The organism is Herbaspirillum sp. 3R11, assembly GCF_004563925.1.
Taxonomy (GTDB): Bacteria; Pseudomonadota; Gammaproteobacteria; order Burkholderiales; family Burkholderiaceae_D; genus Herbaspirillum.
In genome coordinates this window covers 225944-282924 of sequence record NZ_SPNJ01000005.1, presented here as the reverse complement: position 1 = coordinate 282924, position 56981 = coordinate 225944, and the positions used below count along the sequence as shown (strand labels likewise).

Here is a 56981-nt window from a genome sequence, read left to right as displayed (position 1 = left end):
TGCCGGTCGTGGCCGAAAGATAGCCGCGGAAATAGTAAACAACCTGCGCCACGACGCGCGCCCAATTGATCGAATTGACGGTGCCGATTTTTTTCGCGGCCTTGTAATCGAGGTCGTTTGAGATCGCCTTGACGATGTCCTGGCAATCGTCGAACACGCCTTCCACCGCGAGGTTGAAGATGTTCGGATCCTGCAGGCTGAACATCTGTGCGGTCTGGAATGCACTCATCTTCTTGTGCGGCGACAGCATGAAAACGCGGATGCCCTGTTTGCCGCGCATGGCGTATTCCGCTGCGCTGCCGGTGTCACCCGAAGTGGCGCCGACGATGTTGAGTTCAGCGCCCTTCTTGGCCAGTGCATATTCAAACAGGTTGCCCAGCAACTGCATCGCCATGTCCTTGAAGGCCAGCGTCGGACCGTTCGACAGGCCTTGCAGTACCAGCTTCTTGCCATCCTTGTCTTCCAGCGTGCGGAGCGGCGTGATCTGCGCAGCATCTTCACCGGCGCGCGTGTTGCGATACACGTCGGCGGTATAGGTCTTGTGCGTCAGCACCTTGAGGTCGGCGTCGGGAATGTCGCCGGCGAACTTCTTCAGCACTTCGTACGCCAGGTCCGCATAGGACAGCGTGCGCCATTGATCCAGCTCGGCGCCGGTGACTTGCGGATACTGCGCCGGCAAGTACAGGCCGCCGTCCGGCGCCAGGCCGCCCAGCAGGATTTCGGAAAAGGAAGGTGTGGCAGAGTGACCGCGAGTGGAGACGTATTGCATGGCGTAAGTAAGAGTGGAAGTGGTCTTGCAACAGGTTGCACGGAGACCGCCATTATAGCTGGCTCGCGGACGGAATCCGCGTTTTTGCCTTGCTAAAGCATCACGTGCGGCTGCGACGCCAGCAAGGTGCGAATCAGTTCCGCCTGGCGCTTGGCGCCGGTCTTGGCGAACAGGCTGGCCAGATGGGTGCGCACGGTGTTGCGGCTGATGTCGTTCTTGAGCGCATACGATTCAATGGTGTCGTTCTCGAGCAAGGCTTCGGCCAGCCGCGTTTCGGCCGGCGTCAGGCGATAGATGACCTGCAGCTGCGCCGAACGCGAAACACGCTGGCGCGCCATGTCCTGCAGGATCAGCAACGCAAACGGACCGCCGCACAGGGGATCGAGCGCGGCAGGAATCGTCGCCGGGATCACCGACACCAGCAGCGGCGTCGATTGCTTGCGGCGCGCGATGGCGAACCATTGTCCCTGGCGCGGCTCCATCGCGGTCGCCATGCGCAGCGCGTACTGCAGCCGCTCAGCGTCCGCCGGTTCGGACACCGCCAGCTTGTCGTTGCGCACGGACAGGCCGTCGCCGGCAGCGAGGATGGCGGTTGCCTGCGGATTGAGCGAGACGATGCGGCCGGCGGCGTTGATCCATAGCGTGCCGTAAGGCAGGTGCGCCACCACAGATTCACTCGCCGACTGCTGGCGCTCCAACGTCTGCATGCGCGCGCGCAACGTGGCCGAGCGGATCAGGTGTGGCGACAGGCTGCGCAGGAAGGCGTATTCGGTTTCGGCATATTCTTCTGCGCCCAACGGGCGCAGGAAGGCGATCGCCTCGGATTGCGTGGTGCGCTCGCCGATGCGTCCGACTACCATGTGGCGGCCGCCGTATTTGAACAGGAAGTCGTTGTAGATTTCGCTCTTGCGCACGAAGCGCTCGTCGAAACGCTGATGATCGGCGCGCCATTCGCCGACCTGCCCGGTGGCAAGCCAGCCGAGGCGGTCGTCGACCTGGCTGTAGTATTCCTTGTACTCGAGATCGCCGGCCTGGTAGTCGCTGTTGCTCACGCAAGACGCGATCACTTCGCGGCTTTCCACATCCATGTGGACGTAGTGTCCGGCGATGGCGCCCACCTCGCGGCAGATCATTTCCATGGCTGGCGCGATCCGGCTCAGATCCTGGACGGAGTCGTAAATCAACTCCACCAGCTGGCCGAAGCGCTGTTCCGCATTCCCCGTTGACATAAGACACCCCTGAATCGCATTGTTTGACGTTCTTTGTTCGCGACTTCTATCCCTGTAGCCGAGCATAGAACATTTCGCTATCTCATTCAAACGAATGAGGCTTTTTTCGACGGCCGTCTTTACAATAAATGCAACAAAAAAATGCCTGCCGGCATCTTTCGGCAGCAGCTCATAAGCAGCTCATATCCTGGGGAGGATAAAAAATGCAAGATCAAAACAAATCCATGGCGTTCGCCATCAAGCGGCTCGGAAAAAACATCGGCGGCAGTGTCTGCCTGATCTCGCTGGTGGCCGGTTGCGCCACCAACGGCTACGACCGCAAGGCGACCACCACGGTCGACGCCATGAAGTCCGGCAGCGCGGATCTGGCACTGCAGGCGCTGGAACAGCAGAATCCCGACAAGGACAAGGACCTGCTCTACTTCATGGAAAAAGGCGAACTGCTGCGCATGAAGGGTTCCTACGAGGCCAGCAAGGAAACCTGGCTGGCCGCCGACGAAAAGGTGCGCGGCTGGGAAGATCAGGTCAAGACCGATCCGTCCAAACTGCTGGGCGACGTCGGCTCCATCATCCTCAACGACACCACGCGCCGCTACGACGGCCGCGACTACGAAAAGGTCTTCATCAACCTGCGCCTGGCGCTTGACCATCTGGCCATCGGCGACTGGGATTCGGCACGTACCGAAATCAAGAAGATGCACGAGCGCGAAGCGATCATCGCCGACTTCCGCAGCAAGGAACTCGACGCCGCCAAGAGCACCGCCGAATCGAAGGGCCTGAAGACCACTTCCTTCAAGGAGCTCAACGGCTATCCGGTGGAAACGCTGGAAGACCCAGCCGTACGCGGGCTCAAGAATTCCTACGAATCGGCGTTCGCCAACTATCTGGCCGGCTTCGTCTATGAAGGTCTGGGCGAACCGTCGCTTGCGGCCGCCGGCTATCGCAAGGCGATTGAAATGCGTCCCGGCCAGGCCACACTGGAAGAAGGCCTGAAAGGCCTGGACGGTCGCGTGCGCAGCCGTTCGCCGAAGCTGGTCGATACGCTCATCGTGATCGAATCGGGCAGCGCGCCAGCGATCAGTTCGATGACCTTGCCGATCATCCTGCCGATTCCAGGCCGCAGCGGCTTGAGCCTGATTGCCACGCCGATTTCGTGGCCGGTCATCCGCGCCGCCGACAATTCGGTGGTCCCCGCCAGCATCACGGTCGACGACAAGCCGGTGCAAGTCGCTCTGCTGACCAGCGTCGACCAGATGGCGCGCCGCGCGCTGTCGGATGAAATGCCGGGCATCATCGCGCGCTCCTCCATCCGTGCGATCACCAAGGGCATCGCGCAAAAAGCCATCGACGATAATTCCGGCTCGCTGGGCATGTTCGGTTCGCTGCTGAGCATCGCCGCCAAAGCCGGAACCATGCTGGGCGAAGTCGCCGATGAACGCACCTGGCGCACCCTGCCGGGCTTCTTCTCGGTGGCGCGCGTGAAACTGGCGCCGGGCATGCACAAGATCCTGCTGCCGACCGCGACCGGCCCGCAATTGCGCGAAGTCGGCGTCTCCGGCGCCTACGCGATGGTGTCGCTGCGCACCTCGGGTCCCTCGCTTTATCTGGCGCAGACCCCCTATAATGCCGAGCAGGCAGCGTTGGCCCTGGCCACACCGGAAAAACCGATCGCTCCGGTGAAGACCGCCAAAGCCAAAACCACCGGCAAGAAAGTGGCGGCGAACAACAGCAAGAATACTGGCGCCGATGCAGCTGTAGTCACAACCGCTGCACCCTTGGAAAAAGCTGCAACAGTCGCCAGCAACAACAGCAAGAAAAAAGCCATTGTGCCGGTATCGGCCAGTGTCACCGCACCGTGATCACACGGGCGTTGAAAACAGGATTAAACAGGGAATCGACCACATGAACATCAAACACGCATTGCGCGCAGGCGCACTGGCGTCCGCGCTCGCGCTCGGCATGCAAGCCATGCCGGCACAAGCGCAATCCATCGCCTCCAAAATCGAATTGCTGGGCGCGCCGGCCTCGCTGGAATTCACCGGCCTGCGCATGCGCGAGCAAAACGGCCTGCTCAACGTCCAGGCCGAGCTCACCAACCGCGACAATCGCCAGCACACGGCTTACTACCGCGTCAAATGGATGGACGAAACCGGCTTCCAGGTGTGGGACGACGAGCCGTGGAAGCCGCTGCTGGTCAACGGCGAACAAAAACTGACGCTGCAGATGGTCTCGCCGACCACCAAGGCGCGCGACTTCACGATCCAGTTCAGCGCCACCATCAACAAATCGCTGTCGACCAGCGACGCTCCTTTAATGGGTCGCTGAGACCACACCGGTCTCCGTCTCCGCTTTGATTCACATAACTGATTACCACAAGGAATTGCCATGATGCACACCACTGCCCGCTACGCCGGCCTGACCCTGATTTCCGCTTTGCTGTTCGGCTGCGCCCAGACCGGCACACCGACGGTCGGCAGCAATGTCCAGTACGGCGACGCCAAGGCCGTCGAACAAGTCACCAATGAATTCGGCTCGACCGACCTGCAGACCATCGCCGAATCGATGGCGCGTTCGCTGGGCCAATCCGCAGCCGGCTACAAAAGCAAGCCGCTGGTGACCATCGCCGACGTCAAGAACAAGACCAGTGAATACATCGACACCCGCTCGATCACCGATTCGATCCGCGTGCAATTGCTCAAGGGCGGCACCATGCGCTTCGCCACCGACATCGTCGGCATGCAGAACCAGACCGACGAACTGACCCGTCAGAACAACACCGGCCTGTACAAGAAGTCGGCCACCGCCAAGGTCGGCAAGATGGAAGGCGCACAGTTCCGCATCGAAGGCAACATCACGTCCATCGTCAAGCGCAGCAGCAACACCACGGACGTGTATTACAAGTTCAGCCTGATCATGACCAACATCGAGTCCGGCACCATCGAATGGGCCGACGAGAAGGAAATTCGCAAGACCTCCAAGCGTTGATTCCCGTTCACCAATGTTGAGAGAGGATTTCCCCATGCCGACATCGCCATCCCGGATGTTCAACGCACTGCTGGCTTCGCTGGCGTTCGCGTTGACGCTGGCGGCGCCGACGCTTGGGCAGGCGCAGAACCTGCCCAAGATCGCCGTCACCGACCTGTCGTACGAAGAGAAGGTAAAGGAATATTTCCAATACTTCGAAGCGCGCGAAAAACACAACAACAGCTACTCCGCCAATGCGCGCGCCAGCGACTCCAACTTTGCGTCGTCGGCCTCGATGTCGGAACGCGCATCGAGCCGCGGCGAGAGCTCGGTAATCGCCGCCTCCGGCACCATCACCACGATCAGCCGCGGCGAGCTGCGCAAGTTCACGGCGGACATCAAGGGTGAATTGTTGAAGTCGGGCTCGTACCGCCTGGTGCAGGGCAAACCCTGGACCCAGCAAAACACCGAGAAGCTGTTCGACATCATCGACCGCATCAAGAAGGGTTACTACCCTGGCGCAGACTACGTGTTGTTCGGCACGATCAACAACATCGACTTCCGCCAGGAAAGCAATCCGGTACAAGGTTCGAATGCGGTGTCGTTCTCGCTGGCGCTGGAACTGGTGGGCGAATTTTCGCTGATCAATACCCGCACCTATGAGATCAAGGCGGCGTTCTCGGCCATGGGCGAAGGCTCCGACGTACGTCTGGCCAATGCCGCCGGCACCGTGATTTCGCTCAACAAGAGCAAGGTCATGCAGGAAGTGTCGCGTTCGCTGGGCGACGCTGTCGCCGGCGAGATGGAAGCGCAGTTCAATCCGGCCGGCTCCAGCCGCAGCTCACGCCGCATCGAGCGCCAGCAGGAAACCGTACAAGAACAAAAGACCGTCATTTTCAAATGACTCTCCACTCCGGCGCGCGCCCCGCGCGCGCCGGATTTTTATTCTTCCGCCGTCCCCTCCTCGCTCCTCCTTTCTCCGCTCCCGTCCAAGGAAGTGAAATAAAACGTTACCAGGCTTGTAAGCGCTCCGGCGGCACGTTATGCTGGCAGCCCTGACGCGTATGCAGCCACAGCGTCGTCGCATACTCCACGCGCTCTTGCGCCCCACCGGATAGAAATGGACACATGATGAAAAAATGGATTTTGATGTTGAGCGTCCCGACTCTGCTGTGCGCCGGCGCCGCCCACGCGGAAAACTGGCAGTCGATCGGGGGCACCGATCAGGCCGAATTGTCAATGGACGTCGATTCGATCAAGGAAAGCAAGGGCATCCGCGAAGCCTGGTCGATGTGGAATTTCAAAGAGGCGCGTCCCAACAACGACAGCGGCTTCCCGACCCTGAAGTCGTACCAGGACATGCACCAATACAACTGCAAGGAACAGACCTTGAAGCTGACGCGCGAAGTGATCTTCGCGGAAAACGACGGCAAGGGCGCCAAGCGCGATCACTCGGATGCCTTGAAGAGTATGCAGTTCGCCAAGCCGGCGCCAAGCTCCGTCGGCGAAATCATGCTGCAAATGGTATGCGGCTACGAGATTCCGGCTGCGAAGAAGTAATTTAAAGGGACTTCGGTTCCACCATGAAAAAGGGCGCCCTGCGGCGCCCTTTTTTATTGTCCGGATGATTTTGCGGAAAGAAAAAAGGAGGCCGAAGCCTCCTTTTTCATGCAGCGCTGAAAGTGCTTAGAAGTGCTTAGTTCAGCTCTTCCAGACGAATCTTCATGACACTGCCCATGACGGTAGACAGCGCTTCGATCTTGGCGATGGCCGCCTCGATGTTGCGCTCTTGAGTCTGGTGCGTGAGCATGATGATGTCGGTCTGCTGTTCGCCTTCGGCCGGCTCCTTCTGCAACATGGCGTCGATCGAAATCGACGAGTCCGCCAGGATGCGCGTGACGTCGGCCAGCACGCCCGGCTTGTCGGCCACATGCATGCGCAGGTAGTAGCTGGTGGTGACGTCCTGAATCGGCAACACCGGCGTGTCGGCCATGGCGTTCGGCTGGAACGCCAGCGACGGCACGCGGTGTTCCGGATCGGCCGTAGCCAGGCGCGTGATGTCGACCAGATCGGCGATCACGGCTGAGGCGGTCGGTTCGGAACCGGCGCCCTTGCCGTAGTACAGCGTCTCGCCGACGGCGTCGCCGCGCACCATCACGGCGTTCATGGCGCCTTCGACGTTGGCGATCAGGCGACCGGTCGGAATCAGCGTCGGATGCACGCGCAGTTCAATGCCCTTTTCGGTCTGGCGGGTGATGCCCAGCAGCTTGATGCGGTAGCCCAGTTGCTCGGCGTAGCGGATGTCGGTGGCCTGCAGCTTGGTGATGCCTTCCACGTGCGCCTTGTCGAACTGCACCGGGATGCCGAAGGCGATCGAGGCCATGATGGTCAGCTTGTGCGCTGCGTCCACACCTTCGATGTCGAAGGTCGGATCCGCTTCGGCGTAGCCCAGGCGTTGCGCCTCTTTCAGCACGACGTCGAAGTCCAGTCCCTTGTCGCGCATTTCGGACAGGATGAAATTGGTGGTGCCGTTGATGATGCCCGCGATCCACTGGATGCGATTGGCGGTGAGGCCTTCGCGCAAAGCCTTGATGATCGGAATGCCGCCGGCGACCGCCGCTTCGAATGCGACCATCACGCCCTTTTCCTGCGCGGCCTTGAAAATTTCATTACCGTGCGTGGCGATCAGCGCCTTGTTGGCGGTGACGACGTGCTTGCCGTTGGCGATCGCCTTCAGGACCAGGTCCTTGGCGAGGCCATAGCCGCCGATGAGCTCGATGACAATATCGATGTCCGGATCGTTAACCACCAGATTGGCGTCGTTGACAACCTTGACTTGTCCATTGGTCAGCTCGGTGGCGCGCTCCGTGTTCAGATCGGCCACCATGGTAATTTCAATGCCGCGCCCTGCGCGCCGCGCAATTTCTTCCTGATTGCGCTTCAATACATTGAAAGTACCGGAACCCACGGTGCCGATGCCGAGCAAACCTACTTTGATGGATTTCATATTGTCTTCGTGGTTGATAAAAAAAGCCGTCGGCCGAAATAAAAACGATTGCTGACGGGTGCTGCGGTAAAACCGGAATTGCCGGCCTGCCCCGCCACGTGCGGAGCAAGCCGGTGAATCATGTGTGGTTCAGTTGGTGCCGTGGCGCCGGCGATAACCTTCGAGGAAGTGCGCAATGCGGCCCATCGATTCGGTCAGGTCATCGGTGTTCGGCAGGAACACCACGCGGAAGTGGTCCGGCGTCGGGCAGTTGAAGCCGGTGCCCTGGACGATCAGCACTTTCTCTTCGGCCAGCAGCTCGTAGGCGAACTCCTGGTCGTCCTTGATCGGATAAATCTCCGGATCAAGGCGCGGGAACATGTACAGCGCCGACTTCGGCTTGACGCAGGTCACGCCCGGAATGTCGGTGAGCAGCTTGTGCGCGAGGTCGCGCTGCTTGGCCAGACGGCCGGTCGGCGCGACCAGGTCGTTGATGCTCTGGTAGCCGCCCAGCGCGGTCTGGATGGCGTACTGCCCCGGCGCATTGGCGCACAGGCGCATCGACGCCAGCATATTGAGACCTTCGATGTAATCCTTGGCGTGCTTCTTTTCGCCCGAGACCACCATCCAGCCGGCGCGGTAGCCGCAGGAACGATAGTTCTTGGACAGGCCGTTGAAGGTGATGAACAGCACGTCGTCGGCCAGCGAGGCCAGCGAGGTATGCGTGTTGCCGTCGTACAGGACCTTGTCGTAGATCTCGTCGGCGAAAATGATCAGCTGATGCTGGCGCGCGACTTCGACCAGCTCCTTGAGCACTTCGGTGGAGTACAGGGCGCCGGTCGGATTGTTCGGGTTGATGACCACGATCGCCCTGGTGTTGGGCGTGATCTTCTTGCGAATGTCGGCGATATCCGGCTGCCAACCCTGCTGCTCGTCGCAGACGTAGTGGACCGGCGTGCCGCCCGACAGGCTGACTGCGGCGGTCCACAGCGGATAGTCGGGCGACGGCACCAGCACTTCGTCGCCGGTGTTGAGCAAGGCGTTGACGCTCATCACGATCAGCTCGGACGCACCGTTGCCGAGGTAGATGTCGTCGATGGTGACGCCCTGGATATTCTTTTGCTGGGTGTAGTGCATGACCGACTTGCGCGGCGCGAACAGGCCCTTGGAATCAGTGTAGCCGGAGGCGTTGCCCATGTTGCGGATCATGTCCTGCACGATTTCATCGGGCGCATCGAAACCGAAGGCGGCCAGGTTGCCGATGTTCAGCTTGATGATCTTGTGGCCTTCTTCTTCCATTTGCCGCGCTTTTTCCAGCACGGGGCCACGGATGTCGTAACAGACATCCGCCAGTTTTTTCGATTTTTGAATCGGTCGCACGGTACTAATCCTTTGAATGAGCCTGAACTGCAGGTTCGGCTTGCTCAGCTTACTTGGCTGGCCTGGCTTGCCCGGCAGAGCCGCCGGAACCGGCCATTTTGCCGAAAGCCTTCCATTTTATCAATGAATAAAACATAGTCCTGAACCGGAAAACGCTACAATGCAGCACTTTAAGACCTTATTGCCGAAAATAGCCCGGGCCGCACCATCGCCGGCGGCATTTTGGCACTGCGCGCCATGAAGCTCCATTCCACAGAAACCCAGCAATACCAGACCGTTTCCTCCTACGACGACACCGGCGTCGAGCTCAATGCGATCCGCTTCGAGCAGAGCCTGATCGTACTGCCGGAAACTCCGCCTGCGCCCTGGCCGGTGACCTCGTTCGACGCATTGACCGCCGAACATTTCGACCAGATCGACGCCACCCGGCCCGATGTCGTGATTCTCGGCACCGGCGCGCGCCAGCGCTTCGTCCATCCGAAGCTGACCGCCGTCCTCACCGCGCGCCGCATCGGCGTCGAGTGCATGGACAACCAGGCGGCATGTCGCACATACAACATTCTCATGGCAGAGGGCCGCAAAGTGGCACTGGCATTGATTCTCGAACCAAAACCAGCTTAAGGACCTCGCCGCAATGCGCGACTTGTACAAATCCAAAGCGTTCGTCTGGACGCTGCTCATCTTTTTCCTGCTGATCTGGTTCTACATGCTCGGCGCGCGCACCCTGGTGCCGACCGACGAAGGCCGCTACGCCGAAATGGCCCGTGAGATGGTCGCCACCCAGGACTGGATCACCACCCGCCTCAACGGCATCAAGTATTTCGAAAAGCCGCCGCTGCAAACCTGGATGAACGCCGTCACCTTCGAGCTGTTCGGCCTCGGCGAATGGCAGGCGCGGCTGTGGACCGGCCTGTGCGGCCTGTTCGGCATCGGCCTGGTCGCCTACACCGGCCGTCGCGTGTTCAACGCGCGCGTGGCGTTCTATGCACCGCTGGTGCTGGCGTCGAGCTTCTTCTGGGCCGGCATGGGCCACATCAACTCGTTGGACATGGGCCTGGCCGGCATGATGACGCTGAGCATCTGCGCCCTGCTGCTGGCGCAACGCAACGACGCCAATCGCGACGAACAGCGCAACTGGATGCTACTGTGCTGGGCCGGCATGGCGCTGGCGGTCCTGTCCAAGGGACTGATCGGCATCGTGCTGCCGGGCGCGGTGCTGGTGCTGTACACGATCTTCTCGCGCGACTGGGCGATCTGGAAAAGGCTGCACCTGATCAAGGGCCTGATCCTGTTCTTCGTCATCACCACACCGTGGTTCGTGCTGGTATCGCTGAAGAATCCGGAATTCCCGCAATTCTTCTTCATCCACGAACACTTCCAGCGCTTCACGACCAAGATCCATAGCCGCACCGGTCCGTGGTACTACTTCCTCCCGATCCTGCTGCTGGGCATCCTGCCGTGGCTGGGCGTACTCGTACAAAGCCTGCTGCACGGGCTGCGCGAAGACCAGGGCAACAGCAGCTTCAACAGCCTGACCAACGGCAAATTCCAGCCGCGCAAGATGCTGCTGATATGGTCGGTATTCATTTTCGTGTTCTTCAGCATTTCCAGCTCGAAGCTGCCGTCCTACATCCTGCCGATCTTTCCGACGCTGGCGCTGCTGATCGCCAGCTATCTGGAGCGCTCGTCGTCCAAGGCGATCATCTGGTCGGCAACCGTGGTGGCAGTACCTTGCGCCATCGGAATGGCCTTCATATCGCGCGTGCCGAATCTGGCCAAGGACGCTTACTCGCTGCCGCTGGTGACCGCCCACGTGCCGTGGATTTATGCCGCAACCGTCATTGCCTTCGTGGGCGCAGTGCTGGCGATCCGTTTTGCCCGCTCGCACAAAGACCTGGCGGTGGTATTCCTCGCCGCAGCGACTTTCGTCAGTGGACAATTGTTGATGCTGGGTCACGACCCGCAAGGCCGCTATTCGGCCGGTATCGATTACGTTCCGGCACTGCAAGCTGAATTGACGCCGGAAACCCCGATGTATCTGGTCGGCCGCTACGAACAGGCCTTGCCGTTCTATTTGCAACGCACGATGACGCTGGTGCGCCATGCCGACGAAATGGAATTCGGCCTGAAGCAGGAGCCGCAACTGTGGCTGCCGACGATTGACGCCTTCGTCGCGCAATGGGTCGCCGACCACACCGCCGGCAAGAAGGATATCGCCATCATCGATCCGTCCGTCTACGCCGACCTGAAACAACGGGGCATTCCGATGCGCCTGATCGGCCAGGATCCGCGCCGCGTGATTGTGGCGAACAATCCCGACGTTACCGAAAAGAACCCGAAGGCTGCGCCATGAATATCACCACCTTCGGTTTCATCTTCGTCGGCATTTGCCTCAACGCCGTCGCGCAGCTGCTGCTCAAGGCCGGCACCAATGCCGTCGGCGCAATCCACCTGACGGCGGAGAACTGGCTCTCCACCGGGATCAAGCTGGCCACGCAGTTGCCGATCATCGGCGGCCTGACCTGCTATGTGATTTCGGTCGGCGTGTGGATCATCGGACTGTCGCGTGTGGATGTGACGATCGCCTATCCGCTGCTGTCGCTGGGCTACATCATCAACGCTGTCGGTGCCTGGTATTTCCTCGGCGAAGTGGTGTCGGCGCAGCGCATCCTGGCCATCGGCGTGATCATCGTCGGCGTTATTCTGCTGACGAAGAGTTGATCCGCTGATCCAACTGATCCGGCCGACTTGGCTGATTTACAATAGGCGGCTCGCGCCGGAGCGACATCATCGCCGGCGCGGCCGACTGAATTCACCACCCCAGATTATTGCGAGCCCACATGACTCAACCTGTTCAGCCTGCTCTGCCCTTCTTGCCGTTCTCCAAACCGACCATCGACGAACCCACCATCGCCGCCGTCGCCGATGTGCTTCGCTCCGGCTGGATCACCAGCGGCCCCAAGGTGCAGGCATTTGAGAAGGCCCTGTCCGACTATCTGGACGGCCGCATCGTGCGCACGTTCAATTCCGGCACCTGCACCATGGAAATCGCGCTGCGCATTGCCGGTATCGGCGCCGGCGATGAAGTCATCACGACGCCGATTTCCTGGGTCGCCACCGCCAATGTCATCATCGAAACCGGCGCCACGCCTGTCTTCGCCGACATCGACCCAATCACCCGCAACATCGACCTCGACAAACTCGAAGCCGCCATCACGCCGCGCACCAAGGCCGTGATCCCGGTCTACCTGTCGGGCCTGCCGGTCGACATGGATCGCCTGTACGCGATCGCAAAAAAACACAACCTGCGCGTGATCGAAGACGCCGCCCAGGCACTCGGTTCGACCTGGAAAGGCAAGCGTATCGGCGCGTTCGGCGACTTTGTCTCGTTCAGCTTCCAGGCCAACAAGAACGTGACGAGCTCCGAAGGCGGTTGTCTGGTCGTCAATAATCCTGATGAAGCGCGCCTGGCCGAAAAATACCGCCTGCAAGGCGTCACCCGCAGCGGCTTCGACGGCTTGGAAGTCGATGTACTGGGCGGCAAGTTCAACATGACCGATATCGCAGCCGCAATCGGCCTGGGCCAGTTTGCCCACATCGACGCGATCACCGAAAAGCGCCGCGGCCTGGCGCAGCATTATTTCGAGGTGTTCGGCCCTGACTTCGAAGCGCAAAGCGGCGCCCAGCTGCCTGTCGCCGACTTCGAGAACTCCAACTGGCACATGTACCAGCTGGTCTTGCCGGAACGCATCACGCGCGCCGCCTTCATGGAGAAGATGATGGAGCGCCAGATCGGCATCGGCTACCACTATCCACCGATCCACCTGCTCAAGCTGTACCGCGATCGCGGCTTCAAGGAAGGCATGTTCCCGATCGCCGAGCGCGTCGGTCGCCTGATCGTGTCGCTGCCGATGTTTACTGCAATGAGTAAAGAAGATATCGAGCGCGCAGTCGGCGCGGTAAAATCCGTGCTCGCATAAGTTGGCCAGCACAACCATGTCCGCCAGGCAACAACGGCGGCATGATTGCCCGAACCGGCCGCAAACCGGCGCATGGTATGCGGCTTGCATTGCATGGTTTACAGTAACGCTTTCAGTACAGCAATTTTTCATTCCAGGCTTTGATGAAACCAGAAATTTCCGTCGTCATTCCCGTCTATAACGAGGAATCCGGCCTCGCCAAGCTGTTCGACCGCCTCTATCCGGCGCTGGACGCTCTCGGCATGCCCTACGAAATCATTTACGTCAACGACGGCAGCCGCGACAGGTCTGCCGCCATCCTGGCCGATCAGTATCGCCTGCGCCCGGACGTTACCCGCGTGGTGCTCTTCAACGGCAACTACGGCCAGCACATGGCGATCCTGGCCGGGTTCGACGCAACCCGCGGCGACATCGTCATTACGCTCGATGCCGACCTGCAGAACCCGCCGGAAGAAATCGGCAACCTGGTGGCCAAGATTCGCGAGGGCTACGATTACGTCGGCTCGATCCGCCGCCAGCGCCAGGATTCGGCGTGGCGCACCCTGGCCTCCAAGGCCATGAACCGCCTGCGTGAAAAGATCACCCACATCAAGATGACCGATCAGGGCAACATGCTGCGCGCCTACGGTCGCAACGTCATCGACCTGATCAACCAGTGCCGCGAAGTCAATACCTTCGTGCCGGCGCTGGCGTATACCTTTGCGCGCAAGCCGACGGAAATCATCGTCGAGCATGAAGAACGCGCGGCCGGCGAATCGAAGTATTCGCTGTACAGCCTGATCCGCCTGAACTTCGACCTGGTCACCGGCTTCTCGCTGGTGCCGCTGCAATTCTTTTCGCTGCTCGGCATCGGACTGTCGTTTGCCTCCGCCGCGCTGTTCATCCTGATGGTGATCCGCCGCTTCATCCTCGGTGCTGAAGTGCAAGGCGTCTTCACGCTGTTCGCGATCACCTTCTTCCTGATCGGCGTGATCCTGTTCGGCATCGGTTTGCTGGGCGAATACATCGGCCGCATCTACCTGCAGGTACGCGCACGTCCACGTTATGTGGTCCAGGCCGTGCTGGAGCAGTCTTACGATCAGGACAAGCAGAGCTCATGAACGCGGTCGTCTTTGCCTATCACGACGTCGGCGTACGCTGCCTGAAGGTGCTGCTCGCGCGCGGTGTGAAGGTAGCGCTGGTGGTGACCCATGAAGACAGCGCGACCGAGAATATCTGGTTCAATTCGGTCGCCGGCGTGTGCCGCGAATACGGCATCCCGTACATCACGCCGGAAGATCCGAAGTCGCCGCAACTGCTCACCCAAGTGCAGGCTGCGCAGCCGGACTTCATCTTCAGTTTCTATTATCGCCACATGCTGCCGGTCAACCTGCTGGCGCTGGCCAAGCACGGCGCCTACAACATGCACGGCTCGCTGCTGCCGAAGTACCGCGGCCGCGTGCCGATCAACTGGGCGGTGCTGCACGGCGAGACCGAAACCGGCGCCACGCTGCATGAAATGGCTGCCAAGCCGGACGCCGGCGCCATCGTTGCGCAAACTGCGGTGCCTATCCTGCCGGACGACACCGCGTTCGAAGTGTTCGGCAAGGTCGTGGTTGCCGCCGAGCAAACCCTGTGGCGCGTACTGCCGCTGATGCTGGCCGGACGCACGCCAAAGCTGCCCAACGACCTCACCAAGGGCAGCTACTTCGGCGGCCGCAAGCCGGAAGACGGCCGGATCGACTGGAAAAAGCCTGCCCAATACGTGCATAATCTGGTTCGCACGGTCGCGCCACCCTATCCCGGCGCCTTCGAGGAAATCGCAGGTGATAAAATCACGCTGGTGAGAACACGATTGGTGCCGGCATCGGCCCGTCCAACGCTTGAGAGGTCGCATGGCGCTCAAGACAAGTTCTTTGAAGGCGGCCGTCTCTACGCACGTTGCGGCGACGGCAACTATCTGCAAATCCTGGGCATCCAGATCAACGATCAGGACGTCTCTCTTAACAATTATCTGAAATACATGGCTGTCTAAGCCGTCCAATTATTATGAAAAAAGTCCTCATTCTCGGCGTCAACGGCTTCATCGGCCACCACCTGTCCAAGCGCATCCTGGAAACCACGGACTGGCATGTCTACGGCATGGACATGATGACCGACCGCATCACCGACGTCCTCGAAAACGAGGCTTACAAATCGCGCATGCACTTCTTCGAAGGCGACATCACGATCAACAAGGAATGGGTCGAATACCACGTCAAGAAATGCGACGTGATCCTGCCGCTGGTCGCCATCGCGACGCCATCGACTTACGTCAACAAGCCGCTGCGCGTGTTCGAACTGGACTTCGAAGCCAACCTGCCGATCGTGCGTGCAGCCGCCAAGTACGGCAAGCACCTGGTGTTCCCATCGACGTCGGAAGTGTATGGCATGTGCCATGACGACGAATTCGATTCCGAAGAATCCGAACTGATTTGCGGCCCGATCAACAAGCCGCGCTGGATTTATTCCTGCTCCAAGCAACTGATGGATCGCGTGATCTGGGGCTACGGCATGGAAGACAATCTGAACTTCACGCTGTTCCGTCCGTTCAACTGGATCGGCGCCGGCCTGGATTCGATCCATACACCGAAAGAAGGCAGCTCACGCGTCGTGACCCAGTTCTTCGGTCACATCGTGCGCGGCGAGAACATCTCGCTGGTCGACGGCGGCCAGCAAAAGCGCGCCTTCACCTATATCGATGACGGTATCGATGCGCTGATGAAGATCATCGCCAACGAAGGCGGCATCGCCACCGGCAAGATCTACAATATCGGCAACCCCGTCAACAATTATTCGATCCGCGACCTCGCCGACATGATGTTGAAGCTGGCGACCGAATATCCGGAATACGCCGATTCGGCCAAGCAGGTCAAACTGGTTGAAACCACCTCCACCGCCTATTACGGCAAGGGTTACCAGGACGTGCAGAACCGCGTGCCGAAGATCACCAACACCTGTGAAGAACTGAACTGGAAGCCGACCTTCACCATGGCCGACACGCTGCGCAATATTTTTGACGCGTATCGTGGCCAGGTTGCAGAAGCCCGGGCACTGGTCGACTGAACATCGTCGAGCGCATCAAACGAATCCGCCCTTCCGGGCGGATTTTTTTTTCGCGCTTGATTAACCATGCCGGATACCGTCTCGCCACGGGAGTACTCAGGAAAATACGAATGAATCCTCAAAATGGGTTTATTCGCTGCGCCTTTCGTGCCACAATTTGGTCATCAGGCAACCGCATCAGCGCACGTTGTTGTCAGCGCAACAGCATCGCCGCCAGCGTTGCCGCACTACCTCAAGAAAGCAAGCAACCTTGCCCCAGATCACTCTCAAAATCGACGCCGACACCTATCGCGGCACCCGCGAAGGCGTTCCCAATCTGGTCCGGCAACTGCTGCGCCACAACGCCAATGCGACCTTCCTGTTTTCACTTGGTCCTGACCATACCGGCTGGGCGCTCAAGCAAGTGTTCCGCCCCGGCTTCTTCAGCAAGGTGTCGCGCACCTCGGTCGTCGAACATTACGGCATCAAGACGCTGATGTACGGCACGCTGCTGCCGGCGCCGGACATCGGCAAGACCTGTGCAAACTACATGCGCGCGGTGCGCGACGCCGGTTTCGAATGCGGCATCCACACCTGGGACCACCGCGTCTGGCAAGACCACGTCCGCACGCGTGATGCAGCCTGGACGCGCGAGACCATGCAGCGTTCGTATGCGCGCTTCCACGACATCTTCGGTCACACGCCCGTGACGCACGGCGCCGCCGGCTGGCAGATGAATGAGTATGCCTTTGCCCAGCTCGATGAATTCGGCATCGCCTATTCCTCCGATGGCCGCGCGGTGCTCAACGAAGACGGTTCGCTGCAGGATCTCGACGCCGGTCCGCATCGCCTCGCGTCCGGGGGCAAGACTTTGTCGTGCGTGCAATTGCCGACCACGTTGCCGACGCTCGACGAACTGCTCGGCCGCACCATCAACGGCGTTGTCATCGATACGTCAAATGTCGCCGCTATGCTGTTGCGACTGACCGAACAACGCCGCGACCATGTCTTTACCTTGCATGCCGAGCTTGAAGGGCAGAAACTTGCCCCCATCTTCGAGCAATTGCTGCTCGGCTGGCGCGCCCAAGGCTACGATCTGGCGTCGATGGGCGAGTACTACCAGACCGTGAAAGACGATGTCCTGCCGATTCTGCCTATCGCATGGGGCGAGTTGCCGGGACGTTCCGGCGACATGATTCTGCAGGCCGCATAAGCGACATGCGCAAGACAGACACGCGACATCGCACGATTCTCGACGACACAACACCAACACTTACCTCGGGACGCCATTTTGACTGACGACACACCATCCATACTGAACAAGACCGTGCCGGAATTTTCCGCTGCGATGACCAGCGGCAAAACCTTCTCGCTGTCGGATTACAAAGGCAAGAAACTGGTGCTGTACTTTTATCCAAAAGACAATACGCCGGGCTGTACCACGGAGGGCATCCAGTTCCGCGAGAGCTATCCGGAATTCCAGAAGCACAATACCGAAATTTTCGGCATCAGCCGCGACAGCCTGAAGTCACATGAGGGTTTCAAGGCCAAGCTGGACATGCCATTTGAACTGATTTCCGATCCTGACGAAACGCTGTGCATCATGTTCGACGTCATGAAAATGAAGAACATGTACGGCAAGAAAGTCCGCGGCGTCGAACGCAGTACGTTTGTGATTGACGGATCGGGCACATTGGTGAAAGAATGGCGTGGAGTAAAAGTGCCATCGCATGTCGACGAGGTGCTCAGTTTTGTGAAGACAATTGCTTAAGAAACGTTAGTCCCACGACGACACGCGTTTCCCCGGAGCGGCAGCAGGATCGATCTCAAGAGTCATGTTGCAGCCGCGAGCCGAAAGTTGCGGTTAATTTAGATAAGCCTTTGAATTCAAACAGAAAACCGTTTTTTGGAAGCCGTTTTTGGATCAGGTCCCGAACCTGCCAAAACGGCTTTTTTACTTTGCGAATTTGCGCTGCGGATAAAGCCCCGGCAACACGCTACGCCTGTACCGACGGTACGAGTGGTGTTGCCTTGTCCGCCGCCTTCACCTCTTCCACTAATCAAGCCCTCCTTCCTCTTTTCCTGCGTCCGCCGGCGGCGCATGCCTGTACCAAGAAGGGTTTTATTAGCGGCAGTCGTTCGTTGTTGCTCCTCCAGCAGTACCTGTACGCTCTGACAAAGCGGCATTTTTCTTCCCTTCACTACCGAGGTTCTGATGCCCCTGCCCAAACTGCCGAGTAAACCAGCTGCCTTATTGGCGCCCAAAGATTATCCGAAGGCCGAACGCGGTAAAACCGTCAAACCCCATATCGCATTGGTAGAACCTGCTGCACCGATTGCCCCGGTTGCATCTATCGCTGCTCCGGTCGCCAAGGCGCAGCAGCCACTGCAGCCGCAAGCCAAGATCACCGGCAAGAGCCCGGCCGAAAAACCGCGTGTGGCCACACCCAAAGTGCTGGAATCGCGCGCCAAGTCGACCACCAGCCGTATCGCCGACAAGCTCGGTGTGTCAAAGCTGTTCGTACTCGACACCAACGTGCTGATGCATGATCCGACCTCGCTGTTCCGTTTCGAGGAACACGACATCTATCTGCCGATGATCACGCTGGAAGAGCTCGACAACCACAAGAAGGGCATGTCGGAAGTCGCCCGCAATGCACGCCAGATTTCGCGTTCGCTCGACGCGCTGGTCAGCGACATTGCCGAAGACGCCATCGACCTCGGCATCCCGCTGTCCAAGCTGGGCAACAAGGACGCCAAGGGCCGCCTGTTCTTCCAGACCAAGCTGCAAAACGCCAAGCTGCCCGATGGCCTGCCGGAAGGCAAAGCCGACAACCAGATTCTCGGCGTGGTGCGCGCACTCGATCAGCAATATCCGGACCGCCCGGTCGTGCTGGTGTCGAAAGACATCAACATGCGCATCAAGGCGCGCGCCATCGGTTTGCCGGCGGAAGATTATTTCAACGACCATGTGCTGGAAGATACCGACCTGCTGTATTCGGGCATCCAGCAACTGCCGGACGACTTCTGGAACAAGCACGGCAAGGGCATGGAGTCATGGCAGGAAAACAAGCACGGTACCAGCTACACCTATTATCGTGTGACCGGTCCGCACGTGCCATCGATGTTGATGAACCAGTTCGTCTTCATCGAGCCGAAGAATGGCGAACCGGCTTTCTACGGCCAGGTCACGCAAATCAACGGCAAGACAGCAGTCCTGCAGACCTTGCGCGACTACGGCCATACCAAAAACAGCGTGTGGGGCATCACGGCGCGCAATCGTGAGCAGAACTTCGCCCTGAACCTGCTGATGAATCCGGAGTGCGACTTCGTCACGCTGCTTGGCCAGGCCGGCACCGGCAAGACCCTGCTCGCGCTGGCGGCCGGTCTGGCGCAAGTGCTGGAAACCAAGAACTACAACGAAATCATCGTCACCCGCGTCACCGTGCCGGTGGGCGAAGATATCGGTTTCCTGCCGGGCACCGAGGAAGAAAAGATGGGTCCGTGGATGGGCGCCTTCGACGATAACCTGGAAGTGTTGAACAAGTCCGACGGCGATGCCGGCGAATGGGGTCGCGCGGCAACGCAAGACCTGATCCGCTCGCGTATCAAGATCAAGTCGCTGAACTTCATGCGCGGTCGCACCTTCGTCAACAAATTCCTGATCATCGATGAAGCGCAGAACCTGACGCCGAAACAGGTGAAGACCTTGGTCACCCGTGCAGGTCCGGGCACCAAGATCGTCTGCCTCGGTAACATCGCGCAGATCGACACGCCTTACCTGACGGAAGGATCGAGCGGCCTGACCTATGTGGTCGATCGCTTCAAGGGCTGGTCGCACAGCGGCCACGTCACGCTGGCGCGCGGCGAGCGTTCGCGTCTGGCGGATCACGCCAGCGACGTTCTGTAAGGCAGTATCGAAGGAAGAAACAGCAGCATGCAGCAAATAAAAAAGCCACCGCAAGGTGGCTTTTTTATTATCCGTAGGGACTGTGAAAACCGTCCGCTTACAGGATATGCATGCCGATCCACCAGGCGATCGCCGCGACGAAGGCCGATGCCGGAATCGTGAAAATCCAGGCCCACACAATATTTCCCGCCACGCCCCAGCGCACCGCCGACATCTTGTGCGAAGCGCCGACACCGACGATCGCGCCGGTGATGGTGTGCGTGGTCGAGACCGGCACGCCCATCGCGGTGGCGATGAACAGCGTAATGGCGCCACCGGTTTCAGCGCAGAAGCCGCCGACCGGTTTGAGCTTGGTGATCCTCTGGCCCATGGTCTTGACGATGCGCCAGCCGCCGAACAAGGTGCCCAGGCTGATCGCGCAATAGCAGCTGATGATGACCCACATCGGCGGATTGTCGGCACCGGAGTTGCCCGACGCAATCAACAGCATCCAGATGATGCCGATGGTCTTTTGCGCATCATTGCCGCCATGGCCGAGACTGTACATCGATGCCGACACCAACTGCGCGCGGCGGAACCAGCCGTCGACCTTGCGCGGCGTCGAGCGCACGAAGATCCATGACACCAGCAGCATCATGATGGAACCCAGGATGAAGCCCAGCAATGGCGACAACACGATGAAGATGACGATCTTGATCAGGCCGGAAGCCACCAGCGAACCGGTGCCGGCCTTGGCTACTGCAGCGCCGACCAGGCCGCCGATCAGAGCATGCGACGACGACGATGGAATGCCGTAGTACCAGGTCACCAGATTCCAGAAAATCGCGCCGATCAGTGCGCCGAACACCACCACGTGGTCCACCACGGCCGGATCAATCGTGCCCTTGCCCACCGAAGCCGCGACATGCAACTGGTGAAAGACGAACACCGCGGCCAGATTGAAGAATGCCGCCATCGCCACCGCTGTCTGCGGACGCAATACGCCGGTGGAAACCACCGTCGCAATGGCATTTGCCGCGTCATGGAAACCGTTCATGAAATCGAACAGCAGCGCCAGGACGATCAGCAAGGCAAGAATGTGAAAACTAATTTGAACTGTATGCATGGATAAACCGTTATCTTGAGAAGCAGCGGCAACATCGCACTGTGACGGCGCCAGTGTCGAGCGCCGGCGCAGTCAATGGCAAAGGTCAGGCATTTTCGACGATGATGCCTTCGATGATGTTGGCGACGTCTTCGCAGCGATCGGTAACGGTTTCCAGGATTTCGTAGATGGCTTTGAGCTTGATCAGATTGCGCACGTCCGGCTCATCGCGGAACAGCTTGGACATGGCGGCGCGCATGACATGGTCGGCATCCGATTCGAAGCGGTCGATCTCTTCGCAGATGGCGAGGATCTGGCGCGAGTTGTCCATGTTGTGCAGCAGGCCGACCGCCGCCTTCACCTTTTCGGCACAGGCCAGGCACAGCTCCGCGAGGCGCTTGGCTTCCGGTGTGATGGCCTTGATGTCATACAGCGAAATGGTCTGCGCGCCATCTTCCAGCAGGTCGAGGATGTCGTCCATGCGGGTGATCAGTTGATGGATGTCGTCACGGTCGAGCGGCGTGATGAAGGTCTTGTGCAGCAGCTCGATCGTGTTGTGAGTGACTTTGTCCGCCTGCTTTTCCAGGGTCTCGATCGCATGCACGCGAATTTCCAGGTCGTCGAAATTGGTCATCAATGCGACCATTTCCTTGGCGCATTTCACACCCAGCTCCGCGTGCTGGTTGAACAGATCAAAAAACTTGCCCTCGGTGGGCATCAGGCGTCCAAACATGTTCCACTCTCTTATGAATAATTAGTACTTCACTTACACAACATGAGCCGCCTGAAAAGCGGCCTTCATTGTCCGCGCAGCCCGGGGCTGAGCGATGAACTGCGTCGCGTCAGTCGCCGCCATAAGGCGACGCCAGACTGCCGACGTAGTTGTCATACTTGGTAAATTGCCCCAGGAAGGCAAGGCGGATACTGCCGATCGGACCGTTACGCTGTTTGCCGATGATGATTTCAGCGGTGCCTTTATCGGGTGAATCGGGATTGTAAACTTCGTCGCGATAAATGAACAAGATCACATCGGCATCCTGCTCGATAGCGCCGGATTCGCGCAAGTCGGACATGACGGGACGTTTGTTGGGACGTTGCTCCAGCGCACGGTTCAACTGCGACAAGGCAATTACCGGACAATTGAGTTCTTTGGCCAGCCCCTTGAGGCTCCGTGAAATTTCGGAAATTTCAGAGGCGCGGTTTTCACCGCTGTTGCTGCCGCCGTTGCCTGACATCAGTTGCAGGTAGTCGATGATGATCAGACCGAGCTTGCCGCATTGACGCGCCAAGCGACGCGAGCGCGCACGCAATTCGATCGGGCTCAACGCCGGTGTTTCATCGATGTAGAACTGCGCGTCGTTCATCTTCTGAATCGCATGCGTCAGACGCGGCCAGTCTTCGTCAATCAGGCGGCCGGTGCGCAGGCGATGCTGGTCGAGACGGCCGACCGAGCCCAGCATACGCATGGCCAGCTGGGCGCCGCCCATTTCCATCGAGAACACGGCAACCGGCAGGCCGCTGTCGATGGCAACGTTTTCACCGATGTTGATGGAAAACGCGGTTTTACCCATCGAAGGACGACCGGCGACGATGATCAGATCGCCCGGCTGCAAGCCGGAAGTCATCTTGTCGAGATCGATGAAGCCGGTCGGCACGCCGGTGATGTCGCTGGTGCTGTCGCGGTTGTACAGTTCGTCGATGCGCTCGACCACCTGGGTCAGCAGCGGCTGAATCGACAGGAAGCCCTGCGAGCCGCGCGAGCCCTCTTCCGCGATCGCGAAAATCTTGGATTCCGCTTCGTCGAGCATCTGCTTGACGTTTTTGCCTTGAGGGTGGAAAGCGTCGCCTGAAATCTCATCCGACACCGTGATCAGCTTGCGCAAGATGCCGCGGTCTCGCACGATCTCTGCATAGCGACGGATATTCGCCGCCGACGGCGTGTTTTGCGCCAGCGCGTTGAGATAGCTCAGGCCGCCCACTTCTTCGGCCTTGCCGCTGGTGGACATTGCCTCGTAGACGGTGATCACGTCGGCCGGCTTGCTTTCGTTGATCAGCTTGACGATGTGCTGGAAGATGATGCGGTGATCGTAGCGATAGAAATCTTCTGCGCTGACGAAGTCGGCAATACGATCCCACGCGGCGTTGTCGAGCATCAAACCGCCAAGGACGGATTGTTCGGCTTCGATGGAGTGCGGCGGGACGCGCAGGGATTCTAGTTGCGGATCGGGAGATGCGTTCATGGCGCGCATTATACCTGCTAAGAGTAGTCGCTACAGGTGCGGAGGCAGATTAGCCGGCGGTTTTACAAACTACGGTCAGACTTGCGCCGGTCCCGGCATGATGTACGAGACCGGCAAAATAAAAAAGCCAGGCGAACCCGGCTTCTTTATCAAAACAGATGGAACGACTTGGCGTAATGAATTACGCGTGGTCGCCCGCAACAGCAACAGTCACGTCAACCACGACGTCGGTGTGCAGAGCAACCGACACAGCGTGATCGCCAACGATCTTCAGAGGACCTTGCGGCAGACGAACTTGCGCCTTTTCGACCGGGAAACCTTGCTTTGTCAGCGCGTCAGCGATGTCAAAGTTGGTCACGGAACCGAACAGACGACCGTCAACGCCGGACTTCTGGGTGATCTTGACTGTCAGGCCGGCCAGCTTTTCGCCTTGGGCTTGTGCTGCTGCCAGCTTTTCAGCGGCGGCTTTTTCCAACTCGGCGCGCTTCGCTTCGAATTCGGCGATAGCGGCTGTTGTGGCGCGGCGCGCCATGCGTTGCGGGATCAGGAAGTTACGTGCGTAACCGTCCTTGACACGGACGACTTCGCCCAGACCACCGAGATTAACGACTTTTTCCAACAGAATGACTTGCATGTTTTTCTCCTATATCTCGTCGTCAATTACGCGTTGTGCAGATCTGTGTATGGCAGCAACGCGAGGTAGCGTGCGCGCTTGATCGCTGTGTCAACTTGACGCTGATAGTGTGCCTTGGTGCCGGTCAGACGTGCTGGCATGATCTTGCCGTTTTCTTGCACGAAATCCTTCAGGGTGTCGACGTCTTTGTAATCGACTTGCTCAACACCTGCTGCTGTGAAACGGCAGAATTTTTTACGCTTGAACAGCGGGTTTTGCTGTTGGCGTTTTTGCTTCAACTTGCTTTTATCGAACTTTTTACCGAATGCCATTTTGCGGCTCCTGATATCTAAAATTGAGTGGTTCTAAACTACAGATTCAAAATCAACGATGTGAAACACGATGCTTTTGCTGTTGCGATTCCTGCGCGCCATGAAACCTGTGAACTTGAGCATCTCGCCGAGACCGGCCCGGTTAAGCCGACCTGAAATTTCGCCTGCAGCGAATGCAGTGATTTCAAACTCGACCAACCTCTTGATGCCTGCTTCCGTCTGCTCCGATTGGTGCTGCAACTTCGCAGTCACTACCGGGATGCCTGCCGGGGTGTAACGTATGACGTCACGCTCGGCGATGGTGGCAACAAACTGAAAGTGATTCACGCTCCCTGATGCTTTTCTATCGCAATGTCAACAATTAAGCGGCTGGTGCTTCTGCGCGATTGCTCTTTACTGCGTCTTCCTTCTGGACAGCCTTCAGGATTGGCGAAGGACCTGTTTCGGCCTTCTTCATCTTGACTGTCAGGTGACGCAACACTGCATCGTTGAACTTGAAGCCGGTTTCGATTTCGGCCAGAGTTTCGCCGTCAACTTCGATATTCAGGCAAACATAGTGCGCTTTTGCCAGTTTTTGGATTTGGTACGCCAATTGACGACGGCCCCAATCTTCGACACGGTGAATCTTGCCGCCGCGTGCAGTAACGATGCCTTTGTAACGCTCGATCATCGCTGGAACTTGCTCGCTTTGGTCCGGATGGACGATAAATACGATTTCATAATGACGCATGTAGACTCCTTTATGGACTGATTAACAAATCGCCCACCTCGGCGTCAAGACGAGTGTGGGAAGAGGAAAGCCCGCAATCATATACCAGAATGCCAAAAACCTCAATGCTTTCAGGCATTTGCCGTGGAACCTCGCCCACAAATCAAAAAACCGTCGATGACATGATTTCAATATTGCAGATTGACACTGCTTTATAACTGTATAAAAATACAGACTGTTTATGCAACCAGCATAACTTCCCCGAAAGTCGACATGCTCAAACTGACCGCTCGCCAGGAACAGATCCTGAATCTGATCAAAGACGCCATCGAAAACACCGGCTTTCCGCCGACGCGAGCAGAAATCGCCAATGAGCTCGGCTTCCGCTCCGCCAACGCCGCTGAAGAGCATTTGCAAGCGCTGGCGCGCAAAGGCGCCATTGAGATTTCGCCGGGCACTTCGCGCGGCATTCGCCTGCGCGACGGATCGACCGTCAATCCGGGTCGCCAGATGGCGTTGCCGCACCCTGCGCTGATGCAGTTATCGCTGCCGCTGGTCGGCCGCGTCGCCGCCGGCTCACCGATCCTGGCGCAGGAACATATTGAGAGCAATTACAACGTCGACCCGGCGCTGTTTTCGGCCAAGCCGGACTATCTGCTGAAGGTGCGCGGCATGTCGATGCGCGACGCCGGCATCCTGGACGGCGATCTGCTGGCGGTAAAGAAGGCCGATCAGGCGCGCAACGGCCAGATCGTGGTGGCGCGCATCGGTGACGACGTCACCGTCAAGCGCTATCGCAAGACCGGCTCACTGATTGAATTACTGCCGGAAAACCCCGACTTCAAGGTGATCAAGGTCTCTTCCGAAGAAGAAAATTTCGCCTTGGAAGGCCTGGCCGTGGGCCTGCTGCGCAGCTGGAACTGATCAAGTCGCAAGCCGCACTCAGATAAAGCCCGCTAAATCGCGGGCTTTTTTTACGTCTGTTTGCAAGATCGAAACCGGAATTGCATCATATGATATGCATAGCTTATTGCGACCGGATAAAGCACGGCAGGACACTCTTCCGCTCGCAAAGCAGCACAACTACTTAATCCGGCAAGGAATCACAATGTCAACGCGTAGCAGCAACAAGCCCGCCAACAAGAGCGCTCAACCCAATGTCAAAGATCTCCTGGCCGTAAGAGAATGTCTGAGCTTGCTGGACGATCACAAGGTCGACGAGGCAAAAGTACTGTGTGCCCAAGTGCTCAAGCGCGCGCCGAATCTTGTCTATGCCAATCATGCCTGGGGCTTGATCGCCATGCATAAAAATGACTATGTCACGGCAGAGGCCGCCCTGCGCAAAGCCGTGGCGGCAGACCCGAAAAATTCCGAATACGTTGCCAACCTGGCTACCTCCGTCCTTAACCAGGACAGGATCGATGATTCCATCGCGCTGTACGAAGAAGCCATCAAGCTCAACAGCGAGAACAAAGATGCACGTATCGGCCTGGCCAACGCCCTGCACGAAAAGAACGATCCTGACGCCTCGATCGCCTACTTCGAGGACGCCGTCAAACGCAATCCCGATGCCCCAGGCCCGCTGTCCCACTTGGGCAAGGCCCTGATCGATGCAAAGCAATACAAGGAGGCCGTCGGCGTCCTGTTCAAGTCCTTGCAACTGCAAATCAATTTCGCTCCGGCGCACACCAATCTGGGCATCGCCTTCCAGGAAATGGACATGCTCAAGGATGCCCTGGAATGCCACAAGACCTCGCTGCTGCTGGACCCGACGGACATCTACGCGCAAAACAAGATAGCCGACACGTACATCAAGCAAAAAGACTACGACAAGGCTAACGAGCACTATCGGCGCGTCCTTGAGCTCGCGCCCAAGGATCCGAACAGCTACACCAAACTCGCATCGAGCCTGTTCACTCATCAGGATCGCTACGAAGAGGCCATGGCGCTGTTCCATAAGGCGCTTGAGGTCGATCCCAAACATCCGATAACGCTCAACAACGTCGGCGCGACCATGTACGACTACGGCGAGACGGTGTCTTCGCTGCAATATTTCAAGGATGCTCTTGCGCTCAAGCCCAACTACCTGACCGCGCAACATAATCTTGCTCTTGGGCAATTGTTGGCCGGCGACCTCAAGGAGGGCTGGGCCAATCACGAGAGCCGCTTGGAAGTCAAAGAACGTCGCTACGTATATAAATTGATCCACAAGCTTTTCGGACTGATCCCGAAATGGGACGGCAAATCATCACTCAAGGGCAAGTACATCCTGCTGATGCACGAGCAAGGCTTCGGTGACAGCATCCAGTTCGTTCGCTACGTCCATAAGCTGCTGGAACAAGGCGCCCGGGTGGCGCTGCACGTCAAGGATCCGCTCGCCCGCCTGTTCCGCAGCGTGTCCGATCAGGTGACGCTGGTGCGCGAGAACGATCCGCTGCCCAAATGCGACTGCGCTTACGTGCTGATGAGCCTGCCGCATGCCCTCGGTACTGATCACGTCGAAGACATCCCGTCCTATCCATTCTATTTGTCCGCCGATCCGCAGGACATCAAGACTTGGAAAGACAAGATGGACATGCTCGCCGGCAACACTGACGATTTGCGCGTCGGCTTCGTCTGGGCCGGCAATCCAGAGCACGGCAATGATCGGAAACGTTCGATTCCGCTGGAAACCTTCGCCCCGCTATTTAATACACCCGGCGTCCAGTTCTTTTCCATCCAGAAAGGGCTTGCCACGCCCGAACTGGAAAAACTTCCCAAAGGACTGCCTGTATACAATATAGGCGACGCCTTTAACGATTTTGCCGATACGGCCGCAGCGATGGCCAATCTGGACCTGATTATCAGCGTCGACACCTCGGTGGTCCATCTGGCCGGCGCACTCGGCCGGCCGACCTGGACGTTGCTGGCCCACACGCCGGATTGGCGCTGGCTCAATGACCGGGAGGACTCGCCCTGGTATCCGAGCATGCGCCTGTTCCGGCAACAAACCCGCAATGACTGGCCGACCGTTATCAGAAAAGTAGCTTCGGAGCTGGCAATCCTGGCACAAGCAAAGAAGAAAACAGCTGTCTAATCAAAGGCTTGCTGCATCCATTCGATGCAGCAAGCCTTAAAAAGCTCCCCGCAGCAATCCCCCGCCACCGGCCTGCGCATCAAAATTGGAACTTTTCCGGCAATACCCACTAAAGTTTTCTTAAATAGCGTCGAAATAAGATTTGCTTGACGTATAGAAGCACGCGGTTTTAGGTCGGACAGCATTGGAAAAAATTTTTTGCGATAAACATTAAACTTTTTCCGATACCGTCCGATATAGCTAACAACAGCGGTTTGAACGCCTGAGGCTTTAGGTAAAAACCAAAGTTAAGCACTGAAACTCGGATTTATCGGCCTCAAATCTTAGGAGAATTAACATGGCATCAGTCATTAATACCAATATTGCGTCGCTTAACACGCAACGCAACCTCAACATGTCGCAATCGTCGTTGAATACTTCGATTCAACGTTTGTCTTCCGGTCTGCGCGTCAACAGCGCAAAGGACGACGCTGCAGGCTTGGCAATTGCCGACCGCATGAATGCTCAGGTCAAAGGCCTGGCAGTTGCGCAACGTAACGCCAACGACGGTATCTCCCTGGCTCAAACCGCTGAAGGCGCACTGAGCACAGTTACCGACAACCTGCAACGTATGCGCGAACTGGCGGTTCAAGCTTCCAACGGTTCGAACAGCGCTCAGGATCGCAAGACTCTGAACGACGAATACAAGCAACTGTCGGATGAAACGTTCCGTGTTCTGAACGGCACCAACTTCAACGGCCAAAACCTGTTCACAGGTATCGGTTCCGGCGCCAGCGCTGGTACAGGTTCCGACAACGCCAACGTGTCGGCTTCCCTGACACTGACTTTCCAAGTCGGCGCCAACGTTACCGACAACAAACTGAACGACCAAATCAGCATCTCGCTGTCCGACTTGTCCAACGACAAGACCATCTCGACAGTTATCGGTACCAGCGCCAAGGGTCTGATCGGTCTGGGTACGACAACTTCGGTTGACGCTGCTCAAGTGACTTACACTTCGGCCAAGGCTGCTCTGGACAACCTGTTCGCAACAGGTTCGACAATGACATCCACAGCACTGGCAGCTTCGGCTGTGACTCTGCAAAGCGCTATCGACACCGCCAAGCTGTCCCTGGACAAGGCAATCGCCGATCCATCGGCACAAAGCGATGCGCAAAAAGCGATCAAGAACCTGGACAACGCGATCAACCTGATCTCGTCCAAGCGTGCAGAGTTCGGTGCGGTCCAAAACCGCTTCAGCGCCGTTATCAGCAACTTGCAGATTTCGAGCGAAAACATCACCGCTTCGCGCAGCCGTATCATGGATACCGACTACGCGGCAGAAACTGCAAACCTCACACGTGCGCAAATTCTGCAACAAGCAGGTACGGCGATGCTCTCGCAAGCGAACTCCGCACCGCAAAGCGTCCTGTCTCTGTTGAAGTAGTCTTAAGAGCCATGTAGGATAATATGCGGAGAATATGTAAGTATTCTCCGCATATGCCTTGATGAAGGAGTAAAAACATGTCGATTTCCCCGCTTAATATCACTGCTGCAGGTGACTCCGGTTCGTACACGCCGGTGCAGCCGTCCAATACAAAACCAGATCCAGTGGTATCGACAGTTGCGCCTGTGGCAACCCCGCAAGCACAGCGTTCCACCGAAAGCGATGTGGCCGACGCCGTTGATAAATTGAATGACTTTGCAAGCAAGAACGCATCGGACCTCAACTTTTCGCGCGATAAAGAAACCGGTAAGACGATTGTGAAAGTTGTCGATACAGCAACTGACGTAGTCATCCGCCAGATTCCAACCGAAGAAGCAGTCGCTATCGCAAAGTCGATTGATAAGATGCAAGGTTTGTTGATCAATCACAAGGCGTAAGTCTGCTACGAACTGTTGGAGCATTTTTAATATTCATGCGCAATAGCAACATTTGCGCATGCTATATTTCGCCCCAGTAGTTCATAACAGATTTTTATTTTTCTGTTGCATGTCATCAGAACTCCATCAAGAGTTGACACTCGTTTGATGTGAAGCCAGCCAGCTTTATCACTCTTGTCTGATTTCAGCATCGCATTTTGCGCACAGCGCATAGATTTCAGGAGATAGCATGGCCACCTCTACCGGGACAATTTCAACCTCGGCAGGTCCTCTCGACGTAGCGACCCTCGTTTCCAAACTGATGGGTGCTGAGGCCAAGGTTCTCGATCCGCTTACCTCGCAAGCCAGCAGCTACAACAGCCTGATTTCCGCCTACGGCAATCTGAAAAATGCGGTTTCCACATACCAAAGCGCCCTGAAGGGCCTGACTGCTGCAAGTTTTGCTGCGCAGAAGGCCAGCGTAGCCAATAGTGGCACCGGCACGACGCTGACGACCGATCCGTTCACGGCCGACGTGAACACCGACGACTCCACCAAGGTATTGGCGCAAAAGATTCAGTCTGCAGGTTACCCGAGCTCACAACAGTTCACTGCCGGCGATTCAGTAGCGATCAAGATCGGCACCAATCCTCCGACCTTCGTTACCTTGCAGGCCAATGCCACCCTGGCCGGCGTTCGTGATGCGATCAATGCCTCCAAGGCCGGCGTCACCGCCAGCATCGTGACCGACGGCACGGGCGATCACCTGGTCATGGAATCGAACACTGCCGGCACCGCCAACACCATCAAGGTGCAGGCAAACAACAGCCTGGCTGCGCTGGCTTATGATCCCTCGAGCTCGAATCCGAGTACCGTGACGCAAACCCAGGCACCACGTGATGCAACTGCGGCAGCTTCCGGCACTTATTCCGTGTCGGTGTCGCAATTGGCGCAGGCGCAAAAAATCACATCCACCGGTTTTGCTGCGGGCTACTCGTTCGACAGCGGCATTCTGGCGATCAAGACCGGCACCGGCTCGACCGCCATCATCAAGCCGGCGACCAACACGCTGGCCGGCGTACGCGACGCGATCAATGCGAGCGATGCTGGCGTGAGCGCAACCATCGTCAGCGACGGCACCGCCGCTCACCTGGTGCTTACGGCCAAGGACAGCGGCTCCGCCAATTCGATTCGTGTCACCGGCACCGGCAGCTATGCCGCGCTGACCTTTGACCCGAGCGGCAAGTATTCCTCGCCGGGCGTTACCACTGGCCAGACTTATGATGCCGGCACAGGCGCATTGACACTGAAAGTCGGCAATACGACTACCAATGTCGCCCTGTCCGGCGCGGGCAAGACCCTGCAGGACGTGCGCGACGCGATCAACACCGCCAATGCCGGCGTGACTGCCAGCATCACCAATGACGGCACGCAAGACCACCTGGTCCTGACGCCATCCGGCACCGGCGCGACCAGCCCGGTATCGTTGACGGGCACTGGCGACTTCGCCAATCTGTCCGGCAGCACGATGGGACAATTGCAAGCTGCGCAAGACGCGAAACTGAGCATTGACGGCACCACCGTCACCAGCCCGTCGAATACGGTCAAGGACGCCATTTCGGGTGTGACGCTGAATCTGACCAAGGTCACCACAGCGGCGGACAATTTCTCGCTGACCATTTCCAACGACACGACCGGCGTGACGTCCACTGCGACCACTTTCGTCTCTGCGTACAACGCGCTTGCGAAGGCCATCACCTCCCTCACCCAACAGACGCCGGCGACCACGCTCGGCCAAGCCGGCACCTCTTCGCCGCTGGCAAGCGAATCATCAGTGCAAAGCATCCTGACCCAATTGCGCAGTGCACTGCTGGGCAACGTTCCTGGCGGCAGCGGGATCAGCTCGCTGACGGACATCGGCATCGGCTTCCAGAAAGACGGCACGCTGGCACTGGACGCTACAAAATTGTCCACGGCAACTACCAAGAATTTCGCCGGCATTGCCAATTTGTTCACGTCGACCGCGACTACCAACGCCGATGGCACGACGACCGGAACCAATGGTATTTTGACCAACGTACAAAAATTGGTCGACGGCTTCCTCGCCGATGGCGGTATTATTGATACCAAGACCAAGGGATTGCAGGCCAGCCTGAAGATCAACACGGATCGCCAGACTGTCATCAACACCCGCTTGACCAGTATGCAGGATCAATACACCAATCAGTTCAATGCACTGAACTTGACGTTGGCCAGCATGAACGCCACCCAAAGCTATCTGACGCAGCAATTGGCGAATCTGCCAAAAGCCAGCAGCTGATCGTTAAGCGAACACAGGAGAGGATAATGTTCGGAACCATGCAACGAGGCGCAAATGCCTATGCGAATATCGGTGTCGAAACCGGTGTCATCGCAGCAAGTCCGCACAAGCTGATCACCATGCTGTTCGACGGTGCCTTGGTTGCGATCGCGATGGGTCAGAAGTACATGAAAGCCGGCGACATCAAGAACAAGGGCGAATCGATCACCAAGGCCATCCTGATCATCGAAAGCGGGTTGCGCGCCAGCCTGAACAAGAACGTCGGCGGCGAGATCGCCATGAACCTCGATGCGCTGTACGAGTACATGGGACGTCGCCTGCTGTCGGCAAATATCGAAAATTCGCAGGAAACCCTGGGCGAAGTGCATGACTTGCTCGACGGGCTGCGTGAGGCATGGGAACAGATCACTCCAAGCGCGACCGATAGCTCCCAGGCTGCGGCCTGATCACGGCAAGCGACGCTTTTCTTCACTCACAGTCACCCGAAAGCAAAACACCATGGACGGTGCAGAAGTCATCTCCCTTTACGAGTCGATTGCCGACCTGACCGACCAGATGCTGGCCGCAGCGCGCAAAGAAGACTGGACCTTGCTGACCAAGCTGGAAGCCGATTGCGCCCATGTCGTCGACTTCCTCAAGCGCAATGAATTGGAAGTCGTCCTGAGTAACGACCGGCGTGACCGCAAAATCGAGATCCTGAAGAAAATTCTGGAAGACGATCGCGACATTCGCAAACTCACCGAGCCTGGTCTGCAGAAACTCTCCTCCCTGATCCAGAGCACCAGCACTGAACGCAAACTGGCCAACACCTACGGCATGAATCAACGAGGCTAGCAATGATCCCCCGGGCCGACATCTCCATGACCGTCCAGCCCGTAGCCGCCGTCGATGCGCCAACGGCGATAGTCTCCGTCGCCGACGCCAAACAGGAAGCCTTCAGCCGCCTCGCGCAAATCGCCAACGGCCAGCAATTGCAGGGCAAGGTTCTCTCGACCTACAACGACGGCACTTATCTCGTACGCATTGCCAATACGGCAGCCCGCATGGTCTTGCCGACCTCGACGCGCACCGGCGACACCCTTCAGCTGACCATGGTCGGCAAGGACCCGCGCCCCACTTTCCTGCTCACGGAAAGCCGCCGCGGCGAAGATGACGAAGGTGAAAGTGCCGACGTCTCGCTGAGCACTGCCGGCCGGGCGATGGAAAAGGACATGAAGTCGCTCAAGGCGGCTCAACAAGGCTTTACCAACGTCGTCACACGCGACACTCAGCTCGAAGAGGGTGACGCCAAGAATGCGGCGCCGAACCAGCAGCTCGCGCCCGAAAGCACAAAAACCTCACTCAGCAGCGCCGGCAAACTGGTCGATGCCCTGCTCCATGCCTCTGAAGAAAGCGATCTGCCGAGCGCCATCAAGCCCGGCAGTCCGCTGGTCGCCAATCCGAACAATACCCCGCAACTGGCCGGCGCCCTGCGCGACTCCGTAGCCTACAGCGGCGCTTTTTACGAATCCCACGTGGCCGAATGGGCCGACGGCAAACGTCCCGCCGCAGAACTGCTCAAAGAGCCGCAGGCGCAACTGGGCCAACAGGTCCAAGCAGGCGCCTCCAGCCTGCTCAACACCACCGATCCCGCCAATACGCAAATGGGTCAGCTGATCAACCTGCAGCTCAATGCGCTGGAGCAGCAACGCATTGTCTGGCACGGCGAAGTCTGGCCAGGCCAGCAGATGGAATGGGAAATCAACCGGGACAGCCCCGACCAGCAGCAACAAAACACCCAGGAAGACGAGCACGCACCATCCTGGCACAGCGTGGTGCGTTTCAACTTTGAACATCTGGGGTCGGTATCGGCCTCGATACGCTTGATTGGCCAGCAGATCCACATGCAGGTTCGCACCGATAACGACGTCACCGCGGCTGCTCTGCGCGCCAACGGCAGCATGCTGTCCGACTCCATGGAAGCAGCCGGCTCCTCCCTCGACTCATTGATTGTGAAGCGGGATGAACAAACCTAAGCTGCCCTATCAAAATGCCGTTGCCCTGGCATACAACACCAACCAGGCAGCCCCTAAAGTCGTTGCCAAAGGCAGCGGCCTGGTCGCCGAAGCCATCATCGCGCGCGCCAGGGAAAGCGGCGTATTTGTGCATGAATCAAAGGAACTCGTCTCGCTGCTGATGCAGGTTGACCTCGATCAACAAATTCCTCCCGCACTGTATCGTGCGGTGGCGGAACTTTTGGCCTGGTTGTATCGCATTGAAAATATGCAATTGGACCGCAGTGATGTATGATTAGGGGTTAGATTAAATACTGCCCTTTTGGGATATAAGTCTACCCTTTTATCCTTTGATTTGAGACGCATAGACGCACAGATGGCAAATACCGACGAGATTAAAGACGACAGCCCGTACCGCGTACATTCGCGCCGGGAAATCGTGTCCCTGCTGAATAGCATGATGGAACGCAATCAGCTGCTGAGCCTGCTCATCAAGGGTGGCTCAGAGTCTATTATTACGTCCATCCTGGATATCGATGAAGATGAGAACAGCGTCGTCATTGATGCTGCGCCAAGCGCTTCGCTCAATCTCAGCATTTTGCAAAGTAATCGCATCGGCTTTGAGGCGCTGTACAACAATATTCGCATCACGTTCAATGTCGACAAGGCGAAACATTGCGAGTTTCAGTCGCGCCCTGCGCTCAAGATCGACATTCCTGAAAGTCTGGTGCGCCTGCAGCGCCGTGAATACTTCCGCATTCCCACGCCGATCGCCAAGCCTTTGCGCTGCACCTTCCGCGTGACGCAGGATGACGGTTCGTTCACCACCATTGTCACCCTGCTTAACAATATCAGTGCCGGCGGCGTCGGCCTGACTGATGAAAAGAAGATTCTGGACAGCACCGTCGGTCGTATTTACGAAGATGTATCGCTCGAGATGACCGACAACACTATCGTGACCGTAAAACTGGTGGTGCGCGATTGCAAGGAAGCCAAGCTGACTTCCGGCAAGACCGTCAATCGTTTCGGCTGTGAATTCGTCGACCTGCCCCGCGCCGTTCTGGCGGCAGTCCAGCGTTTCATCACCAAGCTGGAACGCGAACAGAACGCCAAGGCATCCGGCATGATGTAAGCCATGAAAATGAACAATGCAATAAGCATTGCACAATGAAAAAGAGCTGCCTTGGCAGCTCTTTTTTGTTACGACCCGGTGACGCGCAGCCAGATCGTGCGAAAGTGAGGGTCACACTTGCATCGTCATGATATCGCGATAGGCCGAAACCAGCTTATTGCGCACCTGGATACTGGTCTGGAATGAGATGCTCGATTTCTGCATGGCAATCATCACGTCCGACAAATTGATGTTGTCGTCACCCATGGCAAATGCTTCGGACATTTTCTTGGATTTTTCTTGCGAGGCATTCACTTCATCCAGCGAATTTTTCAGAACGCTGGCAAAATCGACCCGGGTGGCCGGTTTTTCACCGCCGGTGATGCTTTCCACTGGAGCAACGTTTCCTTGAGCGCGCGCAGCGGCCGCCTTCAGCTGGGATACCATCGCTTCAATCCTGCTCGTATCGATCATACTTGTTGCCACTTTTGCACCTCTTCGAATTCAATCAAGCATTTGCGACTACCTGTCGCAATCACAATTCCCGCTTCTACAACGGCAGATTAGCATGCCATCCCCTGCATTTCGCAACAATAAGCGGGGAAATAGCCATTCTGTTCCAGAGATCAAATTTTCGCTCTGGCAGGACAATCCACACTAAGCAAAAAACCTATATGGGTAGGGAAGCAGTGAAGCAAATCATACATAGCCACAAGCTCGGCAGCACATGCAAGGGGAAATCATGGCGGTAGCAGCCGATGGCACGCTGACCAACGACAGCAACGCCTCAGCCACGGAAGGCGCAACTTCGGGAGAGCATTCGTCCCAGGAGTCGTCACGCAACGGCGTCGTCCGCTATGCGCAGTCGCCCCAAGGTCGTCGCGTCCTGCTGATGGTCGCAGCAGCAGCGGTCATCGCCTTGATGATCGGCATCTGGATGTGGAGCCAGAAGACCGAATACCGTGTCCTGTTCTCCAACTTCTCCGACCGCGACGGCGGCGCCATCGTTGCCTCGCTGCAGCAGATGAACGTGCCGTACAAGTATTCCGAAGGCGGCAGCGCCATTCTGGTACCTGAAACCATGGTGCACGACGCACGCCTGAAACTGGCGTCGCAAGGCCTGCCCAAGGGCGGCAACGTCGGTTTCGAGCTGATGGAAAACCAGAAACTGGGCGTGTCCCAGTTCCTCGAACAAGTCAACTTCCAGCGCGCCCTTGAAGGCGAACTGGCCCGCTCCATCCAATCGTTGTCGGCAGTGCAGGCGGCCCGTATCCACCTGGCCTTGCCCAAGGCTTCGGTATTCGTGCGCGATCAGCAAAAGCCGACCGCATCCGTCATCCTGAGCCTGTACCCGGGCCGCGGACTGGATGCGCAGCAAGTCAGCGCCATCGTCCACCTGGTCGCCAGCAGCGTTCCTGAACTGTCGCCCAAAAGTGTCACGATCGTCGACCAGAACGGCAATCTCCTGTCGGACACTACCAAGCAGCCCGCCAACGGCCTCGATCCGACCCAGCTCAAGTACGTTCAGGATCTGCAGCAAGACATCATCAAGCGCGTCGAATCGATCATTGCGCCTATCGTCGGTACCGGCAACGTCCGCGCCGAAGCGACCGCCGACGTCGATTTCTCGCGCAGCGAACAAGCTGCAGAAACCTACAAGCCGAACCAGACTGCCGATACTGCCGCCGTTCGCAGCAAACAAAGCAGCGAATCGCAAAACGGCAATTCGAGCACTTCCGGCATTCCAGGTGCACTGACCAACCAGCCGCCTGCTCCAGCCACCGCACCGATCGTCAATCCTCCAGTGGCTGCGGGTGCGCCTGGTGCTGCTGGCGCCGCTGCTGCCACACCGGCAACCAGCTCCGGCACCTCGCATAAAGACGCAACGATCAATTACGAAGTCGACAAGACCGTACGTTACGTCCAGCAACCGATGGGCGGCGTCAAACGCCTGACGGTCGCAGTGGTGGTCAATTACAAGCGCACCATGGACCAGACCGGCAAGGTCGTGATGAAGCCACTGACTGAAGCCGAGCGCAATCAGATCTCGGACCTGGTCAAGGAAGCGATGGGCTTCAACAAGGATCGCGGCGACTCGCTGAATGTGGTCAACACCCAGTTCAGCAGCGAAATGGAACCGGAATTGCCATTGTGGAAACAGCCGGACATGATTCAGCTGGCCAAGGAAATCGGCAAATACGTCCTGCTGGCGGCGGTGTTGCTGTACCTCTACTTCGGTGTGTTGCGCCCCATCATCTGGAAGCTGTCGGGCCGCGAAGAACGCGAAGCCAAGGAACGTGCAGAAGCCGAAGCCAAGGCAGAAGCCGCCGCAGCAGCAGCGATGTACGATCCGGACAATCCGGACGCCATCGTCGAGTTGTCGCCCGAAGCCGCAGAGGCCGACGCTCGCTCCGAGTACAAGAAGAACCTCGAATCCGTCAAACAACTGGCCAAGTCCGATCCGAAGCTTGTTGCCAGCATCATCAAGTCGTGGGTGAATAATGAGTAACGAAGGCATTCAAAAAGGTGCCATCCTGATGCTGGCGCTGGGTGAGGATGAGGCCGCCGAGGTCATGAAATACCTCGGCCCCAAGGAAGTCCAGAAGCTGGGCGCGGCCATGACCACCTTGAAAAACATCAGTTTCGAGGAAATCAACGGCGTGCTCGATGATTTCCTGGCGGAGACCGGCCAGGCTTCGTCGATCGGCCTCGATTCGGACGAATACATCCGCAGCGTGTTGACCAAGGCGCTGGGCGACGACAAGGCCACGTCCCTGCTCAACCGCATCCTGGGCGGTCGCGATGCCAGTGGTATCGAAAGCCTCAAATGGATGGATGCGCAATCGGTCGCTGAACTTATTCGCAATGAACACCCTCAGATTATTGCAACGATCCTGGTTCACCTCGAACGCGACCACGCTTGCGATATTCTCAACAATTTCACCGAGCGCCTGCGCAACGATGTCATTTTGCGTATCGCAACCCTGGATGGCGTGCAGCCGACGGCATTGCGCGAACTGAACGACGTGCTGACCAAGCTGCTGACCGGCAACGAAAGCCTGAAGAAGCAACAAATGGGTGGTATCCGCACTGCTGCGGAAATCCTCAACTTCATGTCGGGCGAGAGCGAAACATCGGTGATGAGCAACCTGCGCGCCTACGACGAAGACATGGCGCAAAAGATCATGGACGAAATGTTCGTGTTCGAGAACATCAACGAAATCGACGGCCGCGGTATCCAACTGCTGCTGCGCGAAGTGCAATCGGAATCACTCATCGTCGCACTCAAGGGCGCCTCGCAGGCGCTGCGCGACAAGATTTTCGGCAACATGTCGCAACGTGCTGCGGAAATGATGCGGGAAGACCTGGAATCCAAGGGACCTGTGCGGCTGTCGGAAGTCGACGCGCAACAAAAGGCCATCCTGCAAATCGTCCGCCGCCTGGCCGACGAAGGCCAGATCGTGCTTGGCGCGAAGGGCGAAGATGCATTCGTCTAACGCCGCTGCGACCGGTGCATGCAGCCTCAGCGGCCGCATGACGCCGATCGCATTCATGGCTCAGTCTTACCGGATCTGAAATGGCTTCAAGAAACAACATCATTCCCAAAGAACAGATGACGCCTTATCAGCGTTGGGAAATGGCGTCCTTCGATGAGCCGCGCGAAGAAATTCCTGCGCCCGAAGAACAGTTTGTGGAAGAAATCCCGCCGCCGCCGACGCTGACCCTCGAAGAAATCGAGGCCATCCGCGAGCAGGCACGCCAGGAAGGCTACGCCGAAGGCCAGCAGCAAGGCCTTCAGGCCGGCCGCTCGGAAGGCTACATGGCCGGCTTGCAGCTGGGCCAGACGGAAATCAACGAAACCATCCAGCATCTGCGCCAGATCGCCGTGTCCTTCGGCACTGAAGTCTCGCAGACCAGCGAAACCATGGCGCCGGAATTGCTCAATCTGGGTCTCGACATCAGCAAGGCAATGATCAAGACCGCGCTCAGCGTCAAGCCGGAACTGATTCTGCCGACCATCAGCGCGGCGATCCATTCCTTGCCCAGTTTGCAATTGCCCGCCCTGCTCTATCTGCAACCAGACGACGCCGTGCTGGTGCGCGAACATCTCGGTGAAGAGCTCACCCAGAACGGCTGGCGCCTGGTCGAAGATCCCGAACTGCAACGCGGCGGCTGCCGCATGGAAACCGGCACCAATCAAGTTGACGCCACCATGCAAACCCGCTGGCGTCGCATCACCGAATCGCTCAGCAAACAACTGGACTGGCTGGAGTAGCGCCATGCGCTTCCCGCCTTCCCTGCCCTCCGTTTTACGCCCCGCCTACAAGGTGCAACGATGAACTCACCGATGCCCTCACATTTCAGCCGCTGGCAGGCCTATCTGCACAATTGCAGCGGCCTGGTGGCGATGACTGAACCGACCCAGCTTTCGGGACGCATTACGCGCGTCGCCGGGCTTGTCATGGAAGCGGTCGGCCTGAAATTGCCGGTCGGTAGCCCATGTACGGTGCCTTTGCCGAATGGCACCCTGATCGAAGCAGAAGTCGTTGGTTTCCAGGACGAACGCCTGTTTTTGATGCCACAGAGCGACGTTGAAGGCATCGTCCCGGGCACCCGCGTCTATCCCGTTGAACCGGTCAAACCGCCGCCGCGCACGGGGCCGATTGCCTATATCCGCCGCACTGATGAACACACACGTCGCCTGCCGGTCGGCGATGAATTGCTGGGACGCGTGCTCGACGGCGCCGGCCGCCCGCTCGACAATCTCGGCCCGCTCCACACCGAAAATTCCGCGCCGCTCAGCGTGCGCGCAGCCAATCCGCTGGGACGCGCGCCCATCGAAGATATCCTCGACGTCGGCGTACGCGCCATCAACAGCATGCTGACCGTCGGGCGCGGCCAGCGCATGGGCCTGTTTGCGGGCTCCGGCGTCGGCAAGAGCGTGTTGCTCGGCATGATGGCGCGCTACACCAGCGCCGACGTCATTGTGGTCGGTCTGATCGGCGAACGCGGCCGCGAAGTGAAAGAATTCATCGAGCACATCCTCGGCGACGAAGGCATGGTCCGTTCGGTGGTGGTTGCGGCACCTGCCGACACACCGCCGCTGATGCGCCTGCAAGGCGCCGCCTATGCGACTGCGATCGCCGAATACTTCCGCGACCAGGGCAAGAACGTGCTACTGATCATGGATTCGCTCACGCGTTACGCCATGGCGCAACGTGAAATCGCCCTGGCCATCGGCGAACCGCCGGCCACCAAGGGTTATCCGCCTTCCGTCTTCGCCAAACTGCCGGCGCTGGTCGAACGCGCCGGTAACGGCGACGTCGGCGGCGGCTCGATCACGGCGTTCTACACCGTACTGACCGAAGGCGACGATCAACAGGACCCGATCGCCGATGCGGCGCGTGCGATTCTCGACGGCCACATCGTGCTCAACCGGGTGCTGGCCGAGGCCGGGCACTATCCGGCGATCGATATCGAACAATCGATCAGCCGCGCCATGCACAGCATTACCTCCGCGGAACATCAACGCGACACGCGCCGGCTGAAGCAGTTGTACTCCCGTTATCAACGCAATCGCGACCTGATCAGCGTGGGGGCGTATTCGGCCGGATCCGACCCGGTACTGGATCAGGCGATCCAGTTGATGCCGCGTATCGAGGCGTTCTTGCAGCAGGGCATCCCCGAACGCGCAGGTGTTTCCGAGAGCTTGGGGCAACTTACCGCTCTATTCCAGTGATTGAGCACTTCGCCCCGAAAATATAATCAAAGCTACCATGGCTACGACCACTGCACTCGAAACGCTGATCGAATTGGCGACCAAAGAGACCGACGAAGCGACCAAACGCTTGGGCCGGTCTGTTCGCACGAGCGAAGAGGCGCAGCAGAAACTTGTCATTCTGGAACAATACCGTGACGACTACGCTTTGCGTTTTCAGGAAAGCCTGTCCTCCGGTTTGACGGCGATGAGCTATCGAAATTTTCAGTTGTTCATTGAAAAAATCGACAGCGCCATCACCGGGCAGCAAAATGTGGTGAAAAATGCCCAGCAACGTGTGGCGGAAGCACGGGCGGCATGGCAGGCATGCGAGCGCAAACGAATGTCTTATGACACACTGGCGACGCGGGCAAAACAAACGGCGCAATTGCGCGAAACACGACTTGATCAAAAGCAGACGGATGAACAAGCGTCGCGGATCACGTTTTACAAACGGTAGGCTAGGAACTGGCGGAAACGATGAAAACACAATTGCCGATCTTGAACGTCGCGAACCTGCAGAATTCTGCACGCCCCGCCACGCAAGCCGACTCGTTCACGGCCGATGTTCCTTTCAACCAGGTGTTGAACAAGGAAGTCAGCAACCGCGAAAATCAAAGCAAGCCGAACGATGCCGCCAAGGATAAGTCGCCGGAACCGGCCAAAGCCGCTCCTGCACCGACCGCGTCGACCGCGCCAAAATCAGATGCGGACAAGACGGCGTCGTCCGACGACAAGCAGGACGAAGACCAGGCCGCCGAGGACGCCAGCGCCGCTACCGACGCCGCCTCTGCGCAGCAAATGCTGGCGCTGGTCACCAACATGGGCCAGATGATCACCCAGCCGGTTTCCAAGAAAACCACTGACCAGGACATGGATGCACTGGCCGGTCAGAAAGGCAAGAAGCCGATCGGCCAGATTGGCGCTGATGCGAAGACCGACCTGGCACTGACTGATGCCCAGAGTGACGACAAGAGCAAGGGCAAGAACAACCCGCTCGACCTCGCCGCATTGCAGGACAGCGAAAAAGATCCGGCGGACGGCAAATCGGCCCTGCCGACCCGCGCCACCACCGAAAAGAGCCAGGCCGAATCGCCGGTATCCGCCAAATCCTTCCAGGCTGATTTGCAAGACTCCGCCGCTGCAGCCCGCGCCGCCAAGGTCTCGCCGGAAGTCGCTGTCAAACCAATCGAAACACCGGTGCAGCCAACCGCCGCCACCGTGGTTCCTGCGCTGCAGCAAGCAATGTCGTTGAGCCAGCAAGCCGCCATGAGCGGCCAGGCCGTTCAACGCCTGACACCGGCCGTTGGCAGCCAGGGTTGGGATCAGGCTGTCGGCCAGAAGGTATTGTGGATGGCCAACGGCGGTCTGCAAAGCGCGTCACTGACGCTCAATCCACCGGATCTGGGCCCGTTGCAAGTGGTCTTGCACGTCAACAATCAACAAGCCGATGCGACCTTCATCACCGCGCAGCCGGAAGTCAAGCAGGCGCTCGAAGCCGCCATGCCGAAGCTGCGCGAAATGATGGAGCAGGCCGGCATCCAGCTGGGTCAGGCCACCGTCAACACCGGCACCCCGAATCAACAGCAAGGCGCGAACCAGCAACAACAGGCGCGCAGCAGCAGCGGCAACTCGTCGAACTTCGGCGGCCGCGACAATGAAACAGACGTCAATGTGGCCGTCGTGCCTCGTCCAGTCGCCCGCGGCGGACAAGGCCTCGTGGACACATTTGCATAAGTCGGACAGCATTCAATAAAAACAGGTGTTCAGCCGGCAGTATCAATATCGGCGGTTTCTTGCCGATAGTATTGTGATGTGCTCAACGAACACGCACGAAAGGGAAAATTAGATGGCAACAAAAGCAGCAAAACCGGCAGCCAAGGGGGCGGACGCTGCAGAGGCGGCACCGGCGAAATCGAAGAAAATGCTCTTCATCATCATCGGTGCAGTGCTGGTGCTGGCAATCGGCGGGGGCGCAGCCTTCATGCTGATGGGCGGCAAATCCAAAAAAGCCGATGAGGAACATGTCGAAGAAAAGGCCTCTTCGAAGGTGCCCGTATTCGTTGTCATCGAACCGTTCGTGGTCAACCTGCAGCAGGAAACCGGCGACCAGTTCCTGCAAGTCGCCCTGACCCTGCAAGTGGCAAACGCCGAAACCGCTGAAAGCCTCAAGGTCTTCATGCCGCAAGTACGCAGCCGTTTGCTGATGGTCCTGTCGAGCAAGAAGGCTTCCGAGCTGCTGACCAGCGAAGGCAAGCGCAACCTGACCGACGAGATCATCGATCAGTTGGGCGAGCCGTTTGCCGGCGGCGGCAAGGGTCCGTCGATCACCGACGTGTTCTACACCTCTTTCGTCATTCAACAGCAGTAGCATCATGGCAGAACACTTTCTATCGCAGGAAGAAGTCGATGCACTCCTAAGAGGAGTGACGGGGGACGAAGACGAAGAAAAAAGCGTCGAAGAAACCCCCGGGACGGTACGCAACTACAATCTTGCAACGCAAGAGCGTATCGTTCGCGGCCGGATGCCGACGCTCGAAATCATCAACGAACGTTTCGCCCGCCTGTTCCGCATCGGTTTGTTCAACTTCCTGCACCGCACCGCCGAAATTTCGGTCGGCCCTGTGAAAGTCTCGAAGTACAGCGAATTCATCCGTAACCTGGTGGTGCCGACCAACCTGAACCTGGTCCACATCAAACCGTTCCGCGGCATCGGCCTGGTAGTCTTCGATCCGCAGTTCGTGTTCCTGCTGGTGGACAACATGTTCGGCGGCGACGGACGCTTCCATACCCGTATCGAAGGCCGTGAATTCACGCCGACCGAGCAGCGCATCATCATGCGCGTGCTGGATATCGTGTTTGAAAATTACTCCAAGTCCTGGGAGCCGATTTACCCGATTGAATTCGAGTACATCCGCTCGGAACTGAATACGCAGTTCGCCAACATCGCCACGCCCAATGAAGTTGTGGTGTCGACGTCGTTCACGATCGAGCTGGGACCCGTCAGTGGCGAAATTCACATCTGCACGCCCTACTCGATGATCGAACCGGTCCGGGACAAGCTCACCAGCAGCATGCAAGGTGAAGCCCTGGAAGTCGACAAACGCTGGATCCGCCTGATGAAGCAGCAGATCCAGACCGCGGAAGTTGAGCTGATCGCCAACTTCGGCACCGCCCGCGTCACATTTACCGATTTGCTGAACATGCAAGTCGGCGACGTCATCCAGTTGCAGACGGCCAATCCCGTCACTGCGCAAGTCGATGGCGTTCCCGTGATGGAGTGCAGCTATGGCAAATTGAATGGTCAATACGCGTTGCGCGTAGAAAAACTGCTATCCATCACGCACAACGAAACACCAGAAAGTATTCAAGGAGAGCAGAATGGCTGAAGATAACGTTGACCAAACAGCGGCGGAAGACGATCCGTGGGGCGCCGCGTTGGCCGAGCAAACAGAAGCGGAAGAGTCGCAGAAGAAGCACATTCCTGAAGAAGAAGGCCTGACGACCAAACCGGCCGAAGCAACCATCTTCAAGGATCTGAGCGCGTCGGATATCCAGACCAACACGCCCAACGACATCGACTTCATCCTCGACATCCCGGTTCAGCTGACAGTGGAACTGGGCCGCACCAAGATTGCCATCAAGAATCTGCTGCAACTGGCGCAGGGTTCGGTGGTGGAACTCGACGGTATGGCCGGTGAACCGATGGACGTGCTTGTCAACGGTTGCCTGATTGCACAAGGTGAAGTGGTGGTGGTCAATGACAAGTTCGGTATCCGTCTGACCGACATCATCACTCCTGCCGAGCGCATCCGCAAACTCAATAGATGAACCGTCCGCGCCGTCTCCGCAATTTCCTGACCTGCATCCGCTGCAGCATTGTCTTCGTGCCGGCAGCATTTGCCGCCGGTGCAGTGCATGCGGCGGAACAGCAAACAGCCCCGGCATTGCCTTCCACTACCGGCAGCGTGTTCACCATGCTGCTGGGACTGACTGCCGTGCTGGCAATCATGGCCGGCATCGCATGGTTGTTCAAGCGCAGCGGGCTGGTCCAGCGCGCACAGGGCAATGCGGTCGCCAAGATCATCGGCGGCGTCAGCGTCGGCACGCGCGAGCGTGTGATGGTCATCGAAGTCGCGGACCAATGGATCGTCGTCGGCGTTGCGCCGGGACGCGTCAATACACTGGCCACCATGCCACGCCAGGAACACGTTACAGCACCGGCCTCGGCCGTCTCTGCCAACTTCTCTTCCTGGCTGAAAAACACGATCGACAAACGTAATGGCAGCAGTTAGAACTTCTTCGGCGCGCCCTTCAGGCTCGTCTCGCTGGCTGCGCCTGCTGCCGGTTTTCCTGCTCTGTCTGCCGCTCGCGGCAGCCGCACAACAGGGCTTGCCTGCATTCACGAGCACACCGGCCCCAGGCGGCGGACAGACCTACAACCTCAGCATCCAGACGATGCTGTTGCTCACGTCGCTGTCCTTCATCCCGGCCGCGCTGCTGATGATGACCTGCTTCACGCGCATCGTCATCGTGCTGTCGCTGCTGCGCCAGGCGCTGGGTACGCAGTCGACGCCGCCGACGCAGGTGCTGGTCGGCTTGTCGCTGTTCCTGACCCTGTTCGTGATGGGTCCGGTGTTCGACAAGATCTACGCCGACGCCTACCTGCCCTTCTCCGAGAACAAGATTTCCATGATCGATGCAATGGAAAAAGGCGCCGGGCCGCTCAAGGAGTTCATGCTCAAGCAAACGCGCCAGTCCGACCTCGCCCTGTACGTCAAGCTGTCCCACAGCCCCGACCTGCAAGGCCCGGAAGATGTACCGCTGCGCCTGCTGATCCCGGCATTCATCACCAGCGAACTGAAGACTGCATTCCAGATCAGTTTCGCCATTTTCATCCCCTTCCTGATCATCGACATGGTGGTCGCCAGTATCCTGATGTCGATGGGGATGATGATGATGTCGCCGGCAATCGTGTCGCTACCGTTCAAGCTGATGCTGTTCGTCCTCGTTGACGGCTGGCAGCTGCTGATCGGATCGCTGGCAGAAAGTTTTTACTAAGGCCCCGCCATGACACCAGAAAGCGTAATGACCCTCGGCCGCCAGGCCATGGAAGTCACTCTGATGATCGCCGCGCCGATGCTGTTCACCGCGCTGATCATCGGCCTGATCGTCAGTATTTTTCAAGCCGCGACACAGATCAATGAAGCCACGCTGACCTTCATTCCGAAACTGGTTGGGGTCTTCCTTGCACTCATCATTGCCGGCCCGTGGATGCTGAGCATCATGCTCGATTACATGCGCCTGATGTTTACCGGCATTCCCGCCATGGTGCAGTAAGGCATGCAAGGATTGCCACGCCCACAGGCAATCGCAACATCATGATCAACGTCACCAGCGCTCAGCTCTACATCTGGATCGCCGCATTCATCTGGCCGCTGACGCGCATCCTCGGATTGCTGGCTGTCGCGCCGCCGTTTGGCAGCGCCAGCGTGCCGATGCTGGTGAAAATCCTGCTTGGGGTCATGACCTCGCTGGTCATCGCACCCAACGTGCCGGTGCCGCCGGCGCTCGATCCGATGTCGATGACGGGACTGCTGATCCTGGTCCAGCAATTCATCATTGGCGCGGCCATGGGATTCTCCGTCCGCCTGGTTTTTGCCGCAGTGGAAATGGCCGGGGAAATGACCAGCAACACCATGGGCCTCGGCTTCGCCGTCTTCTTCGATCCGCAATCTCAAGGACGCACGTCCGCCATCAGCCAGTTGTTTTCCCTGCTTGCCACACTGGTCTTCCTGAGCATCAACGGCCATCTGGTGCTGGTTGCCGTCATCGCGGACAGTTTCAACACCCTGCCGATCACTGCGGCGCCGGTGACGGCCGAAGGCTTCCACTACATCGCGCTTTCCGGCGCGCGCATCTTCAGCATGGGACTGCAATTATCACTGCCCATGATCGTCGCCCTGCTGATCACCAACATGGCGCTGGGCATCCTGACGCGCGCGGCGCCGGCACTGAATCTCTTCGGCATCGGCTTTCCGATCACGATGGTCGCCGGCTTCCTGCTGATCGCAATCTGCCTGCCCTACATGCTGACGCCGCTGCAGCACTTCCTCAACGACACCATCGAAACCGTGCGTATGCTCGGCGGCATGGCGACCATCCCGCCGATCCCCAAACACTAGCCATACGGCGGGCGAGCCGTCGGTTTGCAACGTAGCCACAAACACTTTTCAAGCTTGACCAGACAAAGGATCCTGCTCGGGACAGGACAAGACTCATCACGCCCTGATAGCGGACAAATGAATAAGCGGGAGAAGGACTGTTACGGGGAAGATTGAGACACCGGACGAACCGCAGTTCGCCCGGCCGGAAGAATTACTTCAGATAGTTCAACAGCGTCAGGCTGCTGGTGGTGACGAAGGATTTTTGCGCAGCCTGCAGATAAGTCTGCTGCAGCGACAGCGCGCTGATGTTTGCAGCAAGGTCCGATGGGTTGCGGCCCAGCAGATCGTTCACGCTTTGCTCGTATTGCACCTTGAGCACATCGCCGGTTGCGTTCAGATTGTCAATCTCAGACTGGCGCGCCCCTACCGAGGCGGTCGCTGCGCCGACGCTGTTCATCTGCAGGTCGATCGCTCCACCGAGCTTGTTCAGGCCACGGGTCAATGCCGCCTGGCTGCCTGGAATCGGTGTGCGCGCGGCATCTGCCTTGTCCGATAACAGCTTGGCGTTGGCCGCCTGTGTCAGCAACGTGCTGTAATTCGGGTCAGTTGGCGCAGCCGCATCCAACGCAGCTTGCGCCGTCTTGTAGGCTTGAATGGGATATTGTGCCGGCAACGAACCCACAGGATAATTGAACGTATTGGCAGCCTGAGTATCCGCGTTGTTGGCAGCCTCGGTGACAGGTACCTGCAACAGTGTGATCAGATCCTGCATGTTCTTGAAGGTGTCCTGCCCTGCGCCTTGGAACACCGCCTGACCGGACACGCTGATTTCCATGTTGCGGGTCGAATCCACCTGCAACGACTGCTGGCCCTGGTCACCGTTATAGACGATATTGCCCATGCTGTCGTAATCGAACGGCTGCGTGGTGGCCTTGAAACCCGAGAACAGATAGTTGCCCAGCGCATCGGTGGCGTTGGCGAAGCCCAGCATTTCTTTCAGGTTGCCCTTGAGCTCGGTCGCCATGTTGGCGCGTTCGCTGTTGGAGTATGCCGCGTTGCCGGCTTGGGTTATGTTCGACTTGATCTTGGTCAGCATCGCCGTGACGTTGGTCAGGGCCGCGTTCACCTGCGACAGCGAGCTGTCGGCATTGTTGCGATTGATCTTGTACTGATCGTTGAGCCCCTGCGTCTGCGACAGATCCAGCGCGCGCGCGGCAGCCACGGCGTCATCGGACGGCAGCAACACGGTTTGCTGCTGGGTCACTTGCTGGTTCAGCTTCAGGATGGAACCCTGCATGCTGGTCAATTCAGTGTTGCTCAGTTGATAGAGCATGCTTGTGCTGATACGCATTTTGATCTTCCTTAAAACTAGCCGCCGAGCGTGAACAAGACATTCAGCATGTCGCTGGCAGCCTGAATGATTTTTGCCGCAGCCTGGTAGGCCGTCTGATTCTTGATCATGTTGGACAATTCTTCGTCCTGGTTGACGCCGGATTCGGATTGCTGCTCTTGCTGAATCGCGGTCAGACGCGCATTCTCAGCCTTGTTGGTGACCGTGATCTCGTTGGTCTTGTTGCCGATCAGGCTCACCAGCTGCGAATACGAACCCTGGAACGAGGTATTGCCGATCGTGTTGGCAGTCTGCAATGCATTCAAGGCCAGCGCGTTACGATTGTCGGTCACACCATTGGTATTCGGTGAGACGTAGAATTGATCGCCATTGGCTGGCTGGCCGGTGATGGTAAAACTGATGCCACCGGTGGTGAGCTTGTCGCCAGGCGTAAAGCCGATATTCGCACCTGCAGCGTAGTTAGTAGTAGTGCCGTCAGTATGAGTGACCACGACGGCACCTACCGACCCGTTCGGGGTCAACGTGCTACCTGTCGAATTGAATGTAAAACCCAACTTGACTGTTGGTCCCAGCGGCGTAGCCGCATAGTTGGTATCAATAGTCCCTGCCGAAATTGTCGCGGTGCCAGTATTTGCCGGTTTCGGAGAAAAGACGAATTTGTCGTTGTTCGCAGGCGTTCCGCTCAGCACGAAACTAACGCCGTCCGCGGTAATAGTGGCGCCGGGCGAATAAGGAATCGGCGTGCCGGGTGTGTAAGGCGTCGTCACTCCGGCCGTCGTGGTGACCGTAACGTTTCCGGTTGGAGATGGCGTCAATGTAAGCGTGTTCGGACCGCTGCTATAAGTGTAAGTCTGCGTCGAGTTCGGCGTGAATGCTGCCTTGTTGACCGACGCCGAGGTCACCACGCCGGTACCGGTGTTACCCGTCGTGACCAGGCCCATATCGGTGACCGCATTGGTCGACGTCACGATTGGTGTTCCTGCAGCGATCTTTTGTGTATTGGTGATTGCGACACTGATGCCGTTGGCACCGTTGATGGTCGGCTTGATCAAGAAGCTGTCGTTGGCCACCATGTTGGTCGAGCCGAACTGCACACCGTCAATGGTGATGGGCACCGTCGTCGAACTCGTTTTATTGTTGTCCGACAGACGCGTCACCGAATAATTGGTGCCATCGAAGTCCAGACGATAGTCGCTGGTCGACAGCGCAGATGGATTGGTGATGGTAGCCGTAGCAGCAGCCAGTGGTGCCACGGTGTGATTCTTCGTGTTGGCCACGACGGACGGCACCGGCACATTGAAAAAGTCGGTACCCAGCGCACCGTTCTGATCCTGCCCCAGCTTGTGCTGCGCGTTGAACGCGCTGGCCATCGCGATCGCAACGCGGCCCAAGGTGTTCTGCGCAGTATCGAGTGTCTCAGTGCGGTATTGCAGGATGCCGCCCAAGCTACCGCCGGTGAATGCACCGTCCGGCAGCAGGATGGTGGCGTTGCTGCTGGTCTTGATCGACACTTGCAGGCGCGTCGGATCATCGTCCGCCGGGGTCGCCACCAGTTGTGCAACCTGATCACCCAGCACCAGAGGCTGGCCGTTGCCGACGAACACGCTCAACGATCCATTACTTTGCGGCAATGTCGTGACCTTGACGATCTTGTTCAGATCGGCAACCGCCTGATCGCGCTGATCAAGCAAATCATTTGGTGCTGCGCCGCCGCCGCTGCCTTGGGCCTTGATGATGGCCTGGTTCAGCTCCTGGATCTGTGTCGCCAGGGAATTGATGGAGCCAATGCTCGATGTAATCTGGGCGTTGACGCTGGTGCGGCTCTGCGCCATCTGGTCATTCAGGCTCTGGAAACGCGCAGCCAGCGTGGAACCGGCGGACAGCACGGCCTGACGGGCGGCGTCATTGTTCGGTGTCGATGCCAGGTTCTGCATGGACTTGAAAAAATCCTGCAGCGCAGGCGACAGGCCTGCCGACGTATCCGCGACCAGATTGTTCAGTTGGCTGATCTGCGACAGGTAGGAGTCGAGCGAGCTCGCAGTGGTCTGCGACGCCATGACCTGCTTGTTGAGGAAATCGTTATAGACGCGCTTGATTTCGGCAACCTGCGTACCCTGCCCGATAAAGCCGTAACCGTAGTTGATGCCGCCGGCCGTGCTTTGTACGACTACCTGGCGGTTATAGCCCGGGGTTGTCGCATTGGAAATGTTATGGCTGGTGGTCGCCTGGGCCGCCTGAGCTGCGGCCAGTGCACTTTGCCCGATACTGAAGATATTGGTTGCCATGCTAGCTGTCTGTTCTTTAACGGAATAACCTAGTGAACGGCATCCTGCAGGGAAACTTTAGGACGCGTTACCAATGATTTTGAGAGTGCGGGAAGCGCCTGATGTTCCCCACAGCGTATGGAAAGACCCGCCCGGGCCGATATCAGCCCATGTGTCAGCCCATGCATCAGCCCGCCCGTCAGGCCGAGCATCAGACCGACAGCGACTGGCGGATGATGCGCGATAGCTTTTCCGCATAATGTGGATCGGTTGCATAGCCTGCGCGTTGCAGTCCGTAAGCAAAACCGTGAGCATCTTGCGCATTGGCCAACACTTTTTCATAGCGCGGGTTGCTGCGCAGCAGCTTGGCGTAATCCTGGAAGGCTTCGGAATAAGAATCGTATGCGCGGAATTTTTCCACCTTGCGCTGCGCCACGCCGTTGACGTATTCGATCGTTGTCGCGTCGACCGTCTTGCCGGTCCAGTTGCCGGTCGCCTTGATGCCGAACAGATTGTGCGCGGAGCTGCCGTCGCGGGCGCGGATTTCTTTCTTGCCCCAGCCGGTTTCCAGTGCGGCTTGCGCCAGCATGAATTTGGCGGGGATGCCGGTGACGCGGCTGGCGGCCTCGGCATCAGCCTGCAAACGATTCTGGAAGGCTTCGACGTGCGCCGGACGCTGCTGACCGCCCTTGCGCTTGTTGCCGCCTTGCGAAGATGTGCTGTCGTAAACGGCCGCATTGGCAAGGCCTTGCACCAGACGCGACTTGTCGAGATCGCTCAGCGTGTTGGCCAGCGGAATGTCCAGCGGCAAGGCCGATGCGCCGTCTTCGTCGGTCGGCAACGGCTTATTCAGGCTGCTGGACAGTTGGCGCACCAGCATGTCGGCCAGGCCAACGCCGCGCTGGGCCATGTTCTGGCTCAGCTGTTGATCGAGCATGCTGGTAAACATCTTGGTCTGCGGGCTGTCGAACATGCCGTCCTGCGGTGTCGCATCGCGCATGCTCTTCAACATCATGTTCAGGAACAGCGCTTCGAACTGCTTGGCCGCACCCTTGAGCGATTCCGGCGATTGCGTAGCCGCGGCGGAACGCAAGCTGTTGAGGCTGTTGGCGTCAGCGGCAAGGCTTTCGGTTGGATTACCCGGTTTGATGTTGTTGATCATGTACTGCCCCGGTTAGATGATTTCCAGCTCGGCGCGCAAGGAGCCGGCAGCCTTCATGGCTTGCAGAATCGCCAGCAGATCCTGCGGCGTCGCGCCGATGGCATTGAGCGCCTTGACCACTTCGGCCAGCGAGGCGCCGCCCTTCAGGTACATGACCTTGCCGGGAGCCGAACTAATGGAAATCTGTGCGTTCTGGTTGGCAGCGGTCTGGCCGCCGGACAAGGCGCCGGGCTGGCTGATGCTGTTTTCCGCGTTGATCACCACCGACAGATTGCCGTGCGATACCGCGCAGGTGTCCAGCGTCACCGCCTGGTTCATCACCACCGAACCGGTGCGCGCATTCAGGATTACCTTGGCTTGCACGCGTGAAGGAATGACGTCGATGTTTTCCAGCGCGCCAAGAAAAGCCACGCGATCGCCACTGCCGATCGGCGCACGGATCCGGATCACGCGACCGTCCTGCGCCATGGCCGTATCAAAGCCAAAACGTTTGTTCACTGCTTCCACTACGCGGCTGGCGGTGGAAAAATCGTTGTCGTTGAGTTCCAGATTGACCGTATCGCCCTGCCCCAGCGCCGATGGCACCGAACGTTCGACGGTGGCGCCGGCGGAGATGCGGCCGACGCTCAGATGATTGATGGTGGCGCTGCTGCCGGCCGCGGAAGCACCCGCGCCGCCGACCACGATGTTGCCCTGGGCGATCGCGTAGATCTGACCGTCGGCGCCTTTCAGCGGCGCCATCAGCAGCGTGCCGCCACGGATGCTCTTCGCGTTACCGATCGAGGAAACGGTGACATCCAGCGTTTGTCCCGGCTGAGCAAATGCCGGCAAAGAAGTCGTCACCATCACTGCAGCGACGTTCTTGAGCTGCATGTTGCTAGTCGAAGTGCTGGGCAGATTGACGCCCAGTTGTTGCAGCATGCTGATCACGCTCTGCACGGTAAACGGTGTCTGGGTGGTCTGGTCGCCGCTGCCGTCGAGACCGACGGCCAAACCGTAACCCACCAGTTGATTCTGCCGCACGCCCTGGATGCTGGCCAGGTCCTTGAGACGTTCCGCATGGCTGATGCCGGCGCTGAGCAGGCATGCCGCAGCCACCAGCGTTGTCGCCAGGCGGTTGGAGCGGAACAGAGACAAAGACAGAGAAAGCGAACGGAAAATCATGGATACCACCTTGGGACTAGAACGGCGACACGCTAAAGAAGAAGCGTGACAAAGAAGACATGAATTCCGCCATATCCACACGTGTATTGGTTCGGTACTCGACTTTGGCGTCGGCCACCAGCGTCGACGACACCGTATTGCCGGTCGCGATGTTGTCCGGGCTGACGGTGCCCGAGAAGCGCACGTATTCGACGCCCTTGTCGAGCGCCACCTGCTTCTCGCCGCTGACAACCATATTACCGTTTGGCATCACTTCAATGACGGTCACGCCGATGGTGCCGGTGAAGTTGTTGCTGGAGCTGATCGCGCCCTTGTCTTCAAACTTGTTGGTGCTGCCGCCACTGCCGGACAGTTCCTTGATGGACATGCCGAACAGCGTCGGCGCGACGGCAGTAGCACTGCCGGTCTTGCTGCCGGAGCTGCCCGCCGATTTGGCGGCGCTGGTCTTTTCATTGATGACGATAGTCAGGGTGTCGCCCACCAGGCGTGCACGGCGGTCTTCCAGCAAGGGACGATATGCGGCCGACTGGAAGATCGCGCCATTGGTTGCCGGTGCGTAAGCAGCCGGCTGCGGCCTGGCCGTCAACGGCGTTTTGACGATCGAATCCGGCACCGTTTCACATCCGGCAAGAGCAATCATCCCTACGATGGCGGCAAGTTTCAGCAGGCTTTTCATGTTTGCCTCATCCCATTTCATCAAAGCATTACAAAAACAGATTACAACTGCGACAGCTTGGCCAGCATCTGGTCGGATGTCGTGATCGCCTTGCTGTTCATTTCATACGCACGCTGGGTCTGGATCATGTTGACCATTTCCTCGACCACGTTCACGTTCGAGGTCTCGACATAGCCTTGCCACAATGCGCCGGCGCCGTTGGTGCCCGGAGTATTTGGTGCAGGCGTACCGGAGGCGGCAGTTTCAGCGTAGAGATTTTCACCCTTGCTTTCGAGACCGGCCGGATTGATGAAGGTGGCGATCTGCAGCGTGCCGATCTGCGTGGTCGCAGTCGAACCGGCTTGCATGATCGAGACGGTGCCGTCGCGACCGATGGTCAGCTTGGTCATGTTGGCAGGCATCGTGATCGGCGGCTGAACCACATAGCCGCTCGACGTCACCAGTTGGCCCTGGGCATCCGACTGGAACGAACCGTCGCGTGTGTATTGCGTCGTGCCGTCCGGCATCAGCACCTGGAAGAAGCCGGCGCCTTGAATCGCGACGTCCTTGTCATTGCTGGTCTGGTTGGTGTTGCCTTGCGTATGGATACGCTCAGTCGCGACCGGACGCACACCGGTACCGATTTGCAGGCCCGACGGCAGTTGTGTCTGTTGCGACGACTGCGCACCCGGCTGGCGCAGGGTCTGGTACATCAGATCCTCGAACACGGCGCGCGAACGCTTGAAGCCGTTGGTGCTGGTGTTGGCGAGGTTATTCGAAATGACGTCGAGTTGCGTTTGTTGCGCATCGAGGCCGGTTTTGGCAATCCACAGGGAACGAATCATGTTTTCTCCAGTACCTGAATAGTCGGTCTAGCGTCAGGACAACGACAGAATTTGGTTGGCTTTGTCTGCATCACTTTGGGCGGTTGTCACCACCTTCATGTTCAGGTCGAATTGGCGCGCGAGGTTGATCATGTTGACCATGGAATCGACCACGTTGACGTTACTGCCTTCGAGCGCGCCGCCGACCAGGCGAACGTTCGCGTCGGGCGGGGCCTGGGTGCCTGCGGTCAGGCGGAACAGACCGTCGTCGCCACGCTTGAGCGACTTCTCATCCGGATTGACCATCTTGATGCGGCCCAGGATGTTCACCGCGTTGGGCGTACCCATAGTGGGGATCGAGGAGACCGTGCCGTCCGGTGCAATCGCGATCGTCACATCAGGAGGAATGCTGATCGGACCGCCGTCGCCCATGACGCTCAGGCCGGTCTGCGTTTGCAGAATGCCGTTTTCGCTCATCTTGAAGCTGCCGTTGCGGGTGTAGGCTTCGCCGCCATCGGCGGTCTGCACTGCAATCCAGCCATCTCCCGCCACAGCGACGTCCAGCGCACGGCCGGTGTCTTGTATCGGGCCCAACGCGAAGTTGCTACCCGCAGTAGAATCGACCACGAACGTGCGCGTCGCCAGCCCTTCGCCGCCCACCACCGGTACGGCGCGGAAGGTGTCGAGCTGGGAACGGAAGCCGGTCGTTGTCGCGTTCGCCAGGTTGTTGCTGGCGGTGGCCTGCTGCTCCATTGTGTGCTTGGCGCCGGACATGGCGGTGTAAATCACACGATCCATAATTACCCCTTTGTGTGCGCGCGGCATCGCTGCCGCGCGCTTCCCCACTTATTTCAAATTGCTTAGCGCAGGCTGACCAGCGTCTGCAGGACGGTATCCTGCACCTTGATGGTCTGCGAGTTGGCCTGATAAACGCGTTGCGCCACAATCATGTTGACCAGTTCAGTGGTCAGATCGACGTTGGAGTCTTCCACGGCGCGCGCTTGCAGGACACCGAACTGACCCGTGGTCGGCTTGCCGACCAGCGGCTCGCCGGCGTCAGCGGTCGCGGTGTACAGGTTGCTGCCCAGCGGCGACAGGCCGTTCGGATTGGCGAAGTTCACCAGCAAAACCTGACCGAGCACTTTGGTGTCGTTGTTGGAGTAGCTACCGAGAATCTGACCATCTTTGCCGATCGAGAAGCTCGACAGCACGCCAGGCGCTTTACCGTTCTGGTCTTGCGCGACCGGCGTGAAAGCCTGGCCGGTTTGCGTCGTACCGGTGTAATCGAAAGCAACGGCTGCAGGGAAGGTTGCGCCCGGCTTGACGTAGCCTGGAGGGCCATTCAGGACCGCTGCGGTGAAGGTGCTGCCTGTTGCACCGGCAGTCAACACACCAGAGCTGTTGAACGACAATGTATCAATCTTCACCGGTGCACCGGCGGCAGGATAAGTGACGCCGTCAATGGTCGCGTAGACATCCCAATTGGTCTGGGTAGCAGTAGATGTGGTCGCGTTCTTGACGTAGTACGTCTGCACGTTGTACGAGTTGCCCAGGCTGTCATACATGGTGACACCGGTAGTACTGTTGTAGCTGGCCGCATTGGTCGTGCTGAATGGCGTCGTCGCAGGCACGATGCCGGTCAGGCGCGAATCCAGGTTCAGCTTGGTGCTGATCAGCGTGGTCGCGGTGGCAGGAATATTCGATGTGTCGATCTTCAGAGGAACAGGATCACCGCCGACGACGTTGCCCAGCCAGCCGGTCAGGTATGCGCCCTTTTCACTCGGATTGATGATGTAACCGTCTTTGTCCAGCTGAAACTGACCGTTGCGGCCGTACATCGGCGACTGGTCGGTCAGGCTGCCCTGCATGCGGAAGAAACCATCGCCGTTGATGGCGATGTCCAGCGGATTGTTGGTCGTGGTGACGTTACCCTGCGTAAATGCCTGCGCCACGTTCGCCACCGCAACGCCGATACCAACCGGCGAGTTGCCGGAACGGTTCATCGAGTTGGCGTACATGTCGGCGAACTGCGCC

General features: G+C 58.3%; 59 protein-coding genes (2 of these 59 running past the window's edge). 38 read left to right on the top strand and 21 right to left on the bottom strand.

Going from position 1 to position 56981, the window contains the following annotated elements:
- Together thrC and E4P32_RS21380 are read right to left on the bottom strand one after the other, a co-directional pair.
- Positions 1 to 769, bottom strand: the 5' portion of a protein-coding gene (gene thrC, locus E4P32_RS21385) for a threonine synthase (protein ID WP_116435584.1). Its footprint begins 692 nt before the window's first position; the window shows 769 of its 1461 coding nt (coding positions 1-769); it begins with the start codon at positions 767 to 769; the stop codon falls past the left edge of the window.
- 92 nt (positions 770 to 861) lie between these two features.
- A complete protein-coding gene (locus tag E4P32_RS21380; RefSeq protein ID WP_116435583.1) occupies positions 862 to 1998 on the bottom strand; it encodes a helix-turn-helix transcriptional regulator in 1137 nt (378 codons plus the stop codon).
- Between the two features lie 203 nt (positions 1999 to 2201).
- Here E4P32_RS21380 and E4P32_RS21375 point away from each other — a divergent pair, with 203 nt between their 5' ends.
- From E4P32_RS21375 to E4P32_RS21355, 5 genes are all read left to right on the top strand, one after another.
- Complete coding sequence (locus E4P32_RS21375; RefSeq protein WP_116435582.1) at positions 2202 to 3857, top strand: hypothetical protein; 1656 nt, start codon at positions 2202 to 2204, stop codon at positions 3855 to 3857.
- A 43-nt stretch (positions 3858 to 3900) separates the two neighbouring features.
- Positions 3901 to 4323, top strand: a complete 423-nt coding sequence (locus E4P32_RS21370; protein ID WP_116435581.1) for a YcfL family protein — start codon at positions 3901 to 3903, stop codon at positions 4321 to 4323.
- A gap of 60 nt (positions 4324 to 4383) precedes the next feature.
- The gene (gene lpoB, locus E4P32_RS21365; RefSeq protein ID WP_116435580.1) at positions 4384 to 4983 is read left to right on the top strand and encodes a penicillin-binding protein activator LpoB; all 600 of its coding nucleotides are present in this window, start codon (positions 4384 to 4386) and stop codon (positions 4981 to 4983) included.
- A 34-nt stretch (positions 4984 to 5017) separates the two neighbouring features.
- Positions 5018 to 5866 (top strand): penicillin-binding protein activator LpoB, encoded by an 849-nt coding sequence (locus E4P32_RS21360; protein WP_158559740.1) that lies wholly within the window; start codon positions 5018 to 5020, stop codon positions 5864 to 5866.
- 245 nt (positions 5867 to 6111) lie between these two features.
- Positions 6112 to 6522: a surface-adhesin E family protein gene (locus E4P32_RS21355; protein ID WP_233526722.1), complete on the top strand. Its 411-nt coding sequence runs from the start codon at positions 6112 to 6114 to the stop codon at positions 6520 to 6522.
- A 136-nt stretch (positions 6523 to 6658) separates the two neighbouring features.
- Here the strand turns inward: E4P32_RS21355 and E4P32_RS21350 are convergent, their stop codons facing one another.
- Positions 6659 to 7969: a homoserine dehydrogenase gene (locus E4P32_RS21350; protein WP_116435578.1), complete on the bottom strand. Its 1311-nt coding sequence runs from the start codon at positions 7967 to 7969 to the stop codon at positions 6659 to 6661.
- 129 nt (positions 7970 to 8098) lie between these two features.
- A complete protein-coding gene (locus tag E4P32_RS21345; RefSeq protein ID WP_116435577.1) occupies positions 8099 to 9328 on the bottom strand; it encodes a pyridoxal phosphate-dependent aminotransferase in 1230 nt (409 codons plus the stop codon).
- A gap of 237 nt (positions 9329 to 9565) precedes the next feature.
- Between E4P32_RS21345 and E4P32_RS21340 the strand changes: the two genes are divergently transcribed.
- From E4P32_RS21340 to E4P32_RS21300, 9 genes are all read left to right on the top strand, one after another.
- Positions 9566 to 9949, top strand: coding sequence for an Mth938-like domain-containing protein (locus tag E4P32_RS21340; protein ID WP_116435726.1), 384 nt, complete (start codon positions 9566 to 9568; stop codon positions 9947 to 9949).
- Positions 9950 to 9962: 13 nt separating this feature from the next.
- A complete protein-coding gene (locus E4P32_RS21335) occupies positions 9963 to 11681 on the top strand; it encodes a glycosyltransferase family 39 protein (protein ID WP_116435576.1) in 1719 nt (572 codons plus the stop codon).
- Complete coding sequence (locus E4P32_RS21330) at positions 11678 to 12049, top strand: EamA family transporter (RefSeq protein WP_116435575.1); 372 nt, start codon at positions 11678 to 11680, stop codon at positions 12047 to 12049. Before E4P32_RS21335 ends, E4P32_RS21330 begins: the two co-directional genes overlap by 4 nt.
- 119 nt (positions 12050 to 12168) lie before the next feature.
- Positions 12169 to 13308 carry a DegT/DnrJ/EryC1/StrS aminotransferase family protein gene (locus E4P32_RS21325; RefSeq protein WP_116435574.1) on the top strand — a complete coding sequence of 380 codons (1140 nt, stop codon included), beginning with the start codon at positions 12169 to 12171 and terminating at the stop codon, positions 13306 to 13308.
- Positions 13309 to 13451: 143 nt separating this feature from the next.
- Positions 13452 to 14408, top strand: coding sequence for a glycosyltransferase (locus tag E4P32_RS21320; RefSeq protein ID WP_116435573.1), 957 nt, complete (start codon positions 13452 to 13454; stop codon positions 14406 to 14408).
- Positions 14405 to 15322, top strand: coding sequence for a formyltransferase (locus E4P32_RS21315; RefSeq protein WP_116435572.1), 918 nt, complete (start codon positions 14405 to 14407; stop codon positions 15320 to 15322). Before E4P32_RS21320 ends, E4P32_RS21315 begins: the two co-directional genes overlap by 4 nt.
- Positions 15323 to 15336: 14 nt before the next feature.
- Entirely contained in the window at positions 15337 to 16392 is a 1056-nt protein-coding gene (locus E4P32_RS21310) for a bifunctional UDP-4-keto-pentose/UDP-xylose synthase (RefSeq protein WP_167735740.1), read from the top strand.
- A gap of 250 nt (positions 16393 to 16642) precedes the next feature.
- Complete coding sequence (locus tag E4P32_RS21305; RefSeq protein ID WP_116435570.1) at positions 16643 to 17584, top strand: polysaccharide deacetylase family protein; 942 nt, start codon at positions 16643 to 16645, stop codon at positions 17582 to 17584.
- Between the two features lie 78 nt (positions 17585 to 17662).
- Entirely contained in the window at positions 17663 to 18142 is a 480-nt protein-coding gene (locus tag E4P32_RS21300) for a peroxiredoxin (RefSeq protein WP_255419432.1), read from the top strand.
- 116 nt (positions 18143 to 18258) lie between these two features.
- Here E4P32_RS21300 and E4P32_RS24180 read toward each other — a convergent pair whose 3' ends face one another.
- The gene (locus E4P32_RS24180; RefSeq protein WP_135026688.1) at positions 18259 to 18573 is read right to left on the bottom strand and encodes a hypothetical protein; all 315 of its coding nucleotides are present in this window, start codon (positions 18571 to 18573) and stop codon (positions 18259 to 18261) included.
- A gap of 13 nt (positions 18574 to 18586) precedes the next feature.
- Between E4P32_RS24180 and E4P32_RS21295 the strand changes: the two genes are divergently transcribed.
- Positions 18587 to 20281, top strand: coding sequence for a PhoH family protein (locus E4P32_RS21295; RefSeq protein WP_116435568.1), 1695 nt, complete (start codon positions 18587 to 18589; stop codon positions 20279 to 20281).
- Positions 20282 to 20378: 97 nt separating this feature from the next.
- Here E4P32_RS21295 and E4P32_RS21290 read toward each other — a convergent pair whose 3' ends face one another.
- From E4P32_RS21290 to rpsF, 7 genes are all read right to left on the bottom strand, one after another.
- Complete coding sequence (locus tag E4P32_RS21290; RefSeq protein WP_116435567.1) at positions 20379 to 21386, bottom strand: inorganic phosphate transporter; 1008 nt, start codon at positions 21384 to 21386, stop codon at positions 20379 to 20381.
- Positions 21387 to 21471: 85 nt separating this feature from the next.
- Positions 21472 to 22098: a DUF47 domain-containing protein gene (locus E4P32_RS21285; RefSeq protein WP_016833914.1), complete on the bottom strand. Its 627-nt coding sequence runs from the start codon at positions 22096 to 22098 to the stop codon at positions 21472 to 21474.
- A 109-nt stretch (positions 22099 to 22207) separates the two neighbouring features.
- Positions 22208 to 23614 (bottom strand): replicative DNA helicase, encoded by a 1407-nt coding sequence (locus E4P32_RS21280; protein ID WP_116435566.1) that lies wholly within the window; start codon positions 23612 to 23614, stop codon positions 22208 to 22210.
- A 172-nt stretch (positions 23615 to 23786) separates the two neighbouring features.
- Positions 23787 to 24239, bottom strand: coding sequence for a 50S ribosomal protein L9 (gene rplI / locus E4P32_RS21275; protein ID WP_116435565.1), 453 nt, complete (start codon positions 24237 to 24239; stop codon positions 23787 to 23789).
- Positions 24240 to 24265: 26 nt separating this feature from the next.
- Positions 24266 to 24550, bottom strand: a complete 285-nt coding sequence (gene rpsR, locus E4P32_RS21270; protein WP_007882558.1) for a 30S ribosomal protein S18 — start codon at positions 24548 to 24550, stop codon at positions 24266 to 24268.
- Positions 24551 to 24583: 33 nt separating this feature from the next.
- Positions 24584 to 24877, bottom strand: coding sequence for a primosomal replication protein N (gene priB / locus E4P32_RS21265; RefSeq protein WP_116435564.1), 294 nt, complete (start codon positions 24875 to 24877; stop codon positions 24584 to 24586).
- A 34-nt stretch (positions 24878 to 24911) separates the two neighbouring features.
- Positions 24912 to 25280: a 30S ribosomal protein S6 gene (rpsF, locus tag E4P32_RS21260; RefSeq protein WP_016833918.1), complete on the bottom strand. Its 369-nt coding sequence runs from the start codon at positions 25278 to 25280 to the stop codon at positions 24912 to 24914.
- 252 nt (positions 25281 to 25532) lie between these two features.
- Here rpsF and lexA point away from each other — a divergent pair, with 252 nt between their 5' ends.
- The 10 genes from lexA to E4P32_RS21210 all read left to right on the top strand — a co-directional run bounded on the left by lexA (position 25533) and on the right by E4P32_RS21210 (position 35623).
- Positions 25533 to 26183 carry a transcriptional repressor LexA gene (gene lexA, locus E4P32_RS21255; protein ID WP_116435563.1) on the top strand — a complete coding sequence of 217 codons (651 nt, stop codon included), beginning with the start codon at positions 25533 to 25535 and terminating at the stop codon, positions 26181 to 26183.
- 184 nt (positions 26184 to 26367) lie between these two features.
- Entirely contained in the window at positions 26368 to 28335 is a 1968-nt protein-coding gene (locus E4P32_RS21250) for a tetratricopeptide repeat protein (RefSeq protein WP_116435562.1), read from the top strand.
- Positions 28336 to 28672: 337 nt separating this feature from the next.
- A complete protein-coding gene (locus E4P32_RS21245; RefSeq protein ID WP_116435561.1) occupies positions 28673 to 29761 on the top strand; it encodes a flagellin in 1089 nt (362 codons plus the stop codon).
- Positions 29762 to 29838: 77 nt separating this feature from the next.
- A complete protein-coding gene (locus tag E4P32_RS21240) occupies positions 29839 to 30198 on the top strand; it encodes a flagellar protein FlaG (protein ID WP_116435560.1) in 360 nt (119 codons plus the stop codon).
- Between the two features lie 229 nt (positions 30199 to 30427).
- Complete coding sequence (gene fliD / locus E4P32_RS21235; protein ID WP_116435559.1) at positions 30428 to 32497, top strand: flagellar filament capping protein FliD; 2070 nt, start codon at positions 30428 to 30430, stop codon at positions 32495 to 32497.
- A gap of 26 nt (positions 32498 to 32523) precedes the next feature.
- On the top strand, positions 32524 to 32943 hold the full coding sequence (gene fliS, locus E4P32_RS21230) for a flagellar export chaperone FliS (protein WP_116435558.1): 420 nt from the start codon (positions 32524 to 32526) through the stop codon (positions 32941 to 32943).
- Between the two features lie 52 nt (positions 32944 to 32995).
- Positions 32996 to 33331, top strand: a complete 336-nt coding sequence (locus E4P32_RS21225; protein ID WP_116435557.1) for a flagellar protein FliT — start codon at positions 32996 to 32998, stop codon at positions 33329 to 33331.
- A gap of 2 nt (positions 33332 to 33333) precedes the next feature.
- A complete protein-coding gene (locus E4P32_RS21220) occupies positions 33334 to 34512 on the top strand; it encodes a flagellar hook-length control protein FliK (protein ID WP_116435556.1) in 1179 nt (392 codons plus the stop codon).
- Entirely contained in the window at positions 34499 to 34786 is a 288-nt protein-coding gene (locus tag E4P32_RS21215) for an EscU/YscU/HrcU family type III secretion system export apparatus switch protein (protein WP_116435555.1), read from the top strand. Before E4P32_RS21220 ends, E4P32_RS21215 begins: the two co-directional genes overlap by 14 nt.
- 81 nt (positions 34787 to 34867) lie before the next feature.
- On the top strand, positions 34868 to 35623 hold the full coding sequence (locus E4P32_RS21210; RefSeq protein ID WP_116435554.1) for a flagellar brake protein: 756 nt from the start codon (positions 34868 to 34870) through the stop codon (positions 35621 to 35623).
- A gap of 111 nt (positions 35624 to 35734) precedes the next feature.
- On the opposite strand, the gene fliE is transcribed toward E4P32_RS21210, so the two are convergent.
- On the bottom strand, positions 35735 to 36076 hold the full coding sequence (gene fliE, locus E4P32_RS21205) for a flagellar hook-basal body complex protein FliE (RefSeq protein ID WP_116435553.1): 342 nt from the start codon (positions 36074 to 36076) through the stop codon (positions 35735 to 35737).
- Between the two features lie 268 nt (positions 36077 to 36344).
- On the opposite strand from fliE, the gene fliF reads away from it, so the two are divergent.
- The 13 genes from fliF (at position 36345) to fliR (ending at position 47545) form a co-directional block, all read left to right on the top strand.
- Complete coding sequence (gene fliF / locus E4P32_RS21200; protein WP_116435552.1) at positions 36345 to 38111, top strand: flagellar basal-body MS-ring/collar protein FliF; 1767 nt, start codon at positions 36345 to 36347, stop codon at positions 38109 to 38111.
- Positions 38104 to 39099, top strand: a complete 996-nt coding sequence (gene fliG, locus E4P32_RS21195; protein WP_116435551.1) for a flagellar motor switch protein FliG — start codon at positions 38104 to 38106, stop codon at positions 39097 to 39099. Before fliF ends, fliG begins: the two co-directional genes overlap by 8 nt.
- Before the next feature lie 80 nt (positions 39100 to 39179).
- On the top strand, positions 39180 to 39878 hold the full coding sequence (gene fliH, locus E4P32_RS21190; protein ID WP_116435550.1) for a flagellar assembly protein FliH: 699 nt from the start codon (positions 39180 to 39182) through the stop codon (positions 39876 to 39878).
- Between the two features lie 60 nt (positions 39879 to 39938).
- Positions 39939 to 41342, top strand: coding sequence for a flagellar protein export ATPase FliI (gene fliI, locus E4P32_RS21185; RefSeq protein WP_116435549.1), 1404 nt, complete (start codon positions 39939 to 39941; stop codon positions 41340 to 41342).
- A gap of 37 nt (positions 41343 to 41379) precedes the next feature.
- On the top strand, positions 41380 to 41820 hold the full coding sequence (gene fliJ / locus E4P32_RS21180; protein WP_116435548.1) for a flagellar export protein FliJ: 441 nt from the start codon (positions 41380 to 41382) through the stop codon (positions 41818 to 41820).
- 20 nt (positions 41821 to 41840) lie between these two features.
- Positions 41841 to 43097 (top strand): flagellar hook-length control protein FliK, encoded by a 1257-nt coding sequence (locus tag E4P32_RS21175; protein WP_116435547.1) that lies wholly within the window; start codon positions 41841 to 41843, stop codon positions 43095 to 43097.
- 112 nt (positions 43098 to 43209) lie between these two features.
- Positions 43210 to 43731 carry a flagellar basal body-associated protein FliL gene (gene fliL / locus E4P32_RS21170; protein WP_116435546.1) on the top strand — a complete coding sequence of 174 codons (522 nt, stop codon included), beginning with the start codon at positions 43210 to 43212 and terminating at the stop codon, positions 43729 to 43731.
- Positions 43732 to 43735: 4 nt separating this feature from the next.
- Positions 43736 to 44749, top strand: coding sequence for a flagellar motor switch protein FliM (fliM, locus tag E4P32_RS21165; RefSeq protein ID WP_116435545.1), 1014 nt, complete (start codon positions 43736 to 43738; stop codon positions 44747 to 44749).
- The gene (gene fliN, locus E4P32_RS21160) at positions 44742 to 45191 is read left to right on the top strand and encodes a flagellar motor switch protein FliN (protein ID WP_016833952.1); all 450 of its coding nucleotides are present in this window, start codon (positions 44742 to 44744) and stop codon (positions 45189 to 45191) included. Before fliM ends, fliN begins: the two co-directional genes overlap by 8 nt.
- Positions 45188 to 45655: a flagellar biosynthetic protein FliO gene (fliO, locus tag E4P32_RS21155; protein ID WP_116435544.1), complete on the top strand. Its 468-nt coding sequence runs from the start codon at positions 45188 to 45190 to the stop codon at positions 45653 to 45655. Before fliN ends, fliO begins: the two co-directional genes overlap by 4 nt.
- On the top strand, positions 45642 to 46421 hold the full coding sequence (fliP, locus tag E4P32_RS21150) for a flagellar type III secretion system pore protein FliP (protein WP_233526709.1): 780 nt from the start codon (positions 45642 to 45644) through the stop codon (positions 46419 to 46421). The genes fliO and fliP overlap by 14 nt, the downstream gene beginning before the upstream one ends.
- 9 nt (positions 46422 to 46430) lie before the next feature.
- Positions 46431 to 46700 carry a flagellar biosynthesis protein FliQ gene (gene fliQ, locus E4P32_RS21145; RefSeq protein WP_116435543.1) on the top strand — a complete coding sequence of 90 codons (270 nt, stop codon included), beginning with the start codon at positions 46431 to 46433 and terminating at the stop codon, positions 46698 to 46700.
- A 41-nt stretch (positions 46701 to 46741) separates the two neighbouring features.
- A complete protein-coding gene (gene fliR, locus E4P32_RS21140) occupies positions 46742 to 47545 on the top strand; it encodes a flagellar biosynthetic protein FliR (RefSeq protein ID WP_116435542.1) in 804 nt (267 codons plus the stop codon).
- Positions 47546 to 47738: 193 nt separating this feature from the next.
- Here the strand turns inward: fliR and flgL are convergent, their stop codons facing one another.
- The 8 genes from flgL to flgE form a co-directional block, all read right to left on the bottom strand.
- Positions 47739 to 48878, bottom strand: coding sequence for a flagellar hook-associated protein FlgL (gene flgL / locus E4P32_RS21135; RefSeq protein WP_116435541.1), 1140 nt, complete (start codon positions 48876 to 48878; stop codon positions 47739 to 47741).
- Positions 48879 to 48895: 17 nt separating this feature from the next.
- The gene (gene flgK, locus E4P32_RS21130) at positions 48896 to 51163 is read right to left on the bottom strand and encodes a flagellar hook-associated protein FlgK (protein ID WP_116435540.1); all 2268 of its coding nucleotides are present in this window, start codon (positions 51161 to 51163) and stop codon (positions 48896 to 48898) included.
- Between the two features lie 190 nt (positions 51164 to 51353).
- Positions 51354 to 52304 carry a flagellar assembly peptidoglycan hydrolase FlgJ gene (gene flgJ, locus E4P32_RS21125; RefSeq protein ID WP_116435539.1) on the bottom strand — a complete coding sequence of 317 codons (951 nt, stop codon included), beginning with the start codon at positions 52302 to 52304 and terminating at the stop codon, positions 51354 to 51356.
- Between the two features lie 12 nt (positions 52305 to 52316).
- The gene (locus tag E4P32_RS21120; RefSeq protein ID WP_233526708.1) at positions 52317 to 53468 is read right to left on the bottom strand and encodes a flagellar basal body P-ring protein FlgI; all 1152 of its coding nucleotides are present in this window, start codon (positions 53466 to 53468) and stop codon (positions 52317 to 52319) included.
- A 16-nt stretch (positions 53469 to 53484) separates the two neighbouring features.
- Positions 53485 to 54144, bottom strand: a complete 660-nt coding sequence (locus E4P32_RS21115; RefSeq protein ID WP_116435538.1) for a flagellar basal body L-ring protein FlgH — start codon at positions 54142 to 54144, stop codon at positions 53485 to 53487.
- Between the two features lie 41 nt (positions 54145 to 54185).
- Positions 54186 to 54968, bottom strand: a complete 783-nt coding sequence (gene flgG, locus E4P32_RS21110) for a flagellar basal-body rod protein FlgG (protein ID WP_116435537.1) — start codon at positions 54966 to 54968, stop codon at positions 54186 to 54188.
- 33 nt (positions 54969 to 55001) lie between these two features.
- Positions 55002 to 55745, bottom strand: coding sequence for a flagellar basal-body rod protein FlgF (gene flgF / locus E4P32_RS21105; protein ID WP_116435536.1), 744 nt, complete (start codon positions 55743 to 55745; stop codon positions 55002 to 55004).
- Between the two features lie 62 nt (positions 55746 to 55807).
- Positions 55808 to 56981, bottom strand: the 3' portion of a protein-coding gene (flgE, locus tag E4P32_RS21100) for a flagellar hook protein FlgE (protein WP_116435535.1). 107 nt of this gene lie beyond the right edge of the window; 1174 of the gene's 1281 nt are visible here — the last part of the coding sequence; the start codon falls outside the window, past its right edge — the gene reads right to left on this strand; its stop codon occupies positions 55808 to 55810.

Excerpts from the sequence above, each read along its gene's own strand:
- E4P32_RS21240 (WP_116435560.1), top strand. The coding sequence starts at position 29,839 with ATGTCGATTTCCCCGCTTAATATCACTGCTGCAGGTGACTCCGGTTCG.
- E4P32_RS21210 (WP_116435554.1), top strand. The coding sequence starts at position 34,868 with ATGGCAAATACCGACGAGATTAAAGACGACAGCCCGTACCGCGTACAT.
- fliJ (WP_116435548.1), top strand. The coding sequence starts at position 41,380 with ATGGCTACGACCACTGCACTCGAAACGCTGATCGAATTGGCGACCAAA.
- E4P32_RS21370 (WP_116435581.1), top strand. The coding sequence starts at position 3,901 with ATGAACATCAAACACGCATTGCGCGCAGGCGCACTGGCGTCCGCGCTC.
- flgK (WP_116435540.1), bottom strand. The coding sequence starts at position 51,163 with ATGGCAACCAATATCTTCAGTATCGGGCAAAGTGCACTGGCCGCAGCT.
- lexA (WP_116435563.1), top strand. The coding sequence starts at position 25,533 with ATGCTCAAACTGACCGCTCGCCAGGAACAGATCCTGAATCTGATCAAA.
- E4P32_RS21250 (WP_116435562.1), top strand. The coding sequence starts at position 26,368 with ATGTCAACGCGTAGCAGCAACAAGCCCGCCAACAAGAGCGCTCAACCC.
- E4P32_RS21335 (WP_116435576.1), top strand. The coding sequence starts at position 9,963 with ATGCGCGACTTGTACAAATCCAAAGCGTTCGTCTGGACGCTGCTCATC.
- flgG (WP_116435537.1), bottom strand. The coding sequence starts at position 54,968 with ATGATTCGTTCCCTGTGGATTGCCAAAACCGGCCTCGATGCGCAACAA.
- fliD (WP_116435559.1), top strand. The coding sequence starts at position 30,428 with ATGGCCACCTCTACCGGGACAATTTCAACCTCGGCAGGTCCTCTCGAC.
- E4P32_RS21290 (WP_116435567.1), bottom strand. The coding sequence starts at position 21,386 with ATGCATACAGTTCAAATTAGTTTTCACATTCTTGCCTTGCTGATCGTC.
- E4P32_RS21115 (WP_116435538.1), bottom strand. The coding sequence starts at position 54,144 with ATGAAAAGCCTGCTGAAACTTGCCGCCATCGTAGGGATGATTGCTCTT.
- fliP (WP_233526709.1), top strand. The coding sequence starts at position 45,642 with ATGGCAGCAGTTAGAACTTCTTCGGCGCGCCCTTCAGGCTCGTCTCGC.
- fliI (WP_116435549.1), top strand. The coding sequence starts at position 39,939 with ATGAACTCACCGATGCCCTCACATTTCAGCCGCTGGCAGGCCTATCTG.
- E4P32_RS21280 (WP_116435566.1), bottom strand. The coding sequence starts at position 23,614 with ATGCGCGCCATGAACGCATCTCCCGATCCGCAACTAGAATCCCTGCGC.
- E4P32_RS21295 (WP_116435568.1), top strand. The coding sequence starts at position 18,587 with ATGCCCCTGCCCAAACTGCCGAGTAAACCAGCTGCCTTATTGGCGCCC.
- E4P32_RS21285 (WP_016833914.1), bottom strand. The coding sequence starts at position 22,098 with ATGTTTGGACGCCTGATGCCCACCGAGGGCAAGTTTTTTGATCTGTTC.
- E4P32_RS21350 (WP_116435578.1), bottom strand. The coding sequence starts at position 7,969 with ATGAAATCCATCAAAGTAGGTTTGCTCGGCATCGGCACCGTGGGTTCC.
- fliH (WP_116435550.1), top strand. The coding sequence starts at position 39,180 with ATGGCTTCAAGAAACAACATCATTCCCAAAGAACAGATGACGCCTTAT.
- E4P32_RS21310 (WP_167735740.1), top strand. The coding sequence starts at position 15,337 with ATGAAAAAAGTCCTCATTCTCGGCGTCAACGGCTTCATCGGCCACCAC.
- rplI (WP_116435565.1), bottom strand. The coding sequence starts at position 24,239 with ATGCAAGTCATTCTGTTGGAAAAAGTCGTTAATCTCGGTGGTCTGGGC.
- E4P32_RS21330 (WP_116435575.1), top strand. The coding sequence starts at position 11,678 with ATGAATATCACCACCTTCGGTTTCATCTTCGTCGGCATTTGCCTCAAC.
- fliM (WP_116435545.1), top strand. The coding sequence starts at position 43,736 with ATGGCAGAACACTTTCTATCGCAGGAAGAAGTCGATGCACTCCTAAGA.
- fliS (WP_116435558.1), top strand. The coding sequence starts at position 32,524 with ATGTTCGGAACCATGCAACGAGGCGCAAATGCCTATGCGAATATCGGT.
- E4P32_RS21325 (WP_116435574.1), top strand. The coding sequence starts at position 12,169 with ATGACTCAACCTGTTCAGCCTGCTCTGCCCTTCTTGCCGTTCTCCAAA.
- rpsF (WP_016833918.1), bottom strand. The coding sequence starts at position 25,280 with ATGCGTCATTATGAAATCGTATTTATCGTCCATCCGGACCAAAGCGAG.
- E4P32_RS21215 (WP_116435555.1), top strand. The coding sequence starts at position 34,499 with ATGAACAAACCTAAGCTGCCCTATCAAAATGCCGTTGCCCTGGCATAC.
- fliQ (WP_116435543.1), top strand. The coding sequence starts at position 46,431 with ATGACACCAGAAAGCGTAATGACCCTCGGCCGCCAGGCCATGGAAGTC.
- E4P32_RS21315 (WP_116435572.1), top strand. The coding sequence starts at position 14,405 with ATGAACGCGGTCGTCTTTGCCTATCACGACGTCGGCGTACGCTGCCTG.
- flgF (WP_116435536.1), bottom strand. The coding sequence starts at position 55,745 with ATGGATCGTGTGATTTACACCGCCATGTCCGGCGCCAAGCACACAATG.
- E4P32_RS21225 (WP_116435557.1), top strand. The coding sequence starts at position 32,996 with ATGGACGGTGCAGAAGTCATCTCCCTTTACGAGTCGATTGCCGACCTG.
- fliN (WP_016833952.1), top strand. The coding sequence starts at position 44,742 with ATGGCTGAAGATAACGTTGACCAAACAGCGGCGGAAGACGATCCGTGG.
- E4P32_RS21375 (WP_116435582.1), top strand. The coding sequence starts at position 2,202 with ATGCAAGATCAAAACAAATCCATGGCGTTCGCCATCAAGCGGCTCGGA.
- E4P32_RS21380 (WP_116435583.1), bottom strand. The coding sequence starts at position 1,998 with ATGTCAACGGGGAATGCGGAACAGCGCTTCGGCCAGCTGGTGGAGTTG.
- E4P32_RS21220 (WP_116435556.1), top strand. The coding sequence starts at position 33,334 with ATGATCCCCCGGGCCGACATCTCCATGACCGTCCAGCCCGTAGCCGCC.
- fliE (WP_116435553.1), bottom strand. The coding sequence starts at position 36,076 with ATGATCGATACGAGCAGGATTGAAGCGATGGTATCCCAGCTGAAGGCG.
- E4P32_RS21360 (WP_158559740.1), top strand. The coding sequence starts at position 5,018 with ATGCCGACATCGCCATCCCGGATGTTCAACGCACTGCTGGCTTCGCTG.
- rpsR (WP_007882558.1), bottom strand. The coding sequence starts at position 24,550 with ATGGCATTCGGTAAAAAGTTCGATAAAAGCAAGTTGAAGCAAAAACGC.
- E4P32_RS21120 (WP_233526708.1), bottom strand. The coding sequence starts at position 53,468 with ATGATTTTCCGTTCGCTTTCTCTGTCTTTGTCTCTGTTCCGCTCCAAC.
- fliG (WP_116435551.1), top strand. The coding sequence starts at position 38,104 with ATGAGTAACGAAGGCATTCAAAAAGGTGCCATCCTGATGCTGGCGCTG.
- lpoB (WP_116435580.1), top strand. The coding sequence starts at position 4,384 with ATGATGCACACCACTGCCCGCTACGCCGGCCTGACCCTGATTTCCGCT.
- E4P32_RS21340 (WP_116435726.1), top strand. The coding sequence starts at position 9,566 with ATGAAGCTCCATTCCACAGAAACCCAGCAATACCAGACCGTTTCCTCC.
- E4P32_RS21245 (WP_116435561.1), top strand. The coding sequence starts at position 28,673 with ATGGCATCAGTCATTAATACCAATATTGCGTCGCTTAACACGCAACGC.
- fliF (WP_116435552.1), top strand. The coding sequence starts at position 36,345 with ATGGCGGTAGCAGCCGATGGCACGCTGACCAACGACAGCAACGCCTCA.
- fliL (WP_116435546.1), top strand. The coding sequence starts at position 43,210 with ATGGCAACAAAAGCAGCAAAACCGGCAGCCAAGGGGGCGGACGCTGCA.
- E4P32_RS21175 (WP_116435547.1), top strand. The coding sequence starts at position 41,841 with ATGAAAACACAATTGCCGATCTTGAACGTCGCGAACCTGCAGAATTCT.
- fliR (WP_116435542.1), top strand. The coding sequence starts at position 46,742 with ATGATCAACGTCACCAGCGCTCAGCTCTACATCTGGATCGCCGCATTC.
- E4P32_RS21320 (WP_116435573.1), top strand. The coding sequence starts at position 13,452 with ATGAAACCAGAAATTTCCGTCGTCATTCCCGTCTATAACGAGGAATCC.
- flgL (WP_116435541.1), bottom strand. The coding sequence starts at position 48,878 with ATGCGTATCAGCACAAGCATGCTCTATCAACTGAGCAACACTGAATTG.
- flgJ (WP_116435539.1), bottom strand. The coding sequence starts at position 52,304 with ATGATCAACAACATCAAACCGGGTAATCCAACCGAAAGCCTTGCCGCT.
- E4P32_RS21355 (WP_233526722.1), top strand. The coding sequence starts at position 6,112 with ATGTTGAGCGTCCCGACTCTGCTGTGCGCCGGCGCCGCCCACGCGGAA.
- fliO (WP_116435544.1), top strand. The coding sequence starts at position 45,188 with ATGAACCGTCCGCGCCGTCTCCGCAATTTCCTGACCTGCATCCGCTGC.